General features: G+C 72.3%; 50 protein-coding genes, 1 tRNA gene and 1 pseudogene (1 of these 52 running past the window's edge). 32 read left to right on the top strand and 20 right to left on the bottom strand.

Translation table 11 applies throughout. The annotated features are described in order from the left end of the window. From ACGFT1_RS34295 to ACGFT1_RS34275, 5 genes are all read left to right on the top strand, one after another. Positions 1-186, top strand: partial view of a winged helix-turn-helix domain-containing protein gene (locus ACGFT1_RS34295; protein WP_373912892.1) — the 3' portion only. The gene continues 723 nt to the left of window position 1, outside the view; the window shows 186 of its 909 coding nt (coding positions 724-909); the start codon falls outside the window, past its left edge; it ends in the stop codon at positions 184-186. Positions 187-300: 114 nt separating this feature from the next. Next, positions 301-1,179 carry a GntR family transcriptional regulator gene (locus tag ACGFT1_RS34290; protein ID WP_373912891.1) on the top strand — a complete coding sequence of 293 codons (879 nt, stop codon included), beginning with the start codon at positions 301-303 and terminating at the stop codon, positions 1,177-1,179. Further along, on the top strand, positions 1,179-1,931 hold the full coding sequence (locus tag ACGFT1_RS34285) for an HAD family hydrolase (protein ID WP_373912890.1): 753 nt from the start codon (positions 1,179-1,181) through the stop codon (positions 1,929-1,931). Before ACGFT1_RS34290 ends, ACGFT1_RS34285 begins: the two co-directional genes overlap by 1 nt. Before the next feature lie 314 nt (positions 1,932-2,245). Then, positions 2,246-4,474 carry a phosphotransferase family protein gene (locus ACGFT1_RS34280; protein ID WP_373912889.1) on the top strand — a complete coding sequence of 743 codons (2,229 nt, stop codon included), beginning with the start codon at positions 2,246-2,248 and terminating at the stop codon, positions 4,472-4,474. Between the two features lie 9 nt (positions 4,475-4,483). Beyond that, positions 4,484-5,107, top strand: coding sequence for a TetR family transcriptional regulator (locus ACGFT1_RS34275; RefSeq protein WP_373912888.1), 624 nt, complete (start codon positions 4,484-4,486; stop codon positions 5,105-5,107). 87 nt (positions 5,108-5,194) lie between these two features. Here the strand turns inward: ACGFT1_RS34275 and ACGFT1_RS34270 are convergent, their stop codons facing one another. Beyond that, on the bottom strand, positions 5,195-7,585 hold the full coding sequence (locus tag ACGFT1_RS34270; RefSeq protein WP_373912887.1) for an ATP-binding cassette domain-containing protein: 2,391 nt from the start codon (positions 7,583-7,585) through the stop codon (positions 5,195-5,197). A gap of 177 nt (positions 7,586-7,762) precedes the next feature. Here ACGFT1_RS34270 and ACGFT1_RS34265 point away from each other — a divergent pair, with 177 nt between their 5' ends. The 3 genes from ACGFT1_RS34265 to ACGFT1_RS34255 all read left to right on the top strand — a co-directional run bounded on the left by ACGFT1_RS34265 (position 7,763) and on the right by ACGFT1_RS34255 (position 9,457). Beyond that, on the top strand, positions 7,763-8,236 hold the full coding sequence (locus ACGFT1_RS34265; protein WP_373912886.1) for a helix-turn-helix domain-containing protein: 474 nt from the start codon (positions 7,763-7,765) through the stop codon (positions 8,234-8,236). An 82-nt stretch (positions 8,237-8,318) separates the two neighbouring features. Next, positions 8,319-8,999 carry a hypothetical protein gene (locus ACGFT1_RS34260; RefSeq protein WP_373912885.1) on the top strand — a complete coding sequence of 227 codons (681 nt, stop codon included), beginning with the start codon at positions 8,319-8,321 and terminating at the stop codon, positions 8,997-8,999. Positions 9,000-9,106: 107 nt separating this feature from the next. After that, positions 9,107-9,457: a DUF2516 family protein gene (locus ACGFT1_RS34255; RefSeq protein ID WP_373912884.1), complete on the top strand. Its 351-nt coding sequence runs from the start codon at positions 9,107-9,109 to the stop codon at positions 9,455-9,457. 310 nt (positions 9,458-9,767) lie between these two features. Here the strand turns inward: ACGFT1_RS34255 and ACGFT1_RS34250 are convergent, their stop codons facing one another. The 3 genes from ACGFT1_RS34250 to ACGFT1_RS34240 form a co-directional block, all read right to left on the bottom strand. Further along, positions 9,768-11,069 carry a PP2C family protein-serine/threonine phosphatase gene (locus ACGFT1_RS34250; RefSeq protein WP_373912883.1) on the bottom strand — a complete coding sequence of 434 codons (1,302 nt, stop codon included), beginning with the start codon at positions 11,067-11,069 and terminating at the stop codon, positions 9,768-9,770. A 283-nt stretch (positions 11,070-11,352) separates the two neighbouring features. After that, the gene (locus ACGFT1_RS34245) at positions 11,353-12,483 is read right to left on the bottom strand and encodes an NlpC/P60 family protein (protein WP_373912882.1); all 1,131 of its coding nucleotides are present in this window, start codon (positions 12,481-12,483) and stop codon (positions 11,353-11,355) included. A gap of 198 nt (positions 12,484-12,681) precedes the next feature. Then, positions 12,682-13,419, bottom strand: coding sequence for a class I SAM-dependent methyltransferase (locus ACGFT1_RS34240; RefSeq protein ID WP_373912948.1), 738 nt, complete (start codon positions 13,417-13,419; stop codon positions 12,682-12,684). A 347-nt stretch (positions 13,420-13,766) separates the two neighbouring features. Between ACGFT1_RS34240 and mshA the strand changes: the two genes are divergently transcribed. From mshA to ACGFT1_RS34225, 3 genes are all read left to right on the top strand, one after another. Then, entirely contained in the window at positions 13,767-15,104 is a 1,338-nt protein-coding gene (mshA, locus tag ACGFT1_RS34235) for a D-inositol-3-phosphate glycosyltransferase (RefSeq protein ID WP_373912881.1), read from the top strand. Beyond that, positions 15,097-15,597 carry a YbjN domain-containing protein gene (locus tag ACGFT1_RS34230; protein ID WP_373912880.1) on the top strand — a complete coding sequence of 167 codons (501 nt, stop codon included), beginning with the start codon at positions 15,097-15,099 and terminating at the stop codon, positions 15,595-15,597. The genes mshA and ACGFT1_RS34230 overlap by 8 nt, the downstream gene beginning before the upstream one ends. Before the next feature lie 472 nt (positions 15,598-16,069). Beyond that, complete coding sequence (locus ACGFT1_RS34225; protein ID WP_373912879.1) at positions 16,070-17,719, top strand: glycosyl hydrolase family 28-related protein; 1,650 nt, start codon at positions 16,070-16,072, stop codon at positions 17,717-17,719. Here the strand turns inward: ACGFT1_RS34225 and ACGFT1_RS34220 are convergent. Further along, entirely contained in the window at positions 17,701-18,495 is a 795-nt protein-coding gene (locus ACGFT1_RS34220) for an AraC family transcriptional regulator (protein ID WP_373912878.1), read from the bottom strand. The genes ACGFT1_RS34225 and ACGFT1_RS34220 overlap by 19 nt on opposite strands. Here ACGFT1_RS34220 and ACGFT1_RS34215 point away from each other — a divergent pair. After that, on the top strand, positions 18,494-18,970 hold the full coding sequence (locus ACGFT1_RS34215) for a DUF2000 family protein (RefSeq protein WP_373912877.1): 477 nt from the start codon (positions 18,494-18,496) through the stop codon (positions 18,968-18,970). The two genes, ACGFT1_RS34220 and ACGFT1_RS34215, sit on opposite strands and share 2 nt — an antisense overlap. Positions 18,971-18,984: 14 nt before the next feature. On the opposite strand, the gene ACGFT1_RS34210 is transcribed toward ACGFT1_RS34215, so the two are convergent. From ACGFT1_RS34210 to ACGFT1_RS34195, 4 genes are all read right to left on the bottom strand, one after another. Further along, positions 18,985-19,458 (bottom strand): carboxymuconolactone decarboxylase family protein, encoded by a 474-nt coding sequence (locus tag ACGFT1_RS34210; protein WP_373912876.1) that lies wholly within the window; start codon positions 19,456-19,458, stop codon positions 18,985-18,987. A 112-nt stretch (positions 19,459-19,570) separates the two neighbouring features. After that, a complete protein-coding gene (locus tag ACGFT1_RS34205) occupies positions 19,571-20,827 on the bottom strand; it encodes an MDR family MFS transporter (RefSeq protein ID WP_373912875.1) in 1,257 nt (418 codons plus the stop codon). A gap of 167 nt (positions 20,828-20,994) precedes the next feature. Further along, positions 20,995-22,983: a stealth family protein gene (locus ACGFT1_RS34200; RefSeq protein WP_373912874.1), complete on the bottom strand. Its 1,989-nt coding sequence runs from the start codon at positions 22,981-22,983 to the stop codon at positions 20,995-20,997. Between the two features lie 12 nt (positions 22,984-22,995). Next, complete coding sequence (locus ACGFT1_RS34195; protein ID WP_373912873.1) at positions 22,996-24,771, bottom strand: stealth family protein; 1,776 nt, start codon at positions 24,769-24,771, stop codon at positions 22,996-22,998. Between the two features lie 193 nt (positions 24,772-24,964). On the opposite strand from ACGFT1_RS34195, the gene ACGFT1_RS34190 reads away from it, so the two are divergent. Next, positions 24,965-25,726, top strand: a complete 762-nt coding sequence (locus ACGFT1_RS34190) for a phosphoglyceromutase (protein ID WP_373912872.1) — start codon at positions 24,965-24,967, stop codon at positions 25,724-25,726. A 217-nt stretch (positions 25,727-25,943) separates the two neighbouring features. Here ACGFT1_RS34190 and ACGFT1_RS34185 read toward each other — a convergent pair whose 3' ends face one another. The 3 genes from ACGFT1_RS34185 to ACGFT1_RS34175 all read right to left on the bottom strand — a co-directional run bounded on the left by ACGFT1_RS34185 (position 25,944) and on the right by ACGFT1_RS34175 (position 29,459). Beyond that, the gene (locus tag ACGFT1_RS34185; protein ID WP_373912871.1) at positions 25,944-28,505 is read right to left on the bottom strand and encodes a hypothetical protein; all 2,562 of its coding nucleotides are present in this window, start codon (positions 28,503-28,505) and stop codon (positions 25,944-25,946) included. A gap of 247 nt (positions 28,506-28,752) precedes the next feature. After that, positions 28,753-29,196 carry a PIN domain-containing protein gene (locus ACGFT1_RS34180; protein WP_373912870.1) on the bottom strand — a complete coding sequence of 148 codons (444 nt, stop codon included), beginning with the start codon at positions 29,194-29,196 and terminating at the stop codon, positions 28,753-28,755. Beyond that, positions 29,193-29,459, bottom strand: coding sequence for a CopG family transcriptional regulator (locus ACGFT1_RS34175; protein WP_373912869.1), 267 nt, complete (start codon positions 29,457-29,459; stop codon positions 29,193-29,195). The genes ACGFT1_RS34180 and ACGFT1_RS34175 overlap by 4 nt, the downstream gene beginning before the upstream one ends. 341 nt (positions 29,460-29,800) lie before the next feature. Between ACGFT1_RS34175 and ACGFT1_RS34170 the strand changes: the two genes are divergently transcribed. Then, positions 29,801-31,417, top strand: coding sequence for an MFS transporter (locus ACGFT1_RS34170; protein ID WP_373912868.1), 1,617 nt, complete (start codon positions 29,801-29,803; stop codon positions 31,415-31,417). On the opposite strand, the gene ACGFT1_RS34165 is transcribed toward ACGFT1_RS34170, so the two are convergent. Beyond that, positions 31,371-31,937 (bottom strand): ATP-binding protein, encoded by a 567-nt coding sequence (locus ACGFT1_RS34165; protein WP_373912867.1) that lies wholly within the window; start codon positions 31,935-31,937, stop codon positions 31,371-31,373. The two genes, ACGFT1_RS34170 and ACGFT1_RS34165, sit on opposite strands and share 47 nt — an antisense overlap. A 176-nt stretch (positions 31,938-32,113) precedes the next feature. Here ACGFT1_RS34165 and ACGFT1_RS34160 point away from each other — a divergent pair, with 176 nt between their 5' ends. From ACGFT1_RS34160 to ACGFT1_RS34150, 3 genes and pseudogenes are all read left to right on the top strand, one after another. Next, positions 32,114-33,028 carry a helix-turn-helix domain-containing protein gene (locus ACGFT1_RS34160; RefSeq protein ID WP_373912866.1) on the top strand — a complete coding sequence of 305 codons (915 nt, stop codon included), beginning with the start codon at positions 32,114-32,116 and terminating at the stop codon, positions 33,026-33,028. Continuing rightward, entirely contained in the window at positions 32,985-33,122 is a 138-nt protein-coding gene (locus ACGFT1_RS34155; protein WP_373912865.1) for a DUF397 domain-containing protein, read from the top strand. Before ACGFT1_RS34160 ends, ACGFT1_RS34155 begins: the two co-directional genes overlap by 44 nt. 282 nt (positions 33,123-33,404) lie before the next feature. After that, a pseudogene (locus tag ACGFT1_RS34150) lies at positions 33,405-33,960 on the top strand (hypothetical protein); the annotation flags it as partial. A gap of 502 nt (positions 33,961-34,462) precedes the next feature. On the opposite strand, the gene phoU reads toward ACGFT1_RS34150, so the two are convergent. Then, a complete protein-coding gene (phoU, locus tag ACGFT1_RS34145) occupies positions 34,463-35,152 on the bottom strand; it encodes a phosphate signaling complex protein PhoU (protein WP_373912864.1) in 690 nt (229 codons plus the stop codon). A gap of 233 nt (positions 35,153-35,385) precedes the next feature. On the opposite strand from phoU, the gene ACGFT1_RS34140 reads away from it, so the two are divergent. Both ACGFT1_RS34140 and ACGFT1_RS34135 read left to right on the top strand, forming a co-directional pair. Next, positions 35,386-36,633 (top strand): sensor histidine kinase, encoded by a 1,248-nt coding sequence (locus ACGFT1_RS34140; RefSeq protein ID WP_373912863.1) that lies wholly within the window; start codon positions 35,386-35,388, stop codon positions 36,631-36,633. After that, positions 36,630-37,310 (top strand): response regulator transcription factor, encoded by a 681-nt coding sequence (locus ACGFT1_RS34135; protein WP_010358452.1) that lies wholly within the window; start codon positions 36,630-36,632, stop codon positions 37,308-37,310. Before ACGFT1_RS34140 ends, ACGFT1_RS34135 begins: the two co-directional genes overlap by 4 nt. An 84-nt stretch (positions 37,311-37,394) precedes the next feature. On the opposite strand, the gene ACGFT1_RS34130 is transcribed toward ACGFT1_RS34135, so the two are convergent. Next, positions 37,395-38,078, bottom strand: coding sequence for a DUF461 domain-containing protein (locus ACGFT1_RS34130; RefSeq protein WP_373912862.1), 684 nt, complete (start codon positions 38,076-38,078; stop codon positions 37,395-37,397). Positions 38,079-38,784: 706 nt separating this feature from the next. Between ACGFT1_RS34130 and ACGFT1_RS34125 the strand changes: the two genes are divergently transcribed. The 7 genes from ACGFT1_RS34125 (at position 38,785) to ACGFT1_RS34095 (ending at position 45,639) form a co-directional block, all read left to right on the top strand. Next, positions 38,785-39,267 carry a CarD family transcriptional regulator gene (locus tag ACGFT1_RS34125; protein ID WP_003953493.1) on the top strand — a complete coding sequence of 161 codons (483 nt, stop codon included), beginning with the start codon at positions 38,785-38,787 and terminating at the stop codon, positions 39,265-39,267. Positions 39,268-39,588: 321 nt separating this feature from the next. Next, positions 39,589-40,341, top strand: a complete 753-nt coding sequence (gene ispD, locus ACGFT1_RS34120; protein WP_373912861.1) for a 2-C-methyl-D-erythritol 4-phosphate cytidylyltransferase — start codon at positions 39,589-39,591, stop codon at positions 40,339-40,341. Continuing rightward, positions 40,331-40,843, top strand: coding sequence for a 2-C-methyl-D-erythritol 2,4-cyclodiphosphate synthase (gene ispF, locus ACGFT1_RS34115; protein ID WP_373912860.1), 513 nt, complete (start codon positions 40,331-40,333; stop codon positions 40,841-40,843). The genes ispD and ispF overlap by 11 nt, the downstream gene beginning before the upstream one ends. Positions 40,844-40,898: 55 nt before the next feature. Beyond that, positions 40,899-41,303: a PPOX class F420-dependent oxidoreductase gene (locus ACGFT1_RS34110; protein ID WP_373912859.1), complete on the top strand. Its 405-nt coding sequence runs from the start codon at positions 40,899-40,901 to the stop codon at positions 41,301-41,303. A 59-nt stretch (positions 41,304-41,362) separates the two neighbouring features. Then, entirely contained in the window at positions 41,363-42,766 is a 1,404-nt protein-coding gene (gene cysS / locus ACGFT1_RS34105; RefSeq protein WP_373912858.1) for a cysteine--tRNA ligase, read from the top strand. A gap of 94 nt (positions 42,767-42,860) precedes the next feature. Then, complete coding sequence (gene rlmB, locus ACGFT1_RS34100; RefSeq protein ID WP_373912857.1) at positions 42,861-43,802, top strand: 23S rRNA (guanosine(2251)-2'-O)-methyltransferase RlmB; 942 nt, start codon at positions 42,861-42,863, stop codon at positions 43,800-43,802. Positions 43,803-43,959: 157 nt separating this feature from the next. Then, on the top strand, positions 43,960-45,639 hold the full coding sequence (locus ACGFT1_RS34095) for a DoxX family membrane protein (protein ID WP_373912856.1): 1,680 nt from the start codon (positions 43,960-43,962) through the stop codon (positions 45,637-45,639). Positions 45,640-45,759: 120 nt separating this feature from the next. Here the strand turns inward: ACGFT1_RS34095 and ACGFT1_RS34090 are convergent, their stop codons facing one another. The 3 genes from ACGFT1_RS34090 to ACGFT1_RS34080 form a co-directional block, all read right to left on the bottom strand. After that, entirely contained in the window at positions 45,760-46,491 is a 732-nt protein-coding gene (locus tag ACGFT1_RS34090; protein ID WP_373912855.1) for an NDP-sugar synthase, read from the bottom strand. A gap of 80 nt (positions 46,492-46,571) precedes the next feature. After that, complete coding sequence (locus ACGFT1_RS34085; protein ID WP_373912854.1) at positions 46,572-47,036, bottom strand: hypothetical protein; 465 nt, start codon at positions 47,034-47,036, stop codon at positions 46,572-46,574. A 200-nt stretch (positions 47,037-47,236) separates the two neighbouring features. Next, on the bottom strand, positions 47,237-48,373 hold the full coding sequence (locus tag ACGFT1_RS34080) for an ABC transporter ATP-binding protein (protein WP_373912853.1): 1,137 nt from the start codon (positions 48,371-48,373) through the stop codon (positions 47,237-47,239). A 219-nt stretch (positions 48,374-48,592) separates the two neighbouring features. Here ACGFT1_RS34080 and ACGFT1_RS34075 point away from each other — a divergent pair. The 4 genes from ACGFT1_RS34075 (at position 48,593) to ACGFT1_RS34060 (ending at position 51,383) form a co-directional block, all read left to right on the top strand. After that, positions 48,593-48,667, top strand: a tRNA-Thr gene (locus ACGFT1_RS34075). A 130-nt stretch (positions 48,668-48,797) separates the two neighbouring features. Beyond that, a complete protein-coding gene (locus tag ACGFT1_RS34070; RefSeq protein ID WP_373912852.1) occupies positions 48,798-49,451 on the top strand; it encodes a rhomboid-like protein in 654 nt (217 codons plus the stop codon). Between the two features lie 10 nt (positions 49,452-49,461). After that, a complete protein-coding gene (locus tag ACGFT1_RS34065; protein WP_373912851.1) occupies positions 49,462-50,868 on the top strand; it encodes an NAD(P)/FAD-dependent oxidoreductase in 1,407 nt (468 codons plus the stop codon). 32 nt (positions 50,869-50,900) lie between these two features. Continuing rightward, entirely contained in the window at positions 50,901-51,383 is a 483-nt protein-coding gene (locus ACGFT1_RS34060) for an N-acetyltransferase family protein (protein WP_373912850.1), read from the top strand. Positions 51,384-51,405: 22 nt separating this feature from the next. Here the strand turns inward: ACGFT1_RS34060 and ACGFT1_RS34055 are convergent, their stop codons facing one another. Beyond that, positions 51,406-52,923: an MFS transporter gene (locus ACGFT1_RS34055; protein ID WP_373912849.1), complete on the bottom strand. Its 1,518-nt coding sequence runs from the start codon at positions 52,921-52,923 to the stop codon at positions 51,406-51,408. 320 nt (positions 52,924-53,243) lie between these two features. Between ACGFT1_RS34055 and ACGFT1_RS34050 the strand changes: the two genes are divergently transcribed. Continuing rightward, a complete protein-coding gene (locus ACGFT1_RS34050; protein WP_373912848.1) occupies positions 53,244-53,948 on the top strand; it encodes a pentapeptide repeat-containing protein in 705 nt (234 codons plus the stop codon). 6 nt (positions 53,949-53,954) lie between these two features. On the opposite strand, the gene ACGFT1_RS34045 is transcribed toward ACGFT1_RS34050, so the two are convergent. Further along, positions 53,955-54,455, bottom strand: a complete 501-nt coding sequence (locus ACGFT1_RS34045) for a hypothetical protein (RefSeq protein WP_361987297.1) — start codon at positions 54,453-54,455, stop codon at positions 53,955-53,957. 70 nt (positions 54,456-54,525) lie between these two features. On the opposite strand from ACGFT1_RS34045, the gene ACGFT1_RS34040 reads away from it, so the two are divergent. Continuing rightward, entirely contained in the window at positions 54,526-55,917 is a 1,392-nt protein-coding gene (locus tag ACGFT1_RS34040; protein ID WP_373912847.1) for a M1 family metallopeptidase, read from the top strand. Positions 55,918-55,934: the final 17 nt, after the last annotated feature.

Below are 55,934 nucleotides of genomic sequence, written 5' to 3'. Positions count from 1 at the left end.
GGGCGCCGCGAGCGGGAGGTCGAGCACGAGCCGATGGAGATGTACGACGCCGACGGCACCCGCTCCGTGCTGTTCGCGTTCGGGCAGCGGACCGGGCGGCGGGACGCGGCGTTCGTGGAACAGTCCCGCCTGTGGTTCGACGCGCTGTGGGAGACGATCAGTTCGGAACTGGCCCTGACCCCCTGAGGGCTGCCAACCCGGCCGAGGTGCCGACCAACTTTGCTGATGCCGTCCTGAGTTGGTCGTCCCGCGCGAACAACTCGCGCGCAACTCCCCAGAGATGGAGCAGGGGCGTAGCGTTTGGTCGTGACCCAGGAGAACATGGCGGCCAACGGTGGCGGACGGCGCACGTCGCAGCAGATCGCCGACGCCCTGCGCGACCGCATCCGGTCCGGCGCCCTGCGGGCCGGTGAGCGGCTGCCGACCCAGGCCGAGCTGGCCGGGGAGTTCGGCGTGGAGCGGGGCGCCGTACGCCAGGCCCTGCGGGCACTGCAGGAGGACGGCCTGCTCAGCAACGTCAGCAAGGGCAGCCCGCCCCGGGTCGCCGGGCCGGCCCCCGCGCAGGACGAGCCCCAGCCGACCATGGTGGCCCTCGCCCCCCGGCTGACCGAGGCCTTCGCCGCGCCGCACGTGCGCATCGACGCCGTCTGCCTGACCGCGCAGAGCCTGATACCCGCCCTCGGCGAACCGCTGCGGCTCATCCACGACGGCCGGCTGCGCCCCGGCCGGGTCGACGTCCGCGTCCTGCTGCCGTCCCGGGACATCGACCTCGCCTTCCCGGTCTCCGTCGATGCCGGCAGTGACGACGCCGCGGTCCACCAGCGCTGGCTGGCGATGCGCAACGCCCAGGGCCAGGTCCTCCAGTACAACCTCCAGGCGCTGCGCGGCACGCACGGCATCGACGTCCGGGTGACGTTCCGGGCGCTGCCGTTCACCCCGCCGGTGAAGCTGTACCTGCTCAACGGGTCGGAGGCGCTGTTCGCGTACTACACGGTCACCCGCCGCGAGGAGCCCACCGAGGACGGGACGCTGGAGATGTACGACGCGCTCGGCTCCGAGTCCCTGCTGTTCTCCTTCGAGCGGCGGGCCGGACAGCGGGACGCGGCGTTCGTGGAACAGTCGCAGAAGTGGTTCGACGCCCTCTGGGAAACCATCACCACGGACCTGACACTCTCCTAGTGACTTCTGATGCGACTTCTGACGCGACTTCTGTTGCGAGCGAGATCGAGAAGCTACGGGAACTGATCACACCGGCCCGTTTCGTGCTGTGGGACTTCGACGGACCGATCTGCCGGCTGTTCGCCACGCACCGGGCCGAACGGGTGGCCGCGGACCTGGTGGACTGGCTGGAGCGGCAGGGCCTGCGCGGGCTGCTCACCGACGCCGAGCGGGAGACCCTGGACCCGCAGGTCGTCCTGCGTGCCGTGGGCCGCCGCCGCCCGGGCAGCGACCTCGTCACGGGCCTGGAGGAACGGCTCACCCAGGAAGAACTGCGGGCCGCCGCCTCCGCGCTGCCCACCGCCTACGCGGACCCGCTGATCCACACCTGGACGGCCGTCGGCGCCCGCCTCGCCGTCACCACCAACAACTCGCCCCGGGCCGCCCGCACCTACCTCGAGTCGCGCGGGACCGCCGGCTGCTTCAGCCCTCACCTGTACGGCCGCACCGAGCACCTGCACCACCTCAAACCGGACCCGCACTGCCTCAACCGGGCCCTCAGCGCGCTGGGCGCGGCCCCCACGACGGCCCTGATGATCGGCGACTCCCTCTCGGACCTGACCGCGGCCCGCCGGGCCGGCGTCCCCTTCCTGGGCTACGCGCGCCGCGCCCAGAAGGCGAAGGCCCTGCGCGCGGCGGGCGCGGACCACGTCGTCCGCTCACTGGAACCCCTGCTGCGGCTGCTCCGCGGCGGCCGCGGCGTCCACCGCTAGCGTGCCGCCGCCGTGGCTCGCGGTGCGTTACGATGCCGCCACTGCGGGCCACCGCCCGGAACGTGTGCGTCACACCCGGCGCAGGTGAGCGGCCGACCACCCGTCGGGCCGCTCGTCCTGGGCGCGTGGACCTGGCGAACCCCCGCCGGCCCCGGCGTTCCGGCCGACGGGTCCCGGCGGCGCCGTCCCGGGGCCCGGCCCCCCCTGTCCCGCCCCTCCTGTCCCGACCTGCCTGCCCCGACCGCCTTGTCCCGGCCCTCCCTTTTACGACTTTCCCTTTTCCGACCTTCCGCACGACCTACCCGGAGCGGCCCGTGGGCGCACCGTCTGTTCCCCGTGCCGTGGCCGGCGAGCACGCCGGCAGAGTCCGGACCGATGCCCTCGTCCGGGAGTTCGTGGCCCGTGCCGTCGCGGCCGGCCGGGCGGGCCGCGGCCACCACCACCGCGATCACGTCGTCCCGCTCCCCGCCCCCCTCGCCGGGCTGCTCGGCCGCGAGCCCGGCACCCCGGTGACCGTACGGGTGCCGCGTCCGGACGCGGTGCCGGTGGTCATCCGGACCTGGCGGAGCGAGCCGGAGATCCTGCGCGCCGTGCGCAGGTCCCTGCCGAACGTGCCCGCATGCCTGGCGGCGGGGCCCGGCTACGCCGTCCACAGCCATGTGGACGGCACCGTGCTCGCCGACGCCTGCGGTCCGGGTGAACCGGTCGACGGGCCGCTGCTGCGGGAGCTGGCGGACCTGCTCGCCGCGATCACCCAGGTGCGCGGCGGCGTCCTGCCGCCCCTGCCGGCCCATTGGCCGCGCAACCACACCGACTCCCAGGGCTTCCTGCGCACCCTGGCCCATCTGGCCGACCAGCAGATCCGCCGGCCCAACCGGCGCCGCTACGGCGGCCTGTTCACCGCCCTGGGCGTGCCCGAGGACGCCCTGTCACGGTTCGCAGACGGCGTCCCCGCGCTGGCCCGGCGGCCGTACGGGCTGATCCACGGCGATCTGCACCGCGGCAACCTCGTCCGGCCGGCGGCCGGCCACCCGCCGCTGCACTGCGTGGGCTGGGAGCTGGCGAGCTACGGCGACCCGCTGCACGACCTCGCCGTCCACCTGGTGCGGATGCGCTACCCGGAGCACCAGCGGCGCGAGGCCGTCGACGCCTGGGCCGAGGCGGTGCACCGGGTACGGCCCGCCGCCACGGCCGGTCTCTCCCGGGACCTGCGGCACTACCTCGCCTTCGAGTACGCCCGGTCCCTGTACGCCGACGTCATCCGGGCCGCGTGCTCGCTGGAGGACGCCTTCGACCAGCGGCGCCTGGACGCGGCGGCGGCCACCGTCCGCGACGCGCTGCGCGCCGCCGCCGGCCCGCTGCGGCTGGGCCGGGTGCCCGAGCGGCGGGAGATCGAGCGCATCCTGTTCCGGCGGGCGGCGTCCGGAGCCGTGCCCCGGCGCCCCGCCTCCGTCCGCGCCCTGGGCTGGACCCCCGACCGGCGCGTCCCCGAACACCCCGAGTTCCCCTACCCCGCCGTCGCCGACGCGCTGTTCCTGGAGGGCGCCGCCCCCGCCGACCGGGTGTTCAAGGGTGCCGCGCACCTCACCACGGTGCTCCGGGTGCCCGGAACCGCCTTCCCCGTCGTCGTCCGCCGTGAGGCGACCGTCGTCCTGCGGCGCGAGACCGGCTTCCTCAGCGAGCACTCCGTGCTCCGGGCGATCGAGCGCTCCGGGGTACCCGTGGCCGCGCCCCGGGTGCTCGCGCTGGGCACCAGCCACGCCACGGATCCCGCCCACCGGTACGGCGGGGACGCGTTCACCGTCCACACCTACGAGGGCGCCCGCGACCTCGGCCGCCGCCCCGAGCACCCGGTGCACGGACTGCTGCCCCACGAGGCGGACTGCCTGGTCGACCAGCTGGCCGCGCTGACCGGCGTCGACTACGCCCCGACCGACCCGGTGGCCGGCGGCCCCGGCTTCTACGGCTGGCTCAGCGACCAGCTGGTCGCGCTGGTCGCGGGGCTGCCCGCGCAGTCCCAGCGGGCGGCCCGCTTCCTCGGCCTGCCGGACGCGCCCCGGCTGCGCGAGATCCTCGCCCGGCACCGGGTCACCGACCGCGCCTGCGCCCTGCTGCACGGCGACCTCAACCCCTGGAACCTGGTGCGCCGCGACGACGGCCCGCCCCTCACCCTCATCGACTGGGAGATGGCGCTGGTCGGGGACCCGCTGTACGAGCTGGTCCGGCACATGCACCTGACCCCGACCCGGCCGGAGATCCGGGACCGCATGTTCCGCCGCTGGGACGCCCGGCTGCCCGCGCGCTTCACCGAGGGCTGGCAGCGGGACTGGCGGGTGTACCGGTGGATCGAGATCGTCCGTTCGGCCTACGTCGACCTCGACCGCCTGGTCACCGGCACCGGCCTGGACGCCCCCAACGTGCGCCGCGCGGTGGACTCGTACGCCATGACGCTGACCGCGGCCATCGCCTCCCTGGGCCTGTCGGCCCGGCGGCGCGGCACCCCGCACCCGGCCTGGCCGACCGGCCCCGGCGCCCCTGCGTAGGCTCGCCCCATGGGTGAGATGGGCCTGCGTGAACGCAAGAAGCGGCAGATGTACCAGGACGTGTCGGACATCGCCGTGCGGCTTTTCCTGGAGCGGGGCTTCGAGGCGGTGCCGGTGGCGGAGGTCGCCGCGGCGGCCGGGATCTCCAAACCGACCCTGTTCCGGTACTTCCCGGCCAAGGAGGACCTGGTCCTGCACCGGATCGCGGACCACGAGGCGGAGGCCGCGCGGGTGGTCACCGGGGCGGCGGACCCGGTGGACGCGCTGCGCCGGCACTTCCTCGCCGGACTGGACCGGCGCGATCCGGTCACCGGGCTGAACGACCATCCCCAGGTGCTTGCCTTCCACACCCTGCTGTACGGGACCCCGGCCCTGGTCGCGCGGGCGTACGGCCATCTGGAGCGCTCGGAGGCGGCGCTCGCCGAGGCTCTCGGCGGTGGGCTGGACGCCCGGCTGGCGGCCGGGCAGATCATCGCCGTCCAGCGGATCCTCGCGCAGGACAACTGGCGGCGGATCGCGGCGGGGGAGCCGGTCGACGAGGTGGCGCCGGACGCCGTCCGGGCGGCGGAGCGGGCGTTCGGGCGGCTGGCCGCGGGCCTGCCGGAGCTGACCCCGACGACTGAGACTCGGTAAAAATGTAACTGAGTAACATGTGGTGCATGCCCGCCCCCTGCCGTTCTGACCGCGGGCGGGCGCTGCGACACCGGCCCAGGGGGACGCTCAGGCGCCGACGTACTCCGCCAGGTGCTCGCCGGTGCGGGTGGAGCGGGCCGCCACCAGGTCGGCGGGAGTGCCCTCGAAGACGATCCGGCCGCCGTCGTGACCCGCGCCGGGACCCAGGTCGATGATCCAGTCGGCATGCGCCATGACCGCCTGGTGGTGCTCGACGACGATGACCGACTTGCCGGAGTCCACCAGCCGGTCCAGCAGGCCCAGCAACTGCTCCACGTCGGCCGGATGCAGCCCCGTGGTCGGCTCGTCCAGGACGTAGACCCCGCCCTTGTCGGTCATGTGCGTGGCCAGCTTGAGCCGCTGCCGCTCGCCGCCGGACAGCGTGGTGAGCGGCTGGCCGAGGGTGAGGTAGCCGAGACCCACGTCGGCCATGTTCCGCAGCACCCGGTGCGCGGCCGGGGTGCGCGCGGCACCGGTGCCGAAGAACTCCTCCGCCTCCGCCACCGTCATCGCCAGCACCTCGCTGATGTCCCGGCCGGCGAGGCGGTACTCCAGCACCGAGGCGTCGAACCGCTTGCCCTCGCACTCCTCGCAGGTCGTCGCGACACCGGCCATCATCGCCAGGTCGGTGTAGACGACGCCGGCGCCGTTGCAGCCCGGGCAGGCGCCCTCGGAGTTGGCGCTGAACAGCGCCGGCTTCACGCCGTTGGCCTTGGCGAACGCCTTGCGGACCGGATCGAGCAGCCCGGTGTACGTCGCCGGGTTGCTCCGGCGCGAGCCGCGGATCGGCGCCTGGTCGACCGACACCACACCCTGCCCGGCCGGCACCGACCCGTGGACCAGTGAACTCTTCCCCGAACCGGCGACACCGGTGACGACGACCAGCACCCCGAGCGGGATGTCGACGTCCACGCCGCGCAGGTTGTGCCGCGTCGCCCCGCGGATCTCCAGGGCCCCGGCCGGCTCGCGCACCGACTCCTTCAGCGCCGCCCGGTCGTCCAGGTGCCGGCCGGTGAGCGTGCCGCTCGCCCGCAGTCCCGCCACGGTGCCCTCGAAACAGACGGTCCCACCCGCCGTACCGGCACCCGGACCGAGGTCCACCACATGGTCGGCGATCGCGATGACCTCCGGCTTGTGCTCCACCACCAGCACCGTGTTGCCCTTGTCCCGCAGCCGCAGCAGCAGATCGTTCATCCGCCGGATGTCATGCGGGTGCAGGCCGGCCGTCGGCTCGTCGAAGACGTACGTGACATCGGTGAGCGAGGAACCCAGGTGGCGGATCATCTTCGTACGCTGCGCCTCGCCGCCCGAGAGCGTGCCCGCGGGCCGGTCCAGCGAGAGATAGCCGAGGCCGATCTCCACGAACGAGTCCAGGGTCTCGCCCAGCGACTTCAGCAGCGGCGCCACCGACGGCTCGGCCAGCTCGCGCACCCACCCGGCCAGGTCGCTGATCTGCATCGCGCAGGCGTCGGCGATGCTGATGCCCCGGATCTTCGAGGAGCGGGCCGCCTCGCTGAGCCGGGTGCCGTCGCAGTCGGGGCAGGTGGTGAAGGCGACCGCCCGGTCCACGAACTCCCGGATGTGCGGCTGCATCGCCTCCCGGTCCTTGGCGAGCATCGACTTCCGGATCCGCGGGACGAGCCCCTCGTACGTCATGTTGATGCCGGCGATCTTCATCCGGGTCGGCTCGCGGTACAGGAAGTCGTGCAGCTCACGCTCGGTGAACGCGCGGATCGGCTTGTCGGGCGGGTACAGGCCGGACTCGGTGTAGAGGCGGTGGTTCCAGCCGCCGGACTTGTAACCGGGAACGGTGAGCGCGCCCTCGCCGAGCGACCTGTCCTCGTCGTACAGCTGGGTCAGGTCGATGTCGGTGACCGAGCCCCGGCCCTCGCAGCGCGGGCACATACCGCCGGTGACGCTGAACTCCCGCCGCTCCTTCACCGTCCGCCCGCCGCGCTCCACCGTGACCGCGCCCGCCCCGCTGATCGAGGCGACGTTGAAGGAGAACGCCTTGGGCGAGCCGATGTGCGGTGTGCCGAGCCGGCTGAACAGGATCCGCAGCATCGCGTGCGCGTCGGTGGCGGTGCCGACGGTGGAGCGCGGGTCCGCCCCCAGGCGCTGCTGGTCGACGATGATCGCGGTGGTCAGCCCGTCGAGGACGTCGACGTCGGGCCGTGCCAGCGTCGGCATGAAGCCCTGGACGAAGGCGCTGTACGTCTCGTTGATCAGCCGCTGCGACTCCGCGGCGATGGTGTCGAACACCAGCGAGCTCTTGCCCGACCCGGACACGCCCGTGAACACCGTCAGCCGGCGCTTGGGGATCTCGACGCCGACGTCCCGGAGGTTGTTCTCGCGCGCGCCGTGCACGCGGATCAGCTCGTGGCTGTCGGCGGCGTGCGGGACGCCCGCCCGCGCGTCCGTCATCGTGCCCATGCTCATCGTCTCTCCGTCCGTCGGGCCGCCCCGACACGCTAACGGCGCCCCTGCCCTCACCGCTTCTCGATTCCTGACCGATCCGGTCGGCAGGAGGGGCGCGGTGAGGGGTGCCGGCCGACACGGCACACTTTTGCAAGCAGGTGCTTGCAAAAGTTAGCGCGAGTGGGGCAAGGTGGAGGCATGGCATCGCTGAACGTCGGCAACCTCGGTGAGTACCTGCGCGAACAGCGGCGGAACGCCCAGCTGTCGCTGCGGCAGCTCGCCGACGCCGCCGGGGTGTCCAATCCCTACCTCAGCCAGATCGAGCGCGGGCTGCGCAAGCCCAGCGCGGAGGTGCTCCAGCAGGTCGCCAAGGCCCTGCGCATCTCCGCCGAGACGCTCTACGTCCGCGCCGGCATCCTCGACGCCGAGCGGGACGGGGAGGAACGCCTGCGGGAGGGCGCGACCCGCGCCGTCATCCTCGCCGACCCCTCGCTCGACGAGCGGCAGAAGCAGGTGCTGCTCCAGATCTACGAATCCTTCCGCAAGGAGAACGGATTCGGGGGCGGCCGGCCCGCCGGGGACGAGGAGACCGGCTCGGGCGCCCACGCGGCCGGCGCGGGCGATGCCACCGGAAGTGACACAGACACCGGTCCACGGCGGACGGCCGGGTAACGCCGGACCAGGGCTCCGGACGCCCGCCGCGGACCACACCAACCCAGTCGAACGCGAATCCGATCCGGGAGGACCCTTCACCATGGCCATCACCGACGACCTGCGCAAGACCCTCAGCGACCCCACTCCGCTCTACTTCGCCGCCGGTACCGCCAACCTGGCGCTCCAGCAGGCCAAGAAGGTGCCGGCCCTGGTCGAGCAGCTGCGCGCCGAGGCCCCGGCCCGCATCGACGCCGTGCGCAACACCGACCCGAAGGCCGTCCAGGAGAGGGCCGCCGCCCGCGCCAAGGAGGCGCAGGAGACCTTGCAGACCCGGGTCAACGAGTTCATCGGTTCCATCGACGTGAAGAAGTTCGGCGAGACCGCCCAGGACCTCGCGCTGCGCGGTGTCGGCGTCGCCGCCGAGTACGCCGTCAAGGCCCGTGAGACGTACGAGAAGGTCGCCGAGCACGGCGAGCAGGCCGTGAAGACCTGGCGCGGCGAGGCCGCCGAGGAGATCGAGGAACTGGCGATCGCCGTCGAGGGCAAGGCCGAGCCGGGCGACATCCGCGTCGACGAGCCCAAGCCGTCGGCCGTGCCGACCGTCGCCCCCGCGCCGGTGGTCACGCCGGCCGAGACGGTGACCACGCCGGCACCGGCTGAGGCGGCACCGGCCGAGGCGACCGCCCTGTCCGCCGAGGACAAGCCGGCGGCGCGGAAGACCCCGGCCGCCCGCAAGACCGGCACCACCACCACGAAGAAGGCCACCCCGCCGGCCAAGTGACCACGGCCGGCGTGCGCGTCCGGGCCGGGCACCTGTGGGGTGTCCGGCCCGTTCTCTGGGTACGGTGGCGGCGTAGCAGGATCGGGAAATCAACGGGTGGTGGGCGCATGCTGATGTTGGGCTTCGCGGGCTTCATGGGCATCTTGAAGATCGTCCTGATGGCCCTGGCCGCGTTCGGGCTGTTCGACGCGGCGTTCCGCCGCGAGGACGCCTTCCGTGCGGCCGACAAGCAGAACAAGGTCTTCTGGCTGATCATCCTCGGCATCGCGCTGGTGGTCAGCTACCTGTTCACGATCCTGTCCATCCTGCCGATCGCCGGCGCCGTCGCCGCCATCGTGTACCTGGTGGACGTGCGCCCCGCCCTCCAGCAGGTCGGCGGCGGCCGCCGCGGCTGGGGCCGCCGCGGCGGCGGCAGCAGCAGCGACGGCCCGTACGGCCCGTACAACGGCGGCCGGTAGCGGGAGGGCCGGGCGGGCGGCTGCCGGCGGGTGGTGGCTTCCGCAGGGCCGGGCCTGTGCTGTCTCGGCCGGGCTCTCGCTGACGCGCCGGGGTCTCGCCGTGCGCCTTCTTGCGGGACGGGATCCGTCCGTCCGCCGAGGGCGCACCGCTGCCCGTTCGCTGAGCGGCACGGGGGTTCGGCCGCCTTCCGACGGGTACGGGATCCACCCGTCCCGTGGCGGCCTTCCGACCGGTACGGGATCCGTGTGAACCGCTCGACGCCGCACGACGCCGGTGGCGGGCCCCGTGGTGGCCACGGCGGGGCTTGCGTCAGGTGGTGCGGTCCAGCAGGACCACCGCGACGTCGTCGGTCAGCTCGCCCCCGTTGAGGTCGCGGACCTCGCTGACCGCGGCCCGCAGCAGTTCCTCACCCCGCAGCCCCTCGGTGAGCTGGCGGCGGATCATGTCCACCATGCCGTCCTGCCCGAGGCGGTCCCCGTCCGGGCCGACCCGGCCCTCGATCAGGCCGTCGGTGTAGAGCATCAGGCTCCACTCGGCGCCCAGCTCCACCTGCATCCGCGGCCAGCGGGCGCCGGGGAGCAGTCCGAGGGCGGGGCCGTTGTTCTCGTACGGCAGCAGCCGGGCGGGCCGGCCGGGGCGGGCGATCAGCGGGGCCGGATGTCCGGCCAGGCACAGGCCCGCGCGGCGGCCGTCGGGGGCGATGTCCACCGTGCACACCGTCGCGAAGATCTCCTCGTCGGCGCGCTCGTGCTCGAGCACCTGCTGGAGTGTGTTCAGCAGCTGGTCCCCGCACAGCCCGGCCAGGGTCAGCGCCCGCCAGGCGATGCGCAGCTCCACACCGAGCGCGGCCTCGTCCGGGCCGTGCCCGCAGACGTCGCCGATCATGGCGTGGACGGTGCCGTCGGGGGTGCGGACGGCGTCGTAGAAGTCGCCGCCGAGCAGGGCCCGGGAGCGGCCGGGGCGGTAGCGGGCGGCGAAGCGCAGCCCGGAGCCGTCCAGCAGCGGGGTCGGCAGCAGGCCGCGTTCCAGGCGGCGGTTCTCCTGGGCGCGCAGCTTGCCCTCGGCGAGCCGCCGCTCGGTGGTGTCGGACCGTTTGCGCTCCACCGCGTAGCGGATGGCTCGGCTGAGCAGCCGGCCGTCCAGCTCGTCCCGGAACAGGTAGTCCTGGGCGCCCACGCGCACGGCCTCGGCGCCGCGCTCGGCGTCGCCGGAGGCGGTCAGCGCGAGTACGGCGTGCCGGGGCGCGAGCTGGAGCACGTGCCGCAGCACGGCCAGCTCGTCGTCGGCGTCGCTGCCGCCCGGTGCCGGGAGCGCCAGGTCCAGCAGGATGCAGTGGACGTCGTCGGTGAGCAGCCGACCGGCCTCGGTGAGGTTGCGGGCGGTGCGGACGCGGATCGGCTTGCCTGCCGGGTCCAGCAGGTCGGGCACGATCGGCATACCGGCCGGATCGTCCTCGATCAGCAGCAGGGTGAGAGTGGCGCCGGTGCTGTGCACGGGCGTGGCGTCGCGGTGGGCCTCTTCCTTGAGGGGGCCGCCGACCGTGCGGGCGGCCTGCGCCTGACCACTCTCCACGGCCGGGATCGCTCTCTGCCGCGGTACGGGTACGGGCATCGTCCTGGGTTCCTTCCCTCCCCCCGAGGGCACGGCGGCGTCGAGGGTCTCGACCCACCGACGGGTGACCCTAGCGGCTGCCACCGCCCGGGCGGAATGGTGTGAGCCGCGTCGCTCCGCCCCCTGCGGCTGTCATATGCCGCTTTCCCTACCGCAGTTGGACACCATCGCGGCGGGCGGGGGATGACGAAGCTCACGTCCTGTACCGGTTTGGGCGGGGGTTGGGCGTGCGGTGGGTCACATGACGTACGTCACCGGGCAGATGGCCCGCGCGCGGGGCCCGTCACGCGTCCGGCCGGCCGTGCGCGGGGTCCGGCCGGCCGTGCGCCCGGTCCGTGGCGTTCGGCCGTACGACCCCGAGGATCGGCATCGAGCCGGCGCCCGCGATCGTCACCGTGCGCCCGGGACGCGGGGCGTGGATGATCCTGCCGCCGCCGATGTACATCGCGACATGGCTGGCGTCGTCGAAATAGATGATGAGGTCACCGGGGCGCATGTCCTTGACGTCGACGTGCGGGAGCTGTTCCCACTGCTCCTGAGAGGTCCGCGGGACGGGGTGCCCGGCCGCGGCCCAGGCCTGGGAGGTCAGGCCCGAGCAGTCGAAGGAGTCCGGGCCCTCGGCGCCCCACACGTACGGCTTGCCGAGCTGGGCGGTGGCGTACCGCACGGCCTCGCCGCCCTGGACGGACGTCCTGCCGTCGGCCCGGTCGAGGACGCCGGTGTCCAGCCAGGCCGTCTGCGCCTCGGCGGCGGCCTCCCGTTCCAGCTGGGCCAGCCGCTCCTTCTCCTTCTTCTCCAGCCGGGACTGCAGCTTCTCGGCCGTGTCGATCTGCCTGCGGATCTTCCGCTGGGCGGCGGCCCGGGCCTTGCGGTCGGCCTCCAGTTCCTTCCAGCGGGCGGCGGCGTCGTCGGCGTAGTCCTGCAAGTCCTGCTGCGCGGCGGCCACTTCGGCGATCAGCGTCTTCGTCGCCTGCTGGCCCTGGAGCACCCGGCCGGCGCCGTCCAGGAACTGGCCCGGGTCGTCGCTGAGCAGGAACTGCGCCGTGGGTGACAGGCCGCCGGTGCGGTACTGATCCCGGGCCGCCGCGCCGGCCCGGTCCTTCAGCTCCGCAAGCCGCTGCCGCCCCTGGGTGATCTTCTTCGTCAGGGCGGCGATCTCGGCGGACTGCTTCTTCGCCTTCTCCTCGGCGCCGTTGTAGGCGTCGGTGGCGACGGCCGCGTCGTGGTAGAGCCGGTCGAGCTTCTCGCGGACCTCTTCAAGATGCTTGTCGGGCGGGGGAGTCGCTGTCGGTGCGGGGGCCGGAACGGGGAGGGGAGCGGGTGCCGCGAACGCCGTGCCGGGTGCCGCCAGAACGGTCACCGCGCAGATCACGGTCAGGGCGGCGGTGAGCAGGCCGCGCTTGCCCGTACCCATACCTGGTCCCCCCAGCTGATTTACCGTCAGTAACTTGGGCCGTCCGGGGGATCGTGCCACGGTCGCGCGCAAAACGACAGAGGCCGTCCGAAACCGGATGCCCCCGGCCCGGGGCCGCTCCGCTCACGCCGCCCGTACCGCGATCCCTCCGCCATGTGACGAACGGGGCTGGGAAACCGTTCCCTCGGCCGGCACCGCTCAGCGGACCGGCGCCAACGCCTGCCAGGAAACGGTGACTTCACCCTGCCGCCGGCGGGCCGGCGGATCCACGACGGGCCAGTCCGCCGCCAGGTCCCGTACCGCGCGCAGCCAGCGCTGCCGGGCGCCGTAGGAGGCGTAGGGCGCGGCGGCGGCCCAGGCGCGGTCGAAGTCGCGCAGGAAGGCGTGCACCGGCTCGCCGGGGACGTTGCGGTGGATCAGCGCCTTCGGGAGGCGTTCGGCGAGGTCGGAGGGGCGGTCCAGGGAACCCAGCCGGGTGGCGAAGGTGACGGTGCGGGGGCCCTCCGGGCCGAGCGCCACCCACACGTGCCGTCGGCCGATCTCGTCGCAGGTCCCCTCGACCAGCAGCCCGCCGCGCGAGCCGCCGCCGGCCGGGGCGAGCCGGGCGCACAGTCGCTCCCACACCGCGGCGACCTGGTCCTCGTCGTACTGCCGCAGCACGTTCGCGGCCCGGATCAGCACCGGGCGCCCGGGCACGGGGATCTCGAAGCCGCCGTGCCGGAAGGCCAGCCCCTCCCGCTCGTACGGCTCGGCCGCCGCCACGCGCTCGGGTTCGATCTCGACGCCGACCACGCGCGCGCGGGGTGCGACGGTGCGCAGCCGGCCGAGGAGCTCGACGGCGGTCCAGGGTGCCGCGCCGTAGCCGAGGTCGACCGCCACGGGATCCGCGGCGCGGCGCAGCTCGGCGCCGTGCACGGCCGCGATCCAGCGATCCATGCGGCGCAGCCGGTTGGGGTTGGTCGTCCCGCGCGTCACCGTTCCCACGACGGGGGAGCCACCGGTCGAGCGGAGCCGGGAGTGGGGGAGGGGCGTGGCGCGGGCAGGCATACCTACGAGGGTAAGAGGGCGGGGGCCCGGACCCGGTCACCGCGGAGGGGGGCGAAGCGCAGAGGGGCGCGAAGCTCCGCCCACACTCACCGCTCCCGAACGGTTGATCCCCTTCAGGCAATGATTCGGCAAAGCCGCTTGATCGGGAAATGGTCGGGCCCCTGCCCGCTGTTGCACTCCGTGGAGGGCGGCGGCGGCCCTCCGGCAGGCATGCCCACAGCGAGGAGGAACGCCACGTGAGCCAGTACGTCAGCAGGCTCGGGCGACGCTCCCCGTCAGCCGCCACCCGGCTCCGGCTGCACCGGCGCCCCCGCCGCGTCGCCATGCTCTCCGTGCACACCTCCCCCCTCCACCAGCCCGGCACCGGCGACGCCGGCGGCATGAACGTCTACATCGTGGAGCTGGCCCAGCGGCTCGCCGCGATCAACATCGAGGTCGAGATCTTCACCCGGGCCACGGCCGGCGGACTGCCCCCCGCGGTCGAGCTGGCTCCCGGCGTCCTGGTCCGGCACGTCGACGCGGGCCCCTACGAGGGCCTCGCCAAGGAGGACCTCCCGGCCCAGCTGTGCGCCTTCACGCACGGCGTGATGCAGGCGTGGGCCGGCCACCGTCCGGGCCACTACGACCTCGTCCACTCCCACTACTGGCTCTCCGGCCACGTCGGCTGGCTCGCCGCCCAGCGCTGGGGCGTCCCCCTGGTGCACGCCATGCACACCATGGCCAAGGTCAAGAACGCCAGCCTGGCCGACGGCGACACCCCCGAGCCCGCCGCCCGGGTCATCGGCGAGACGCAGATCGTGGCCGCCGCCGACCGGCTCGTCGCCAACACCGAGGAGGAGGCCGGCGAGCTGCTGCGGCACTACGCGGCCGACCCCGCCAAGGTCGCCGTGGTCCACCCCGGGGTGAACCTGGACCGCTTCCGCGCCGCCGACGGCCGGGCCGCCGCCCGCGCCCGCCTCGGCCTGCCCCCGGACGCGCTGATCCCGCTCTTCGCCGGCCGCATACAGCCCCTGAAGGCGCCGGACATCCTCCTGCGCGCCGTGGCCCTCCTGCTGGAGGAGCGCCCGGAGCTGCGCTCGCGCATCCTCGTCCCGGTCGTCGGTGGCCCCAGCGGCAGCGGGCTCGCCAGGCCGGAGGGCCTGCACAAGCTCGCCGCCCGGCTGGGCATCGCGGACGTCGTGCGGTTCGTCCCGCCGGTCGGGCAGGAGCGGCTGGCGGACTGGTTCCGGGCCGCGTCCGTCCTCGTCATGCCGTCCTACAGCGAGTCCTTCGGCCTGGTCGCCATCGAGGCGCAGGCGGCCGCGACCCCCGTGATCGCGGCCTCGGTCGGCGGGCTGCCCGTGGCCGTGCGCGACGGCGAGACCGGCTTCCTCGTCCAGGGCCACAACCCGGCCGACTACGCGCGCGTGCTGCGCCGCTTCGCCGACGAGCCGGCCCTGACTCCGCGCCTGGGCGAGGCCGCCGCCCGGCACGCCCAGTCCTTCGGCTGGGACAGGGCGGCCGCCGCCACCGCCGACGTCTACACGGCCGCGACCCAGTCCCACCGCCGTCACGTACGCTCGCACCATGGGTGATGTCGAGAAGGCCGGACAGGTTCTGGAGGCCGTCTTCAAGGACGCCGGACTGGAGTGGGAGAACCCCGAGCCGGGGAACTACGTCGTCACACTCCCCGGCAGCCGCAAGCTCTCCACGACGGTCGCCTTCCTCGTCGGCCGCCACTCCCTCTCCCTCAACGCCTTCGTCATCCGCCACCCCGACGAGAACGAGCCGGCCGTGCACCGCTGGCTCCTGGAGCGCAATCTCCGCCTGTACGGCGTCAGTTACGCCGTGGACCGCCTCGGCGACATCTACGTCACCGCGCGCCTCCCCCTCGCCTCCGTCACCCCCGACGACGTCGACCGCCTCCTCGGCCAGACCCTGGAGGCCGCCGACGGCGCCTTCAACACCCTCCTGGAACTGGGCTTCGCCTCCTCCATCCGCAAGGAGTACGCCTGGCGGGTGTCCCGCGGCGAGTCCACGCGGAACCTGGACGCGTTCAAGCACCTGATCGAGCGTCCGACGGACTGACCGGCGGCCGGAGCGTCAGGAGGAGGCCGACCGGAGGGACGGGTCCGGACGCGGGCTCAGGACGGGTCCGGCCGGGGCCGGTCGGTGCCGCCGCTGTGGTCGAGTTCGTCGGTGAAGGCCGCGGGGTGGTGGCCGTGGCGCCGCGCCCCGAACGGGAGCCGTGGTCCGAGGGCGCGGCGAGTGCCACGCCGAGGGCGGCCAGGGCCGCGGCGCCCGCGACGGCGACCGAGAACCGTCTGAGCGGCAGCGAGCGGGTGTGGCTGGATGCACCGCGCGGAGGTGGCGGTTCCTGTGCTCTCTGTGTGTCATCCATGTCCGGAGACCAAGCAGCGGTGATCGGCGGACGGGCGGCTTCGGCCCGTTCCCCGGGGTCCCGTACGACCCCTTCCCTTCCGAGGCGCAGCGGTGGCATGCTCACGGCCGACGCATTCCTGAACCTTGTTCATATTCATGAATTCGACGGATGGTGGACATGAACGGCGACGCACACCTCACCAGAAGGACCCTCCTCGCCGGCGCCACCGCCGTGGCCCTGGGCGCCGCGACCGGTACCGCCCACGCGGCCGAAGTCCCGCCGCTCTGGCAGGAGTTCCGGCGCACCCCGTTCACCCACCCGCAGATCCCCTACGTCGGCCGCTCCGGCTGCCGCGCCGGCGCCACCCGCCTTCCCCGTCCCCCGGTCGTCGCCGACGTCACCGCCTTCGGCGCCGTGGCCGACGGCACCGCGGACTGCGCCCCCGCGATCAACCGCGCCCTGGCCGCCGCCGCGAGGGCCGGCGGCGGCACGGTCACCGTCCCACCCGGCACCTACCGCGTCGACGACGTCATCCGCATCGCTCACTCCGGCGTCGTCCTGCGCGGCGCGGGCAGCGGCCGGACGACCCTGTACGCGACGCGGAACCTCACCGAACTGATCGGCGTCTACGGCTCCCGCTACGGCGGCGACAAGTCATCCTGGTCCTGGGCGGGCGGCCTTATCTGGCTGGCCCCCGAGGCCCGCTGGCAGTCCCTGACCGCCGCCATCAGGGCCCGGGCCTGGCCCTTCGAAGGCTGGACCGGCAACACGCGCGACGAGTGGACCACCCTCACGACCGTCGCACCGGCGCGCCAGGGCTCCTGGACGATCACGGTCGCCGACGCCCGGGCACTGCACCCCGGCCGGCTCGTCCTCCTCCGCCTCGCCGACGACCCCGCCCACACCCTCCTCCAGCACATGGCGGGCGGCGGCCCGGGCCCGGCGTCGTACTCCTGGGAGGACAAGACGAAACTGACGTCCTACGTCCCCTACGAATGGCCCGTCCGCATCACCCGCGTCCACGGCCGCCGCGTCACCCTCGAACGCCCCCTCCCGCTCGACGTCCGCCCCGAATGGGACCCCCGGCTGACCACGCACGTCCCCGAACTGACCGGCTCCGGTGTCGAGGGCCTGACCCTGGAGGCCGTGCAGACCGCGCAGTCACCGCATCTCCTCGACAAGGGCTACAACGGCGTCGTCCTCCAGTGCGCCTACGACTGCTGGGTGGACGACGTCACCGTCCGGCACGTCGACAACGGCTTCGGCCTGGTCGCCGCCTCCGCCTGCACCCTGCGCCGCACCCGGGTCGCCGGCCGCGGCGCGCACCACCCGTACTTCTGCCGCGAGGGTTCCCACGACAACCTGATCGAGGACTTCACCATCGAGGAACGCACGGTCCCCGCACCCCCGGACACCCAACTGCACGGCATCAACGTCGAGGGCCTGTCCTCCCACAACGTCTGGTCGCGCGGCGACATGCGGATGGGCACCTTCGACAGCCACCGCGGCCTGCCCTTCGCCAACGTCCGCACCGACATCACCGTGAACAACAACGGCCGGCACGGCGGGGACGCCAGCGCCGGGCCCCTGTTCGGCGCCCGCTTCACCCACTGGAACATCCGGGTCACCAACGACCGCGCCGGCCTGGTGAGGATCGACGGCCTGGCCCCCTGGTCGGCGACCGTCGGACTGAACGAGGTCCGCGAGTTCGACCAGATCGACATCCCCGACTTCACCGGCGACCCGCACGCCCGCCTGGAGTCGTACGGAACGACGGACGCCGTGCGCCCGCGCAACCTGTACGAGGCTCAGCGCGCGCTGCGGTAACGCCCCGGCGTCACCCCGACCAGCCGCCTGAAGTGCCGGGTGAGATGGGCCTGGTCGTGGAACCCGGTCACCGGCGCCACCTCGCCCGGCGCCAGCCCGTCCAGCAGCAGCCGGCGGGCCCGGCCGACCCGGCGGGACATCAGGTACTGGTGCGGGGGGATGCCGTACGCACCGCTGAACGCCCGCACCAGATGCGCCGGATGGGCGTGCAGCAGCCGCGCGGCCTCCGCCAGCGCGATCCCGTCGACGACCCGGGCGTCCAGCAACTCCCGCAGCCGGACGGCGAGTACCGGGTCACGGTGCCGGCGCGGCACGTCCGCCCGGTGCCGCAGGTGGTCCCGCAGCCGCTCCCCGACGAGCGTCAGCCGGCTCTCCGCCTCCAACTCGTCCCCGGGCCGGGCGAGAGCGGCGTGCAACTGCCCGACCCGCAGCCGCAGTACCGGATCCCGGAGGTCCGGCCCGTCGACGGCCGCACCGATGAACTCGTCCCCGAGCCGGCTGCTGTCGAGGTAGACGACCCGCTTGCGGAACCCGCCCGGCGTGGCCGGCGAACCGTTGTGCGGCACATGCGGCGGCAGCAGCGACACGGTGTCGTGCGGGGTGCCGTGCTCCTGCCGGTCGAGGTCGTACCGTACGGCCCCGTCGTCCACGATGAGCAGCGTCCAGGCGTCGTGGACGTGCATCGGATAGGCGTACTCGGTGAAGTGGGCGTGGAAGACCTCGGTGACCCCCGGGACACGGGGGCGCCACGCGGTGACTTCCTGCCGGACGGACATGCAAAGAACGTACAAGACGAGGGCGTACGGCGGTCGGCAGTCTCGTCCCATGAGCACTGAACCCCGCCGCCACGACACGAAGATCGCCGTACTGCTCCGCACGGACCTGGCCCCCTGGCAACGGCTGAACGTCACCGCGTTCCTGGTCAGCGGTCTGGGCGCGGTGGCCCCGGAGGTGATCGGCGAGCCCTACGAGGACGCGGACGGGGTCGCGTACCTCCCCATGTTCGGACAGCCCGTGCTGATCTTCGAGGGCACCGAGGAGACCCTGCGGGCGGCCCACGGCAGGGCGCTGAGCCGCGCCCTGCCCCGGGCGGTGTTCACGGCCGACCTGTTCACCACCGGCGACGACCACGACAACCGGGCGGCGGTGCGGGCCGTGTCCACCGCCGGCCTGGATCTGGTCGGGCTGGCGGTGTACGGCCCGCGCAACGGCGTCGACAAGGTGCTGAAGGGCGCGCGCATGCACCCGTGACTCCGCGCCCGGTCTCAGCCGAACATGCCGGGCACGTAGTCACCGGCCGGCTGCCGCACGATGACGTTGACGCGGTTGTAGGCGTTGATCACGGCGATCAGCGCGATCAGTGCGGCGAGCTGGTCCTCGTCGTAGTGCTTGGCCGCGTTCGCCCAGGCCTCGTCCGTGACGCCGCCGGCCGCGTCGGCGATCCGGGTGCCCTGCTCGGCCAGCTCCAGCGCGGCCCGCTCCGCCTCGGTGAACACCGTCGCCTCCCGCCAGACCGCGACCATGTTCAGCCGGGTGGCGCTCTCCCCGGCAGCGTCGGCGTCCTTGGTGTGCATGTCCGTGCAGAACGCGCACCCGTTGATCTGGCTGGCCCGGATCTTCACCAGCTCCTGCGTGGCGGCCGGCAACGCCGACTCCGTGATCACCTTGCCCGCCGTGTTGAAGTGCTTGAACAGCTTCCCGGCCAGCGGGTTGTTCAGAAGGTCGAGCCGAGCTTCCATGATCTGCTCCTACGTGGTCGATGCGGCTTGCACCTCATTGACGGCCACGCCTTGCGGGATGTGACATGGGGACGTGTGGCCCGCGTCACGTGCGGTGCGGCCCGTCTCCCACTCAGGCCGTACGGACCTCCACCTCCGTGTCGGTCCGCATGACGCCCGGTGCCGGCCGTTGTGCCGGCAGGCTTCGCATCACCACCGCGTACCCGATCCCGGCCACCGTGCCGACCACCGCGCACATGCCCCACAGCCACTGCGCGCCGAGGCGGTCGATGACCGTGCCGGACATCAGGGGCGCGACCAGCGCGGCGACGGACCAGGAGAGGCTGTACACCCCCTGGTAGCGGCCCCGGCCGTGGACGGGGGAGAGGCGGACGACCAGGCCGGTCTGGGTGGGGGCGTTGACGATCTCGGCCAGGGTCCACACGCAGACGGTCAGCATGAAGGCACCGACCGAACCGGCGAGGACGGTGAGCCCGAAGCCGTATCCGGCGAGCAGCGAGGAGGCGACCAGCAGGGTGCGTGGGTCGCGGTGTTCGATGAAGCGGGTGACGGGGATCTGGAGAACCACGATCAGGATGCCGTTGACGGCCACGGCGCTGCCGTAGTCGGCGGGGGAGAACCCGGCCCGGCCCATCGCCACCGGCAGTCCGACCGAGCCCTGCTGGAAGACCAGGGCGACGAGGAAGGACAGCCCGACGACGGCCATGTACCGCCCGTCCCGCAGCACCGTGCGCAGGCCGACGTCCGCCGCCCCCGCCTGCCGGGCCGGAGCCGCGGGCCGGGACTCCGGCACCCGGATGAAGACGACGACCGCGCAGGCCAGGGTCATCCCGGCCTCGATCAGGAACCCGGTGAGATAGCTGACCTCGGCGATGAACCCGGCGGCCATCGAGGAGACGGCGAAGCCCAGGTTGATGGCCCAGTAGTTGAGGGAGAACGCCCGCACCCGGTCCTCGGGGCGGACGATGTCGGCCATCATCGCCTGCACGGCCGGCCGGGAGGCGTTGGAGGCCATGCCGACGAGGAAGGCGACGCCGGCGATGGCGACCGGGTCGGTCACGAAGCCCAGCAGGGCGACGGAGGCCGCCGTGGCGGTCTGGGCGATGAGCATGGTGGGCCGCCTGCCGAACCGGTCGGCCATGACCCCGCCGCCCAGCGAGGAGACGACTCCCCCGAGCCCGTGCAGCGAGGCCACGAGACCGGCGTACGACGCGGAGTAGCCCCGGTCGAGGGTGAGGTAGAGGGCCATGAACGTGGCGACGAACGCGCCCAGCCGGTTCACGAGCGTGCTGGTCCACAGCCACCAGAAGGCGGGAGGGAGTCCGGAGACGGACTCCCGGGCAGCACGTCTCAGACCGGTTGGTGACATTCGCGATCCCCCGCACAAGTAAGTGGCCCGACTGGCATGCGCACCTTACCGAAGCGGCTCACGGTGACGCCAGCCGTTTAACGGGGCGCGGGGACGGCCGGGGTGGGAGGAGGGGGACTGCTCGGGCCCGGGGCGTGCCTCGCCCAGCTCGCGGGACGCGTCCGGCGTCAGTTCGCGGGGCGGGTCGGACGTGCCGGCACCGCTGCTGCCCTCACGGTCGCCGCCGCTCCCGCGGGACCCGCCGCCGGGGTCTCGCCGCAGGCACCATGGGCACCTCGCGCCCCACGAGTCCCACGACCGAGCCCCGCGCGTCCCGTACGCCCCGCACGGTCCGTACGTCCCCCGGCCGCCCCGCTCCGGGCGGCCTCCCGCAGTGGCCCGGCCGGATGGGACCCGCCGCGCGCCGTCCGCTCGAAGCGGCTGGGAAAGGGGAACTTCCGCTCCAGGAACGCCCCGACGGCCGTGCGGACCGCCGCCCGGTCCGCCGGGTCGGTGTCCACGTCGTTGAGGCAGAAGAAGTCGACGTCCTCGCCGGCCGTCAGCCGGGCCAGGCGGCGCCGCATGTCCGGTGTGCCCAGCTGCACGTACCGGAAGCGGTAGTCGGCCGGGACCGCCCGGCCCGTCGCGATCGCCCAGTGGTGGTGCAGCGTCGACGCCGGAGCAACGTCGGCGGTGGAACGGAACCGGGAGTACGACGTCCGCTCCAGCTCCTCGATGCCGAGACCCTCCATCTCCCTCATCACCGACAGCAGTTGAGGGTGCGGGGTGTGCAGCGACTTGTGTGTGGCGTACCGGCCGTGGAAGCGCCGGATCACCTCGCGCGCGTTCTTCCCCGCGGAGTTCGGCGCCGGCTCCAGCGGATGCGGGGCCCCGGCGCCCAGCTTCAGCGGAGACAGCGGGATGCGGGCGATGCCGTTGCCGTGGAAGAAGTGCCCCGCGCCCACCGGGCGGTTGATGAAGACGTCGTCGTTGAAGTACAGGTAGTGCTCGGACAGGCCGGGTATGCGGTGCAGCCGGCTCTCGATCGCGTGCGAGTTGAAGACGGGCAGCGCGTCGGCCGGGAGGATGTCCCGGTGGTCGACGACGGTCAGGCCCGCCGCCTCCGGGTCCAGCCAGGAGGGGATCTGGGAGTCGGTCACCAGGTAGACGTGCCGGACGAACCCGGCGTACATCTCCAGCGAGCGCAGCGCGTACCTCAGTTCGTCATGGCTGGTGTAACGGGACGCGCCGGTCTCGCGGGCGGCGATGGCGCTGTCGGCGAGCACTTGGTGCGCGCGGCGCTTCACGGCCATCGCCGGGTCGTCCCCGTCGACCCACGTGTACACGACGTCGACGGGGAAGCACACCTCGTCGATGCCCGGCTCGGCGAACGCCGCGAACGTCGGCACACCGCGCCGCGGCCCGGCGGTGCCCACGGCCGCGTTCAGGTCCGCGGTCACCGTGGCGGGCTGCCGTGCCGTGTCCGGCAGTACCTCGGACACGGCGTTGCGGCGCGGTGCGACCAGCGCCGGACCGAAATCGTCCGCCAGCCTGCTGCCGGGCACGGTGAGATGCCCCGGATCCCCGCCCAGCTCCCGGCCGTACCGCCAGAACTCCAGCTCGCAGCCCGTCTCCAGCCCGGTGAGCACCTGCCCGCCCGGGCCGAGGCGCACCACACCGGTACGCAGCACCGGCGCCCGCCGCAGCACCCGCGGCAGCCGGCCGTCGGCCCACAGCACCGCGCCCGTCACGGTGCCGTCCGGCCCGACCGCACCGACGTACCCGGCGGTGGCGGCCAGGTGCCGCGCGGCCTGGGCGAGGACCGCGCCGCGGTGGGACTCCTCCACCCCGATCACCCGTCGCGGCGCAGCGGACCCCTGGTCGGCGGGGACCAGGAAGTACGGGACGCCGGCCGCCTCCAGCAGGGCGCACACCCGCTCCAGGTCGGCCGCGGCGGCGCCCGCGGCGGTGTAGGCGGCGACCGTACGCCCGTACAGCCGCGCCGGCCCGCATCTGATCCGGCGCAGCCCCGGGACACCCGCCCGCAGCCGCCGGCGGGCAGGGGCCGCGCGCAGCGCCCAGAGCCGGGCCGACAGCCACAGCCACAGGCGCGACAGGAGGTCGCGGACGGTCCGCAGCCCCGTCGGCCGGGCCGCGAAACGGTGACGGACGTCCATGGCCGCGGCCCGTCAGCTCTGCGTCTCGAAGGAGGCCGGAGCGCAGACCGAAGGAACCGCCTGCCGCGCCACCGCGACCGCGGGAGCCGTCCGCGGCTTCTCGAAGGGGCTGGGGAAGGGGAAGTAGTTCTCCAGGAACTCGTGCATCCGCACGCCGACCTGCTCCCGCTCCTCCGGCGGCACGTCGACGTCGTTGAGGCAGAAGAAGTCGAACCGGCGGTTGCGCCGCAGGTCGGCCAGGCGACGCTCGGCGTCCGGGCGGCTGATGTTCACGTACCGGAAGTTGAACTTGCCGGGTACGCCGCGGCCCGTCATCAGCGCGTACTGGTAGAGCAGCGGCGCCGTCACCGCGATGTCCTGCGGCGAGCGGAACCGGGACGCGGTGGTGCGGCGGATGTCCTCGGGGAACAGCTCCTCCAGCGCCTGGAGCGTCGCGCGCTGCTGCGGCAGCGGGGTGTGCATGAAGTTGTTCGTCGTCATCCGCCCGAACGCCTCCAGCAGCAGCCGCCGTACGTTCTTGCTGGCGGAGTTGGTGGCCGTCTCCTCGGCGTGCGGCTCACCGACGCCGATCTTGAGCGGGGAGACGGGGATCTTCATCAGGCCGCTGCCGAAGAAGAAGTGCTCCGGGGTGATACGGCGGCCGACGAAGACGTCGTCGTTGAAGTACAGGTAGTGCTCTGACAGGCCGGGTATGTGGTGCAGCCGGGTCTCGATCGCGTGCGAGTTGAAGACGGGCAGGACGTCCGCGGGAAAGATGTCCCGGTGGTCGACGACCGTGATCCCGGGGGCGCTGTCGTCGAGCCAGTGCGGCTTCTGGCCGTCGGTGACGATGTAGATGTGCCGTACGAAGTCGGCGTACATCGCGAGGGAGCGCAGCGAGTACTTCAGCTCGTCGTGGCTGGTGTAGCGGGAGGCGTTGGTCTCCTTGTCCAGGATCTCGGCGATGCCGCCTTCCTGGTAGCGGGCCCGCTTGGCCCGCATCGCCGGCTCCTCGCCGTCCACCCACGTGTAGACGACGTCGACGGGGAAGGTCACCTGGTTCACCGTCGGCAGGGTGAGCGGGGCGAAGCTCGGCAGCTCCCGGTCCCCGACCCGGACGGTGACCGGCGTCTGCTCGGCGGCCGGCAGCACGTCCGTGATCCCGTTGTTGCGGGGCGTGACCAGCGACTCGGCGAAGACGCCGGCCGACGCCTGCGGCTGCACCTTGGCCAGCCGCCGGGGCCCGTCGGCGGACGCGAGGAGCTCCGCTCCGTCCTCCCAGAACTCCACGTCGCAGGCCAGTTCCGGCCCGGCCAGCAGCTGCCCGGCGGGCCCGAGGTGGTTCTCCCCGATCCGCAGCACGGGGGCCGTGCGCAGCGGGGCCGGAAGCGCGCCGTCGAGGAACAGCGCGGGATGCTTGAGCTGCCCGCCCGGCAGGGGGCGGCCGATGAACACGGCCGTGTCGGCGTTCAGGGCCTCCAGGGCGGCGAGGAACCGCTCCCGGTCCACGACGTTCACGGCGACCGTGTGCCGGATCCGGGACGACGAGGGCACCAGGAAGTAGGAGACGCCTTCCCGCTCCAGCGCGGTGACCACCAGACCGAGGTTGGACGCGGCCGCCTCGGTCGCGCTGAACCGGTCCACGACCCTGCCGTACAGCTGCTGGCCGCGCACGGCCACCGGACGCAGCACCGGATCGGTGACCGCCGCCTTGCGGCGCCGCCGCATCGTACGCAGCTGCCACACCCGCTCGGCGGCCTTCCGCTCGACCCGCGGACGCATCCGCCGCGCAAAGGAACGCACGGTCACGTTCTGGGCTCCTCTTCGTCGGCCCCGACCTTCCTGACGACAACAAGACAGTCAGATGTGACGAAAGGTTGTAGAAGAATTAACCGGAACGTGCAGAAGAGGTCCGCGACGACCCCGGTCCCCGGCCGGGTGGCCCGTGCCACCCCCTCGGCGGGCGGCGCGGCCCCGAGACCCCTTAGGTAGGCTGAAGGCCATGGCCGACGCACCGTACAAGCTGATCCTCCTCCGCCACGGCGAGAGCGAGTGGAACGCGAAGAACCTGTTCACCGGCTGGGTGGACGTCAACCTCAACGAGAAGGGCGAGAAGGAGGCGGTCCGCGGCGGTGAGCTGCTCAAGGACGCCGGCCTGCTGCCCGACGTGGTCCACACGTCCCTCCAGAAGCGCGCCATCCGCACGGCCCAGCTCGCGCTGGAGGCCGCGGACCGCCACTGGATCCCCGTCCACCGCTCGTGGCGCCTGAACGAACGCCACTACGGCGCCCTCCAGGGCAAGGACAAGGCGGCCACGCTGGCCGAGTTCGGCGAGGAGCAGTTCATGCTCTGGCGCCGCTCGTACGACACCCCGCCGCCCCCGCTGTCGGACGACTCCGAGTTCTCCCAGGCCCACGACGCGCGCTACGCGGCGATCCCCCCGGAGCTGCGCCCGCGCACGGAGTGCCTCAAGGACGTCGTCACCCGGATGCTCCCCTACTGGTACGACGCGATCGTCCCCGACCTCCTGACCGGCCGCACGGTCCTGGTGGCCGCCCACGGCAACTCGCTCCGCGCCCTGGTCAAGCACTTGGACGGCGTCTCCGACACCGACATCGCGGGCCTCAACATCCCGACGGGCATCCCGCTCTCCTACGAACTGGACGCCGACTTCCACCCGATCACCCCGGGCGGCACCTACCTCGACCCCGACGCGGCGGCGGCGGCGATCGAGGCGGTCAAGAACCAGGGCAAGAAGAAGTAGGTATTGCGATCATGCCCCCGACCTGCGCGTATGGCGCGGGGCGGGGGCATTTTCACGGCCTGGGCCCTCTGTGGGACCTCAGCGCGGCGGCTCGTGCGGCGGTCGGAGTGCCTGACCGAGAGCCTGCTCGTCGTCTGATTCCTCCTCCGAGTCGGCCCGGTTCAGGGCGTCGGCTCGCTTGTTATGCGGCCGATCCAGGCCCTGTGGGCCCAGGTGCTCAGGTCCTGACCGTCAGGTACTGCCAGCCGCCCCACGTGCTCACGTTGGTGGTGTCCTTCGAGCTGTGGACGTACTCCGAGCGCACCCGGAATCTCTGGTCGACCGCGTGGGAGAGGCTCAGCTGCGCCGCCACGGCGCTCTTGGAGCCGAGCGTGAAGCAGCCCGAGGTGCTGAGCGTGTGCCAGGCACCGCTGTAGTACTGCTGGACCTGGAAGTGCACGCACTGGCCGGACTTGTTCGGCGACACGGTCGTGGTCACCGTCGGCTGCGCCGTGTGGTGGTAGACGCGGTAGGTGGTGCCGCTGTACGTGGTGGTCGTGTAGTAGCCGCTCAGGGCCTGCGCGACCTTCACCTGGTCGCTCACGGCGCGGGTGGCCGTGGCCGGGGAGTAGCGGTAGTCGCCCGCGTAGGACGCGGTGAACGTCGTGTTGCCCGCAAGCTTGTACGTGGCCGTCAGGTTGCCCTTGCTGTCCACGGTGCCCGTCTTGACCAGCGTCTTCTTGCCGCCGGCGGGCGTGGCGTAGAGCGATACCGTACGGCCGTTGTACGTGGTGCCCAGGTGGGCGGTGACGGTGGCTGTCGCGCCGTACGCGTAGGTTGAGGCGTTGGCGGCCACGGACAGGCTCGTCGTGACGCGCGAGACCTGGACGATCGCGGAGGCGGTGGCCGCCCGGTGGTTGGTGTCGCCCGCGTAGCTGACCGTGTAGGTGTTGGCGCCGCCGGTGGAGGGGGTGTCCTTGACGGTGATCGTGCCGTCGGCGGCCACGGGGGCCGTCCACGTCACGGGCGTCGTGGTGTGCGCCGCGTCCGTGCGGGTCACGGTGACCGTCTCGCCGCTGCCGTACGGGCCGTCGCCCAGCACGGCGCCGAAGCTCAGCGCGGCGCCGCGCGTGGCGGTCGCGGGGGCCTTCAGTGTGAGGGCCGGGGCGTAGGGGGAGATGATGGTGCTCACGTCGTTCGAGCCCGGCTGGTGCGTGATGTCACCCCCGAACGACAGGCGGTAGGTGAACCATCCGGCTGTCCCCGGGTCGTCGGTGACCGTGAACCGGCCGGTGGCCGGGTCGAGCGGGGCCGCAGGGAGCTGCGTCGACTCGTGGGTGTCCTCGTTCGTCCGGGTCACCTGGACGGTGTCGCCCTGTGCGAAGGGGCCGCGGCTCAGGTCGGTCATGACCGTGCTGGTGAAGGCCACCTTGTGCGGCGCCGCCGAGCTGAACTCCGGGTAGGGGATGGACGTTCCGACCCTGGACACCCCCACCGTCAGCGAGGTGGTCGCGGGCCGGTGCGTCGCGTCGCCGGCGTAGGACACCTCGTAGGTGTACGTGCCCTCGTCCTGGCGGGTGTCGGTGATGCCGAACGAGCCGTCCGCGCCGACCGTGGCGTCGGGCAGATCGGTGCCGTCGCGGGTGACCTTCAGCGTGGCGCCGGCCGGTACGAAGCCGTGGCCGCCCACCGTTCCGTTCACCGTGAACTGCCGGGCGGGGATCGCGTACGGCGACGGGGCGTTCAGGGACAGCTTGGTGTCCGTGAGCTTGGCCTCGCCGAAAACGTCGAGGGCGTAGGACCCGTTGTCCTGGGTGACGGCATAGAGCGTGCGGCCGTCGGCGCCCCAGGCGAGGCCGTCGGCGGCGACGGTGCCGGCCGAGAAGGCGAAGTGGTTCTCAGCGATCTGGTCGGCCGCGTAGACGTAGGCGCCCGCGCCCGAGCCCGCGGTGCTGCCGAGGGCGATCGTGCCGTCGGAGTCGACCGCGACGGAGTCCGGGGAGGAGCTGACGCCGCCGGTGTAGTACGCGTAGGGCTTGGCGGCGCTGAGGTCCGCCGTGCTGTACACGTACACGGAGGCTGACTGCGGAACGAGCAGTTTCGTGCCGTCCGCGGTGACCTGGATCGGGCCCGTCGCGGCGCCGCCGAGGCCCATGTCGACCTTGAGGGAGGGGGTCCCGGAGGAGACGTCGTAGGTGGCGATGTGGGTCATGGAGGACTGGGCATCCGTCACCGCGAGCACCCCGCCGCCCGTGCTGAGAAGGGGGGCGGCCGACCAGTGCGGCATGACGGGCTGCGGGGTCGGCGCGGGGTCGGCGACGGAGGGGTCCACCGAGCCGACGGTGCCCTTGCCGTCGTCGGCCGTGTAGCCGTACCAGACCTTGCCGCCAGCCACGGCGACGGAGACCGGAGTGCTGGCGGTGCCGGTGCCGACGCGACCGGTCTCGGTGAGCGTCGCCGTGTCGATGGCGGCGATCGCGTCGCCGTCGGTCAGGGCCGCGTACAGCGTCTTGCCGTCGGCGGACAGTGCGAGACCGTCAGCGCCCTGCTCGCCGTCGATGGTGGTGACGGGGTTGCCGGACAGATCGGTCACCACGATGCCGGTTGTGCCGGCGCCCTGGCTGAAGAAGAGGTGCCGGTGCGCGCCGTCGACCACCATGTGGGCGTAGTGCGACAGCGGTAGCGCGGCCGTGCTGTCGCCGTCGGCCCAAGCGACAGGACCGGTGAGGCCGACGGTGGCGGTGGTCAGACCTGCGACGACGGATATCGCCGCCGCGAGCGAGACCTGCTTGAGGCGCATGGGACTCCTGGAGAGAGCGCGGACAGGCAGCCGTACGACCACGCCTGTCGCTGACAGAACGGCCGACAGGGGGGTGCCGGACACGCATGAGACCGCTGACCTCTCCTTTTGGTTGTACTGCTGCGTCGTGAGGTTCGGGGGCTGCGTCGTCAGGCTCGGGGCACACCGCGGTCGGATGCCAACTGCGGGGCAACGTGCTTCGCAAGCCCTCTGGGGGAGCGCGCACTTGGCCGCCGACCGTTCTGCGTCAGAGTGGGAGATCGTCGGGGAGTACCCGGAACGCCTTGTAGTGACCCAGCGGGCGTACGGCCCGGAAGTCCCGTCGGTCGAGGGTGAGAAGCGCGTCCGTGTCGTAGTCGGCGGCGAGCGCCACGTTCACCGCGTCGGCGAGGTCGAGGTTCAGAGCGCGGTAGCGGGCACGGACGGACTGGGCGGCGCTCAGGTGGTCCTCCGTGATCTCCGGCATGGCGACACGCCCCCGCCCCATCCAGCGCCGAAGGTCGTCGACCGCGCTGAGGGCGGCTTCCCTGCCGAGCTCACGCGTCGCCACGTGATCCAGTTCGGCCAGCAGAAGCGGGGACATGACCAGCAGACCCGCTGCCATGATCGCCTCGTTGGCCGCCCGGTGTTCCGGATGGGCGGAGTCCAGGGCTGCCAGGAGGCCGGACGTATCGGCGATGACGATGATCACGCGGCGGATCCGGAACCCGAGCCGGTCTCACGCCGGACGGCTTCTGCCACCGCGTCGCGGACCTCCGACTTGGACAGCGTGCCGCCCGGCCCCTCGAAGGTACGTGAGAAGAGCGGCTCGTCCCAGACCCGGTTCGCCATGGCTGCGAGGTGGATGCCCTGGCGGATGATTTCGGCCTCGCTTATGCCCCGGCGCTTGGCGGCCTCCTTGATGATGGCCAGGTCTTCGGGGTCGGCGTAGACGTTGGTGCGCTTCATGGACATGTACCAAGGGTAGTCCACGTACCTGGTGGGGGAGGGGTGCGTCATGGGACCTGCCTCGCATCAGGGCGCGCGTCTGCCCAGGTCGGTAGCTATCCGGGTGAGCCGTCTCTGGGGGCATACGAGGCCGAGGCCGCCCGGGAGGAGTACGTCCGGAAGGGACCCTCTGCTCGCGGGTCCTCCGTCGGCAGGGGGCCCGTCGGGTGCCGGGGTGGGCTCCGGAAGGCTTGGTCCGGGAGCGTCGTCACAGGTCGACGCGGTGACGTGGGACGGCTCGCCGCCAAGTGACCGACGCCCGCGGCGGGTCGCTGGGCGGACCCCGCAGGGACTGTCACGATGCGCGCATGACATCCCGTACGGACGCTGCCGCGAAGCCGGTGGGGGCACGGCTCGTCCTGCTGACCCTTGCGGCAGGCCAGTTCCTGATGGCTCTCGACAGCTCCGTCATGAACGTGTCGATCGCGACCGTGGCCGAGGACGTACACACCACGGTGACCGGCATCCAGGGGGCTATCACGGCCTACACCCTGGTGATGGCGATGTTCATGATCCCCGGCGGCAAGGTCGGTGCCCTGATCGGCCGCAGACGTGCGTTCATGATCGGCTGTGCCGTCTACGGCTGCGGCTCGCTGACCACGGCGCTTGCGCCTGATCTGACCATCCTGCTGATCGGCTGGGCGTTCCTCGAGGGAATCGGCGCCTCGCTCATCCTGCCCGCGATCGTGACGCTCGTGGCGAGCAACTTCGCCGTGGAACGCCGTCCGGCCGCCTACGGGCTCGTCGCGGCCGCGGGGGCCGTGGCGATCGCGCTGGGACCGCTCATCGGGGGTCTCGCGACCACGTACTTCTCCTGGCGCTGGGTGTTCGCCGGTGAGGTGGTCATGGTCCTCGGCATCCTGCTGCTGGCCCGCCGGATCAACGACGTACCGGTCGGCGAACGCGCGCGGATCGATCGCGTCGGCATCGTGCTCTCCGCCCTGGGGCTGGGGATCTTCGTCTACGGGGTGCTCCGCTCGGACGAGTGGGGCTGGTTCCAGCCCAAGCCCGGCGCCCCTTCCTGGCTCGGGGTCTCGCTGGTCGTGTGGCTGATGCTGGCCGGTCTGCTCCTGCTGTGGCTCTTCCTCCGCTGGGAGGTCCGCGTGGTGGAGCGACGAGGGGAACCACTCGTGGACCCGGCCATGCTGCGGAACGAACAGCTCACCGGCGGCCTCACGATGTTCTTCTTCCAGTACCTCGTACAGATGGGCGTGTTCTTCGTCGTACCGCTCTATCTGTCGGTCGCCCTGGGCCTGTCCGCGCTCAAGACCGGCGCCCGCATCCTGCCCCTCTCCCTGACCCTGCTGGCGGCCGCGGTCCTCATCCCACGCCTCTTCCCGGACGTCTCGCCGCGTCGGGTGGTACGGCTCGGGGTCCTCGCACTGCTCGCCGGCGCGGTGATCCTGATGGCCGCGCTCGACGTGGACGCCGGTGGGGAGATCGTCACCATCCCCCTTCTGCTGATCGGGCTCGGCATGGGCGCCTTGGCGTCCCAGCTAGGTTCGGTCACCGTGTCAGCGGTGCCGGAATTACAGAGCGCGGAAGTCGGTGGCGTCCAGAACGCCGTCACCAACCTCGGGGCCTCGATCGGTACGGCACTCGCCGGATCGATCATGATTGCCGCCCTCACGTCGTCGTTCCTGACCAGCGTCGAGCAGAACCCGGCAGTCCCGGACCAGGTCAAGAGTCAGGCTTCCGACCGGCTGCGCGCCGGTGCCCCTTTCCTGTCGGACGCTCAGCTGGAGAAAGCCCTCGGCGACGCCGGTGTGAGTGAGCAGGTATCCCAGGGCGTAGTCGACGCGAACACCGAAGCGAGGCTCGACGGCCTGCGCGCCGCACTCGCGGCCCTCGCTCTCGCCGCTCTCCTCGCCCTGTTCTTCACCTCACGGATCCCGACCGCCCAGCCTCGAACGAAGGGGCCGTAGCCCCGGGTGGAGAGGCCACGACGGCCGAAGGGGTGAGCCCCCTCGGCATCGGCACCTCGACAGGTACCTCCGCCCACACTGTCTTGCCGACCGGGTGGCGTGGCGCCGATCCCCACCGCGCGGCCAGGACGTCCACCAGAAGCAGTCCCCGGCCGGACTCGCCCTCCGGGTACGACGACGGTGGCGACGCCGGTGGCCGCTTGGCCGACGCCGCGTCCGCGACCTCGATACGGACCAGGCCCGTAGCCGCGTCGAGGATGAGCCGGAGGCCGAAGTCCCGTCCGGGTACTCGACCGTGCCGCACGGCGTTCGCCGCGAGTTCGCCGACGACCAGGGCGACCGTGCACGACGCGTCCGAGGCCGGCGGGTAACCCCACTCCGCCATCTGCCGGACGGCGAGCCGCCGGGCGAGCTGCGCACCACGCGGAGTGGAAACGAACTGTGCCGAGCAAGAGGAGAGTCCGCGTGCCGCGGTGGACCCGCTCGGCTCGTCTCCCGGGCTGGTGGTTCCTGTGAGCACGGCTTGTCCGTCCTTCTCTGTCGAGCGCGAGGCATCCCATGGGTACGCGAGTCGTCACGTTCCGTGCACAAGAGTCGTCTCGCCGCCCTACGCTCGCCAGGTGAAGCAGGCTTACCTTTCGAGCCGTAAGAGACGGAAGTGACGCTTTGGCCAACGCAATTGACCCCAGTGCGTCGATGGCGGCCCTGTTCGGCGCGCGGGTGCGCAGGCTCCGTACGGCGGCCGGACTGACCCAGGCGGAGCTCGGCGAGAGAACGCACGTCGTCAGCACGCGGATCACGCAGATCGAGCGCGCGTCCGGGGCGAAGCCGACCCTGGAACTGGCGCGTGCGCTGGACACCGTCCTCGGTGCGGACGACCTGCTCGTCGAGCTGTGGCCGTACGTGTACCGGGAAGCGTTCCCCGACTGGTCGCGCAAGTTCATGGAGTACTCGGAGCGGGCGGTGGCCATCAGGCAGTACGCGGCTCACGTGGTGCCTGGTCTGTTGCAGACGGATGAGTACGCGCGAGCGGTGCTGAAAGTCGGTCGAACGCTCGGCAGCGAGGAGCAGTTGGAGGAGCGGATCGCCCTTCGTCTAGGACGACAGGAGCGTCTCCACGCAGTAGACCGGCCCAAGCTGTGGGTGGTCCTCGACGAAGCAGTGCTCAGGCGTCCCGTCGGTGGCCATGTGGTGATGCGGGACCAGTTGACGCGGCTGCTCGGGACGGCGACGGAATCGCACATCACCGTGCAGGTACTGCCGTTCGACCAGGGCGAGCACGATGTCATGGGCGGCTCGCTCACTGTGCTCACCATGCCGGACGGCTCGGAGATCGCTTATACGGAGGGCGCGCACTACGGCCAACTCATCGAGGATGGGGACGAGGTCAGGAGTTTCGCACTGACCTACGATCTGCTGCGGGCGGCAGCTCTGCCCCCGCTCATGTCACTCGACATGATCCGATCCGTGATGGAGGGCAACCACCGTGCAGCGAAGGTCCCATCCCGATCTGACCGGCGCCGCTTGGCGCAAGAGCAGCTACAGCAATCAGGAAGGGGGCGACTGCGTGGAGGTGGCCGAAGGGTTCCCGGCCGTCGTCCCGGTTCGTGACAGCAAGGCCCCGCACGGGCCGGCGCTGTGCTTCGGGACCGCCTCCTGGGACTCCTTCATAGGCGAGTTGAAGGACGGGCACCGCCGTTCCTGAGGCGGCCGGGGGCCGGTCGTCGGCCCCGTTCCGGGCTCACCGGACCCTTGTCCGCGAGGTTCCGGTGGGCCACTGACCTCCTGAAAGAACCGGGGGAGAGAACTACCCGCCCACCCACCCTCCCTCGCGAGGGAGCCCGCGTCACCCGTCCGAGTGACCAGCTTGCCGAGGAGGGATACGGACGGTTACGTCCGCCCCGACAACCGCAAACAGATACGGCCCCCGGCCGGGACGGCAATCCCGATCGAGGGCCTGACCGATCAGGAAGTGAACACCTTCCCGATGGCACGCGCCGACGCCGGAACACCGACCTCCGGCGTGATCCACGTACGCACCCGCCTGACGGCCGACTTCACCGTGATCTCCAACGCCCTCGCGCAGCGGCGCGGCAGCGCGGTCACGATCGGCGTCGCGGCCTACATCGCTTCCCTGCCGGACGGCTCCCGCGTGAGCATCGCCGCCCTGTGCGAGCACTTCACCGAGGGCGAGATCCTGATCTCGCGCGCGCTCGGCGAACTCGAAGCCGCCGGTTACCTGGAACGCCGCCGCGAACGCCTGCCCACCGGGCAGATCCGCACCCGGACGTACTTCTACGACGTACCCGGTGCTCTTCCGTCCCTGGCCGGGCCGCCGAAGCCGCCCGCAGCGGACACGGTGCCGCCTCCGCCACCTCCCACCACCGAACCGGCGCCCGCCCGTCCTCGCCCGGAGGAAACGGCGGCGCTCTCCGACGCCGACCCACCCACGGGCAGTCGCCGTGCTGACCTCCCTCCGCCGCGTCGATCCACGTCTCGTCCTGTCCGAGCGGGAGGCCGTGGGGCTGGCGCCGGCCGAGGCTGCCGGTACGGCGAAGGCCGGTGTGAAGGGTGCTCACACCGGCCCCTGGATGTGGGTCAGCCGCACTGGCAGGGGTTGCCCGACTGGCATCCGCAGCCGCATCCCGAGCCGCAGCCGCACGCGCCGAACAGCGGAAGGCTCCTGATCTCGGCGGGCCGGTCGGTCTCGCGCTCCTGAGTGGGATCGGGGGTGGTGCCGGGGGATTCGGCCATGGGTCCCTCCTAGACGCTGGGGCAGGGATGCCCTCGCCCCATTCATGCCCGCCCCGCCGGGCGCATCAACGGCGCACGGAGGCGCCCCCGCGCCCGGCCGGGTGGACGGAGGCGCCCCCGCGCCCGGCCGGGAGGACGTCGAGTCCCCTGCCCTCCGGTCCGGGAGCCGGCCGTGAGCCCTGGCGGCCCGGTGTCCCCGGCCACCACCCCGGACTCGGCGGGCCGAAACGTCCCTTCGGCACCCCGGGGCGGCGCCGGGCCGAAACGTCTCTTCGGCACCTCGTGGGACGGCTACGCGCCCTCGACCCCCGTGACCGGCTGGACATCCGCCTGGAGGGCGTCCGCGTGTTCGCCCGTGACGAGGTAGACGACCCGCTTGGCGACGGCGACGGCGTGGTCGGCGTAGCGCTCGTAGTAGCGGCCCAGCAGGGTGACGTCCACGGCCGTCTCGATGCCGTGCTTCCAGCGCTCGTCGATCAGGTGCTGGAACAGCGTGCGGTGCAGCAGGTCCATCTCGTCGTCGTCCTGCTCCAGCTGGAGCGCGAGGTCGACGTCCTTCGTGATGATCACCTCGGCGGCCTTGGCCATCAGGCGCTGCGCGAGCTGGCCCATCTCCAGGATGGTGGCGTGCAGGTCCTGCGGAACGGCCCGGTTCGGGAAGCGCAGCCGGGCCAGCTTCGCCACGTGCTGGGCGAGGTCGCCGGAGCGCTCCAGGTCGGCGGACATGCGCAGCGACGTGACGACGATGCGCAGGTCCGTGGCTACCGGCTGCTGCCGGGCCAGCAGGGCGATCGCCCGGGCCTCCAGGTCGTGCTGGAGTTCGTCGATCTTCTGGTCGGCCTCGATCACGCTCTCGGCCAGTTTGAGGTCGGCGTCGAGGATGGCGGTCGTGGCGCGTCCGATCGCCGATCCGACCAGCCGGGCCATCTCCACCAGTCCGTCGCCGATCGAGTCAAGTTCCTCGTGGTACGCGTCCCGCATCAGGGTTCCCTCTCGTACGTGTGCTGGGGGGTCTACGGGGGATGTGACACCAGGCGCCCCGTGGCGAAACCGGCGGTGCGAACCCCACGCTCCCACGTTCCGTCCCGTACGCGTCCGTTTCCGCCACCCCAAATGAACCACCACCGGCCCCCAGGTGAACTCTGGGCGACGAGTGTTCGAGGTCGCACCTCGGTGGCTGTGGGCATGTCGTACCCCATGCCTAACCTAAAGGCATGGACGTGAACGCGGCGGTCGCCGCAGCGGCAGCGATCGCCGGGGTACTCACCGGTGTCATCGCCATGCTGGCGTTCCGCTGGAGTGAACGCGACCAGAAGCGGCCGACCAGGACTTCTCTGCACACCGATGCCGTACTGCCGCCCGGCGTGGACACCGTGCTGTCGGTGCTGCGCTCCTCCGCCGTCGTCCTCGACGAGGCGGACGCCGTGGTCAAGGCCAGCTCCGCCGCGTACGCCCTCGGGCTGGTGCGCGGCGGGAAGCTCGCCGTGGAGCCGATGCTCCAGATGGCGCGGGACACCCGGCGGGACGGCGAGATACGGCAGGTCGAGCTGGACCTGCCCCGGCGCGGCACCGGACGCGGCGAGGCCCTCGCGGTCTCCGCGCGGGTGGCGCCGCTCGGCTCGCGCCTGGTCCTGCTGCTGGTCGAGGACCTGACGGAGGCCCGCAGGATCGAGGCGGTACGACGAGACTTCGTGGCGAACGTCAGCCATGAGCTGAAGACGCCGGTCGGCGCGCTGTCCCTGCTCTCCGAGGCGGTGATGGACGCCTCCGACGACCCCGAGGCCGTGCAGCGCTTCGCCGGCCGGATGCAGATAGAGGCGACCCGGTTGACCAACCTGGTGCAGGAGCTGATCGACCTGTCGAGGGTGCAGAACGACGACCCCCTGGAGGACGCCGAGCCCGTCCGGGTGGACGAGCTGGTCGCCGAGGCCGTCGACCGCTGCCGCCACCAGGCCGGTACGAAGCAGATCACCATGGCCGCCGGAGGCGCCGACGACCTGCGCGTCTGGGGCAACCGCGGCCAGCTGGCCGCCGCCCTGGGCAACCTGGTGGAGAACGCCGTCAACTACTCGCCGGCCCGCACCCGCGTCGGCATCGCCGCCCGGCAGATCGCCGCACCGGGCGGTGACATGATCGAGATCGCCGTCACCGACCAGGGCATCGGCATCTCCGACAAGGACAGGGAGCGCATCTTCGAGCGCTTCTACCGAGTCGACCCGGCCCGTTCGCGGGCCACCGGCGGCACCGGCCTGGGTCTCGCCATCGTCAAGCACGTGGTCGCCTCGCACGACGGGGAGGTCACGGTGTGGAGCGCCGAAGGCCAGGGCTCCACCTTCACCATCAGGCTGCCGGAGGCGGCCGCGGCCCGCGACCGCGCACAGCAGCACCCCGACCTCGAGGACGAGGCCGGCCCCGACCCATCCCCGTACGCTTCGCTTCCCGCCCCGGAGGTCCTTCCGTGACCCGAGTGCTCGTCGTCGAGGACGAGGAGTCCTTCTCCGACGCTCTGTCCTACATGCTGCGCAAGGAGGGCTTCGAGGTCGCCGTGGCGGCGACCGGTCCCGACGGACTGGACGAGTTCGAGCGCAACGGCGCCGACCTGGTCCTCCTCGACCTGATGCTGCCGGGACTGCCCGGCACCGAGGTCTGCCGCCAGCTGCGCGGCCGTTCCAACGTCCCCGTGATCATGGTGACCGCGAAGGACAGCGAGATCGACAAGGTCGTCGGTCTGGAGATAGGGGCCGACGACTACGTCACCAAACCCTTCTCCTCGCGGGAGCTGGTGGCCCGTATCCGCGCGGTGCTGCGCCGCCGCGGCGAGCCGGAGGAGGTCACCCCCGCCGCGCTGGAGGCGGGCCCGGTCCGCATGGACGTGGACCGGCACGTGGTGACCGTCAGCGGCTCCAAGGTCGACCTCCCGCTGAAGGAGTTCGACCTGCTGGAGATGCTCCTGCGCAACGCGGGCCGGGTGCTGACCCGCATGCAGCTCATCGACCGGGTCTGGGGCGCCGACTACGTGGGCGACACCAAGACCCTCGACGTCCACGTCAAGCGGCTGCGCGCCAAGATCGAGCCGGACCCGGGCGCGCCGCGCTACCTGGTGACGGTGCGGGGGCTGGGCTACAAGTTCGAGCCGTAGGCCGTCGGGCCGCAGGGCGCGGCACGTGCGTACGGCGAAGGGCGGCACCCCGCGCGGGGTGCCGCCCTTCGCCGTACGGGCGGTTCAGTGACCGGCGGCCGACTGCGAGGCCGAGTCACTCGGGGTGACGGGCGCGGAGGCGCTGGACGACGAGCTCGCCCGGTCGCCCTTGCCCGGCTTGCCGGTCGCGGTGGCGGTCGCGCTGCCGGAGGCCGTGGCGCCGGGGGCGCCGGGGGCGGACGCGGAGGCGGACGGGATCTCGGACGGACCCCACTGGCCGAAGTAGCTGCTGGCCGGGACGACGAAGGCACGCAGGCTCACCTTGCCGGCCTTGCTGAAGGTGAAGGTGATCTCCTGGGCGTCGCCGTCCTTGACGGCCTCGCGGCCGCTGGGCAGCACCGCGGAGGCGTTGCCCTTGCCGCCGAGGATCAGCGAGCCGCCGGCCGGGACGGTCAGGCTCTGCCCCTTGGCGGCCTTCAGCTGGGCGGACGTGCCGCTGCCCGCCACGGTGACCGACTGGAGGGTCTGGGCGGTGCTGCCGTTGTTGAACAGGTTCGCGGAGATCACCGCGGGACCCGTCGCCTTCAGGTCGGGCTGGGTGATCACCACGGCGTTCTGGATCTTGATGTCACCCACGTGGATGGCCGCGTTGTTCGGCTGGATCTCCAGCGTCTGGGCGTTGTTTCCGGCGCCGCAGGCGGCGAGCGAGGCGATCGAGAAGGCGATGGCGGAGGCGGCGAGGGCGCCGCGTCGAAGGCTGCTGCTCACGGCGGCGGCAACTCCTTGAACGCGCGGGCGGCTCCCCTGATAAAGCCGCCCTAAGGGTCTGTCAGCGGCCTCAGGTTACCGAGCCGTTCCCGGACGGCCGCACCCGACCCTCCCCCAAGCAGCGGCCTTCCCTCCGGGTGGGGGTACCCCGCGGACCCGCGAGCGGCACCCTCGTCACATTGCGGGGCCGCGCGTCCGCCATTCACATAACGCGGCGGGCGAGCGGCTCGCGGGAAACGGCGAGAGGTCCGCGCAAGAACGTCCAGAGGTCCGCGGCAAGAACGGCGAGAGCTCCGCGGCAAGACACGCGACATCCTCGCGGCTTCACTCGCGAGTTTTCCGTGGAGGATTCCGCACCGCCCCCGATATTGATCACGGAGCGCCGCTCCGGCGGCCGTTGATCAATTCCGGATTCGGCTCACATCCGCCCGTGGTCACCGAACGGAGTAGCGGAAGTCGTACGCTTGGAAGCGGACATATCAGGACGTTCAGCCACTCGGGGTGACCTGCCCGGGTGTGTGACGTACTCGTTTCAGCCCGCCCGCAGAGCCCCTCCGACCTGCGAATACCCGCTTCCGCAGGCGCTCCGCAGCACGTTCCGGTTGCTGTTGTCAACCCCCGAGATATGCCCTGACCTGCGAAAACGCCATTCAGAAGCCGCCGTATCCGTGTTACCCTGGATAGCCACGGAAGGGGTACCTGTCACATGACGTTCAAGGTTGGCGACACCGTGGTCTATCCCCATCACGGGGCCGCGCTGATCGAGGCTATCGAAACTCGCCAGATCAAAGGCGTGGACAAGACCTACTTGGTGCTGAAGGTCGCCCAGGGTGACCTGACGGTACGTGTGCCAGCGGACAATGCGGAGTTCGTCGGCGTGCGTGATGTGGTCGGTCAGGACGGGCTGGACCGGGTCTTCGAGGTGCTGCGCGCGCCGTATGCCGAGGAGCCCACGAACTGGTCGCGTCGTTACAAGGCAAACCTGGAGAAGCTCGCCTCGGGCGATGTCATCAAGGTCGCGGAAGTCGTGCGTGACCTGTGGCGCCGTGAGCGCGAGCGCGGACTGTCCGCCGGTGAGAAGCGCATGCTCGCCAAGGCCCGCCAGATCCTGGTGAGCGAGCTGGCCCTCGCGGAGAACACGAACGAAGACAAGGCCGAGGCCCTGCTCGACGAGGTACTCGCCTCCTGACGCGCAGCGGCAGCGAACCCTCGCTTCCGGAAACGCCCAGCACAGTAAATGCCGCGGTGCCCGATGACACTTACCCTGTCGCCGGGCGCTGCGGCATGTTCGTCCCCGGAAGAACCGCGGCAGAACCCCCGAAGATCCCCGAGGGCCGGACGGGACGCCGGAACGCCTGCCGCACCTCCGGAGAAGCCCCCGTACGCCTCGTGCCGGACCCGGACCGACGGCTCGACCAGGGTCACGGAAAGGGTCCGGTCAAGGCGTCGCGCGCGGCACTCCTCCAGGCCATACCCACGTAGGTCGAGCACACAAACCTGACAGGAACCGATGTCTGACGAATCGCGCCCCACGCCCGCGCAGAGCCCCGTCGCCGCCGTGATTCCCGCCGCCGGCCGGGGCGTCCGCCTCGGTCCGGGCGCCCCCAAGGCACTCCGCGCGCTGAACGGCACGCCGATGCTCATCCACGCGGTCCGCGCCCTCGCCGCGTCCCGCCATGTCTCCCTCGTCGTCGTCGTGGCCCCGCCGGAAGGCACCGCCGAGGTCAAGTCCCTGCTCGACGCGCACGCCCTGCCCGAGCGGACCGACTTCCTCGTCGTGTCCGGCGGCGAGTCCCGGCAGGAGTCGGTGCGGCTCGGCCTGGACGCCCTGCCGCCCGAGTACGGCGTCGTCCTCGTCCACGACGCGGCCCGCCCGCTGGTCCCCGTCGACACGGTCGACGGGGTCATCGAGGCCGTGCGCGACGGCGCGCCCGCCGTGGTCCCCGCGCTCCCGCTGGCCGACACCGTCAAGGAGGTCGAGCCCGCGGCCGTCGCCGGCGACCCGGAACCGGTCGTGGCCACGCCCCGCCGGGACCGGCTGCGTGCCGTCCAGACGCCCCAGGGCTTCGACCGCGCCACCCTGGTCCGCGCCCACGAGGAGGTCACCGGCGACGTCACCGACGACGCGAGCATGGTGGAACAGCTGGGCCTGACGGTCGTCGCCGTCCCCGGCCACGAGGAGGCCTTCAAGGTCACCCGCCCCCTCGACCTCGTCCTCGCCGAGGCGGTCCTCGCGCGCCGGAGGCTCAACGATGGCTTCTGAGGAAACCGGCTCCCGGCCGCTGCCGGTGCTGCCCCGGGTCGGTGTCGGCACCGACATCCACGCCTTCGAGGAGGGCCGCGAGCTGTGGTGCGCGGGCCTGCGCTGGGAGGGCGAGGGCCCCGGTCTGGCCGGGCACTCCGACGCCGACGTCGTCGCGCACGCCGCGTGCAACGCCCTGTTCTCCGCCGCCGGGCTCGGTGACCTGGGACAGCACTTCGGCACCGGCCGGCCCGAGTGGTCCGGCGCGTCCGGCGTCACCCTGCTCACCGAGGCCGCCCGGATCGTGCGCGAGGCGGGCTTCGCCGTCGGCAACATCGCCGTCCAGGTGGTCGGCCCCCGCCCGAAGATCGGCAAGCGGCGGGACGAGGCCGAGAAGATCCTCTCGGCGGCGGCCGGCGCCCCCGTCTCGGTCTCCGGCGCCACCACCGACGGGCTCGGCTTCCCGGGCCGCGGGGAGGGGCTGATGGCGGTGGCCACGGCACTCGTGGTGCGGGTGAGCTGAGGGCGTGCGAGGGTACCCGGAGAGTCACCGCTGACGGCTTCGTGTGGAGGTATCCGTGTCCGCTGCCCTGTCCGACCGTGTGAAGTCCCTGCTCGACGGCACCGTGTTCATCGTCGTCGGAACCCTCCAGCCCGACGGCAGCCCGCAGATGTCGCCGGTATGGGTGAAGCGCGACGGTGACGACGTCCTCTTCTCCACGACGGCCGACCGCCGCAAGTACCGCAACCTGGAGCGCGACCCCCGGGTGACCGTCGTCGTCATGAACCCCGAGCAGCCCTACGAGTACGCCGAGATCCGCGGCGTCGCCGAGATGACCACCGAGGGCGGCCGGCAGCTCATCGACGAGCTGAGCCGCAAGTACACCGGCAAGGACTACGCCGACTTCAACCCGGCCTCGGCCCAGGACGCCGAGCGGGTCGTCGTGCGGATCCGGCCGCGCAAGGTCGTCGGCATGTCGTGACCCGTGGCGTTCGGAGCGGTGGGCGCATGGCACTGTCCGGCGCCCACTACCCTGGAGTGGTGACTATTCGCCTGTACGACACCAGCGCCCGGCAGATCCGTGACTTCGCCCCGCTCCAGCCGGGCTGCGTCTCGATCTACCTCTGTGGCGCCACCGTGCAGGCGGCCCCCCACATCGGCCACATCCGCTCGGGCCTGAACTTCGACATCATGCGCCGCTGGTTCGAATACCGCGGCTACGAGGTGACGTTCGTCCGCAACGTCACCGACATCGACGACAAGATCATCGCCAAGAGCCACGAGCAGAACCGCCCGTGGTGGTCGATCGGGTACGAGAACGAGCGCGCCTTCAACGACGGCTACACCGCCCTCGGGTGCCTGCCGCCGGCGTACGAACCGCGCGCCACCGGCCACGTGCCGGAGATGATCGAGATGATGCAGCGCCTCATCGAGCGCGGGCACGCCTACGAGTCCGACGGCAACGTCTACTTCGACGTACGGTCCTTCCCGCCGTACCTGGAACTGTCCCGGCAGGAGCTGGACAACCTGCTCCAGCCGTCCGGCGAGGGCGAGACCGGCAAGCGGGACCCGCGCGACTTCGCGATGTGGAAGTCCGCCAAGCCGGGCGAGCCGACCTGGCCGACGCCGTGGGGCCCCGGCCGCCCCGGCTGGCACCTGGAGTGCTCGGCGATGGCCCACAAGTACCTGGGCAGCGCGTTCGACATCCACGGCGGTGGCCTGGACCTGATCTTCCCTCACCACGAGAACGAGATCGCCCAGGCCAAGGCCTACGGCGACGAGTTCGCCCGGTACTGGGTGCACAACGCCTGGGTCACCATGGCCGGCGACAAGATGTCCAAGTCGCTCGGCAACAGCGTCCTGGTCAGCGAGATGGTCAAGCAGTGGCGCCCCATCGTGCTGCGGTACTACCTGGGCACCCCCCACTACCGCTCGATGATCGAGTACAGCGAGGAGTCGCTGCGCGAGGCGGAGTCGGCGTTCGCGCGGATCGAGGGCTTCGTGCAGCGCGTGGTGGAGAAGGCGGGGGGTGCCGTCGAGCCCGCCGCCGAGGTGCCGCCCGCCTTCGCCGAGGCGATGGACGACGACCTGGGCGTGCCGCAGGCCCTCGCCGTCGTGCACACCACCGTCCGGCAGGGCAACAGCGCGCTGGCCGCCGACGACAAGGAGGCCGCCGTCGCGCGGCTCGCCGAGGTCCGGGCCATGCTCGGCGTCCTCGGCCTGGATCCGCTCGACGCGCACTGGGCGGGCGAGGGCGGCGACCGGAGCGAGGATCTGCACGGCGTGGTCGACAGTCTCGTACGGCTCGTCCTCGACCAGCGCCAGTCCGCCCGCACCCGCAAGGACTGGGCGACCGCCGACGCGATCCGCGACCAGCTCAACCAGTCGGGCCTCGTCATCGAGGACAGCCCCCAGGGTCCCCGCTGGAGCCTGGCCCCGCGCTGACCGCCGGGCCGGCCCTTGATCGATTGTGCCGCCCGGCCGTCCGGGCGGCACACTGCACAGACGTACACACACTTCCGTAGAGAACAGGTAGATCATGGCCGCGAACAACCGTCGCATGTCCGGCAAGAAGGGCGCGCAGGTCGGCAGTGGCGGCCAGCGGCGCAAGGGCCTGGAGGGCCGGGGGCCGACCCCGCCCGCCGAGATGCGCAAGGGCCACAAGAAGAACCGCGTCGCCAACGCCAAGGCGAAGCAGGCCGTGCGCCGCCCCACGATCCGGGGCCGCGGCGGCAGGTCCACCTCCGAGCTGGTCGTCGGCCGCAACCCGGTCTTCGAGGCGCTCCGCGAGGGCGTGCCCGCCAACACGCTGTACGTCCAGCAGTTCATCGACAACGACGAGCGCGTCCGCGAGGCCCTCCAGCTCGCCGCCGAGCGCGGCAACATCAACCTGATGGAGGCCCCGCGCCCCGAGCTGGACCGCATGACCAACGGCCTCAACCACCAGGGCCTGGTCCTCCAGGTCCCGCCGTACGAGTACGCGCACCCGGACGACCTGCTCGACACCGCGGCCGACAACGGCGAGGACCCGCTCGTCGTCGCCCTCGACGGCGTCACCGACCCGCGCAACCTCGGCGCGGTCGTCCGCTCCGCCTCCGCCTTCGGTGGGCACGGCGTGATCGTCCCGGAGCGCCGCTCGGCCGGCATGACCGCCGGTGCCTGGAAGACCTCCGCCGGTGCGGCCGCCCGCACGCCGGTCGCCCGCGCCGCCAACCTGACCCGCATGCTCGAGTCGTACAAGAAGGCCGGCGTGACGGTGGTCGGTCTGGCGGCGGACGGCGAGGTGGAGGTCGGTGACCTGGAGGCCCTGGGCGGCCCGGTGGTCATCGTGGTCGGCAGCGAGGGCAAGGGCCTGTCCCGCCTGGTCGGCGAGACGTGCGACCACCGGGTGCGCATCCCGATGCCGGGCGGTGCCGAGTCCCTCAACGCCGGCGTGGCCGCGGGCATCGTGCTCTACGAGGCGGCCCGCAGGCGCAGCTGAGAGCGGCCCGGACGGGAACGGAGTGCGAACGCCCGTCCGGTGGCTCGCCCCCGTGGGGTAATTCCAGCGTGTCCGGGCCGTGGCGGGCGGTTGTTGACGGGGTCCGGACACTTCCAGGCGGTCAAGGCAGTGTCCTAACGCCACATCACTCGGTTAGATGAGTGTGGACACCAGAACACCCCGCACGCCCACGGGGGACCACTCGTCGGGCTTCGACGACGTTCCCGCGCTGAGCATGGTGAAGGTGCCGAGCGATCCGGCGCAGGTCATCGTCAATCACGCCAGCTTCCGCGTGCAGCTGGGCGCGTCGGCGGCACGTGCCCGATCCCCGCGGATCTCCCGGCACCTGAGCGCCGGCCAGGACGCCTCGCGGATGCCCGTCGTGGGCACGGCCGGCCACGCGGGCGCCACCGGCCGCCGCCGTCCCCTCGTGTGGAGCGGCAGGTCCGCCCCCGACGACACCGGCGCCCACCGGCTCCTCCAAGCCGTGCGGGGCAGCAGCGTCAGCCACACCGACGAGCCGGTGGCCGGCGCCACCCGGGTCATCCCGCGCGTCAAGAGCGGGTACGCCGACACGTACGGCACCCTGGACCAGACCGTCGAGACCCCCGTCGTCGGCCACCAGCGCACCGCGGCCGAGGCCGACGGCACCCGCCTCCTGCCGCACATGCGCTCGGTGACCAGCGCCTACGACGAGCAGGCGTACCCCGACACCGGGTACGGGCCGTACGACGCGTACCCGGACGACACGGACGCCGACACGGACGGCGGCGGCCCGCGCCTCGCCAAGCGCCACGGTGACGACCCGGCCCGGCACGCCTACTACCCCGGCCGCCGGCTCAACCTCGGCGTCGTCCTGCTCCCGCTGCGCATCTTCCTCGGCTTCATCTCGCTCTACGCCGGCATGGGCAAGCTCTGCGACCCCGTCTACTTCGACGGCGGCAAGCGCGGCTCCATGGTCACCTGGCTCAACACCCTGCACCCCTGGGCCGTCGCCGAACCCCTGCGTCAGCTGGCCCTGCACCACCCCGTCGGCTCCGGCCTGGTCATCGCCTTCCTCCAGGTCGTCGTGGGCGTCCTGACCGTCCTCGGCTGCTGGCAGCGCGTGGCCGCCGTCGTCGGTGCCCTGCTCTCCGCCGCCCTGCTCGTCACGGTGAGCTGGAAGACGGTGCCCGCCTACGACGCGCCCGACATCATCTACCTGGCCGCCTGGTCCCCGCTGATCATCGCCGGCGCCCCCGTCTACTCCGTCGACGGCCGCCTCGCGGGCAGCGCCTGGCGCCGGCTCGGCCCCCGCGCGGACATCTGGGACCTGCGCCGCTACGTCCTGCGCCGCGGCGCGGTGCTCACGGCCGTCACCGTCGGCCTCACCCTCCTGGTCGGCTCCGTGCTGGGCGGCGCGGTCCGCGACTCCAGCCGCGTGGTCGTCCCCGGCCCCGGCGAGGCGCCCCGCAACCAGCTCCCCGGCTCCCCGCTCCCGCAGGAGCCCGGGAAGCGGCACCGGAAGGCCCCGGCGGCCACCAGCACCCCCACGGGCGGTGCCACGGCCGGCGCGGTGCCCTCCGGCGCGGCCACGACCGAGGGCACGAGCAGCCGCGGCACCGGCGCCACCACCACGACGCCCAGCCAGACGCAGGGCACGATCGGCCAGGTTCCGCCCCGCCGGATCTCGCCCACGGGCGGCGGCGCGCCCAGTACGACGGTGGGCCCGACCAGCACGGGCGGTACGGGCGGCACCACCTCGACGGGCGGCACCTCCTCGACCGGCGGCACGACCGGCTCGGGCGGCAGCTCGACCTCCGGCAAGCCGGGCCTGGTGGGCGGCCTGCTCGGCTGACACCCCGCGACACGGAGAAGGGCCCCGTACCGTCCTCGGTACGGGGCCCTTCTCCGTGCGGTCACTGAGGGGCTCGGGTGGTCGTGAGGCCGGCGGCGCACCCGGCGCCCCGGCCCCCGGCTACCGTCCGAGCGCCGCCAGCTCCTTGGCGGCCTCCGTGAGGTCCTTGGCCGTGTCGATGGCCCGCCAGTAGGCCCCGTGCGGAATGGTGAAACCCGCGAGCCGCTTCTCCCGGGCCAGCCGCGGGAACGTGGTCCGCTCGTGGTCCCCGCGCTCGGGAAGCATCGCGGAGAACTCGGGGGAGAAGACGTACACGCCCGCGTTGATCTCGAACGTCGACGGCGGGGCCTCGATGAAGTCGGTGATGTGCCCGAACCCGTCGGTCTTCACCGCGCCCCAGGGGATCCGCGGCCGGGCCAGTGCCAGGGTGGCCACCGCGTCCCGCTCCGTGTGGAAGTCGGCCATGTCGCGCAGGGAGAACCGCGTCCAGATGTCGCCGTTCGTGGCGTACCAGGGCCGTTCGGGGTGGGGGAGGTGCGCGGCCGCGTACCTGAGGCCGCCGCCGCGGCCGAGCGGCTCGCTCTCCACGACGGTGGTGACGGAGACCGGCAGGTCGGCCGAGTCCAGCCACTTCTCCAGGACGTCGGCGAGGTGGCCGCACGAGACGACTACGTCCGTGACGCCTTCCTCGGCGAGCCAGGTGAGCTGATGGCCGATGATCGGCGTCCCCGTACCGGGGATCTCGACCATCGGCTTCGGCCGGTCGTCGGTGTACGGGCGCAGCCGGGAGCCCTGGCCACCGGCCAGGACCACGGCTTGAGTGGGGCGCGACGCGGCGCTCGGATGGGTCATGACGGCACTGTACGTGGCGCCCCACCGCCGGGTGCGGGCGGCAACACGCTCCCGGAGCGGTTGCCGGTGCCCGCCGGTACTCAGCTGTGCGCGGCCAGGACGCCCGAGGCGAAGGCCGTGTCACACACCGGGCGCGCGTACGACTGGGCACGCGAGGCGCCGTAGATGCCCACCGCGGCCCTGCCGAGGGCGCGGGCGATGGAGGAGCAGTGCCGGGCCAGCGTCGGATGTCCGTTGACGGCCTGCTGGAGGTGGGTGAGGACGATCCCGGGGTTCTTCTCCTGGAGTTCGTTCATCAGGTGGTCGCGGAGCACGTCCTGCGGCGCCCGGGCGGCGGCCTTCCTGACGGGGACCGCGGCCGACGAGACGTCGGAGGCGGTCAGCACCGAACTGGAGGGGCTCCCCGTCCAGTTGACCCGGGTGACCGCGAGGGTTCCGGAGAGCACCAGGAAGACGGGCAGGACGAGGGCGAGTGTGCGGCCGATCCGGCGGGCAGGGCCGCCCCGGTGGCCGCGTCGCGTCTGTGGGGTGGTGGAGTGCTTCACGCGTGTGAGGGTAGCGCCCGGTAGTGACATGGCGACAATCTGTCACTCTTATGGGGGATGAGATGACGCCGCTTCCGGGGTAATGGGTTGACGCCCGCCGCCGGCATGACTATTCCCCCGGGGATCGCCCCCTCCCCCCGGAACGCGGCAGGGGCCCCGCACGCCGTGCGCGCGGGGCCCCTGCCGTACGAGGTGTGCCGTCAGTCGGTCAGCCGCTCACCGGTGGACGTGGAGAACACGTGGATCTCGCCCGGCCGCGGCACGACGTGCAGCGTGGCGCCCTTCTCCGGCACCTGGCGCCCGTTGACGCGGACGACCAGGTCCTTGACCTCGCCGCTGACCTCGGCGGTGCCGTAGACGTAGCCGTCGGCGCCCAGCTCCTCGACGACGTTCACGGAGACGGCCAGACCGGCCGGCGCGTCCGCGCTGTCCTTCGTCAGGGCCGTGGTGGCGCCGCCGCCCAGCTCGACCACGTCGAAGTGCTCGGGACGGACGCCCACGGTCACCGTGCGGTCGCCCTTGTCGGCGGCGGCCTTCAGCGCGTCCCGGTTGACGGGGACGACGCTGTTGCCGAACTTCACGCCGCCGTCGGTGATCGGCACCTCGACCAGGTTCATGGCGGGCGAGCCGATGAAGCCGGCGACGAAGAGGTTCGCGGGCTTGTCGTACATGTTCCGCGGCGAGTCGACCTGCTGGAGCAGACCGTCCTTGAGGACCGCCACGCGGTCGCCCATCGTCATGGCCTCGACCTGGTCGTGGGTCACGTAGACGGTGGTGATGCCCAGGCGGCGCTGGAGGGAGGCGATCTGCGTACGGGTGGAGACGCGGAGCTTGGCGTCCAGGTTGGACAGCGGCTCGTCCATGAGGAAGACCTGCGGCTCGCGCACGATCGCGCGGCCCATCGCGACACGCTGGCGCTGACCGCCGGAGAGCGCCTTCGGCTTGCGGTCCAGGTACTCGCTGAGGTCGAGGATCTTCGCGGCCTCCTCGACCTTCTGCCGGATCTCCGCCTTGTTGACGCCGGCGATCTTGAGCGCGAAGCCCATGTTGTCGGCGACCGTCATGTGCGGGTACAGCGCGTAGTTCTGGAACACCATGGCGATGTCCCGGTCCTTGGGCGGCAGGTGCGTGACATCGCGGTCACCGATGCGGATGGCGCCGCCGTTGACGTCCTCCAGACCCGCGAGCATCCGCAGGGAGGTGGACTTGCCGCAACCCGACGGGCCGACCAGGACGAGGAACTCGCCGTCCTCGATCGCGATCTCCAGCGAGTCGACGGCGGGCTTGGTGGAACCCGGGTAGATCCGGGTCGCCTTGTCGAACGTGACAGTGGCCATGATGAATGGACCCCTTCTACCGGCAGGAACGTGCCGGACGATCCGTTGTAGGAAGGTGGTTGGTGTAGTCCACGTGAGTGAACCGGATCGAGACGGTACCCGGCGTTCACTCGCTCTGTCAGTACCCGCGCCCCTGTGAACTTCGGGAAAATTCTCCGCGGAGCCGCTCCGGGACCTGGGTACACTGCACTGGCACGGCGCTGCCACGCGCGCGTGCAGGCCTCCTTAGCTCAGTCCGGCCAGAGCAACGCACTTGTAATGCGTAGGTCGTCGGTTCGAATCCGACAGGGGGCTCCGACAGCCCAGGCGGCGTTTCCCGCCTGGGCTTTTGTCCTGTCCGGCCGGTGGGGCCGGGAGGTGTGCCGGGGATCGCCGGGGATGTCGATCACGTGCGGGCCGGTGCCCGGCGTGGCTGAATCGGTGCATGCGATCTCGGCGGGGTGTGCGCAGGGTGCGGGCGTACGTCCGCGGTGCTCCCGGCACGTACGTGTGGCTGGGGATCCTGTTCGTCACGACGGTCGTCCTGCACCACATGCCGCAGGAGTTCGAGGAGCACTTCCTGCGGCACCGGTCGACGAACCTGCACGAACTGGCGCGCAGCCCGGTGCGGGTGCTGGTGGTGAGCGCGCTGTGGATCGAGGGCGGGAACTGGGTGCCGTACCTCTTCCTGTACACGGTGTTCCACGCGCCGGCCGAGCGGTGGCTGGGGACGGCCCGCTGGCTGGCGGTCTGCGTGCTCGCGCACGTCCTGGCCTCGCTGGTCAGCGAGGGGGTGCTGCTGAGGGCGATCCGGGAGGGCATCGCTCCGCGCTCGGCGTTCGACACCCTGGACATCGGGGTGAGCTACGCGCTGGCGGGGGTGATCGCGGTGCTCGGGTACCGGATCGCGGTGCCCTGGCGGTACGGGTACCTGGTGGCGGTGCTGGCCGTGTTCGGACTGCCGCTGGCGGCCGCCCCGACGTTCACGGATTTCGGTCACTTCGTGGCGGCGCTGATCGGGCTGGCCTGCTATCCGCTGGTCAGGGGCCGGGGAAAAGCATGGAATCCGAAGGAGACACTGACCGGGCTCAGGGGTTAACGTCCCGGCCATGAGCAGCTCGGCGAGCAGTGTCGTGAACGGCGGGATCTCCTTCTGGTACGCGGACGACGGTCTTCCGGCGGTACGGGAGCCGCTGTCCCAGGACGCCTCCGCGGATGTCGTCATCGTCGGCGGTGGATACACGGGCCTGTGGACGGCGTACTACCTGAAGAAGGCGGCCCCCTTCCTGCGGATCACCGTCCTGGAGCAGAAGTTCTGCGGCTACGGCGCCTCCGGCCGCAACGGCGGCTGGCTCTACAACGGCGTCGCGGGCCGGGACCGGTACGCGAAGCTGCACGGCCGTGAGGCCGCCGTCCGCCTGCAGAAGGCGATGAACCACACCGTGGCCGAGGTCGTCGCGGTGGCCGGAGCGGAGGGCATCGACGCCGACGTGCACCGGGGCGGAGTCCTGGAAGTGGCGACCACACCGGCCCAGCTCGCGCGGCTGAGGGCCTTCCACGAGCACGAGCTGGCGTACGGCGAGACGGACCGGGAGCTGTACGGCGCCCGGGAGACGGCCGCGCGGATCCGGGTCGCGGACGCGGTCGGCTCGGCCTGGACCCCGCACGGGGCCCGGCTGCACCCGGTGAAGCTGGCCAAGGGGCTCGCGGCGGCGGTGGAGGCGCTCGGCGTGACCATCCACGAGTCGACGCCGGTGACGCAGATCCGGCCGAAGCACGCCGTGACCCCGTACGGCACCGTCCGCGCCCCCTACATCCTGCGCTGCACCGAGGGCTTCACGGCCTCCCTCAAGGGGCAGCGGCGGACCTGGCTGCCGATGAACTCCTCCATGATCGCCACCGAGCCGCTGACGGCGGAGCAGTGGGCGGCGATCGGCTGGGACGGCCGGGAGACCCTGGGCGACATGGCCCACGCGTACATGTATGCCCAACGCACCGCCGACGGCCGGATCGCGCTCGGCGGGCGCGGGGTGCCGTACCGCTTCGGCTCGCGCACCGACAACGACGGCCGCACCCAGGAGGCGACCGTCGAGGCCCTGCGGGAGATCCTCACCCGCTTCTTCCCCTCGCTGGCGGGCACCCGGGTGGCCCACGCCTGGTCGGGGGTGCTGGGCGTCCCGCGCGACTGGTGCGCCACGGTCACCCTGGACCGCTCCACCGGCCTCGGCTGGGCGGGCGGCTACGTCGGCTCGGGCGTCGCCACCGCCAACCTGGCCGCCCGCACCCTGCGCGACCTGGTCCAGCAGGACTCCGGCCAGGGCGGCCGCACCGAACTGACGGACCTGCCCTGGGTGAACCACAAGGTCCGCAGATGGGAGCCGGAACCTTTCCGCTGGCTCGGCGTCCAGGGCATGTACGCCACCTACCGCGCCGCCGACCAGCGCGAACGCCTCCATCCCGGCACGGAGTCCTCCCGCTTGGCCAAGGTGGCGGACCGGGTGGCGGGACGGCACTGAGACCCGGGGGGCCGGCCGGTTAACCTCCCCCCATGATTCGCACCGCGACCCCCGCCGACGTGCCCGTCATCCACGCCCTCGTCCGCGAACTGGCCGAGTACGAGAAGTCGCTGGAGGAGGTGCGGGCCGATGCCGGGCAGTTGCGGGAGGCGCTGTTCGGGGAGCGGCCGGCCGCCTTCGCGCACCTGGCCGTGGACGACGTGAGCGGGGAGCCGGTCGGTTTCGCGCTGTGGTTCCTGAACTTCTCCACGTGGCGCGGGGTGCACGGCATCTACCTGGAGGACCTGTACGTCCGTCCCTCCGCGCGCGGCGGCGGACACGGCCGGGCCCTGCTGGCCGAGCTGGCGCGCATCTGCGTGGAGCGCGGCTACGAGCGGCTGGAGTGGGCGGTGCTGAACTGGAACCGGCCCGCGATCGGCTTCTACGAGGCGCTCGGCGCCCGCCCGCAGGACGAGTGGACGGTGTACCGGCTCACGGACGGGGCGCTGGCGGGACTCGCCGGGCCGGGCCGCTGAGCCGCGCCGCCGGCCGGGCCGGTCAGGGCACCGGCTCCGCCACCGGCGCGTCGGCCGGCGCCCCGTGCCCCGGCGCCTTGGCCGTCACCATGAGCCCGGCCACCAGGCCCGCCAGGAGCATGACGACGGCCGCCCACCCGATGGCGACCGTGTAGCCGTGCACCACGCCCGCCGGGACGACGGTGGCCCGGTCGGCCGGGCCGCGCAGACGCGCGGCGATGTAGCCGGCGCTGCTGGTGGTGGCGACCGTGTTGAGCAGCGCCGTACCGATGGAGCCGCCGACCTGCTGCGAGGTGTTGACGGTCGCCGAGGTCACTCCGGCGTCGCGGGGTGCGACGCCGGCGGTGGCGGTGGCGAACACCGGCATGAAGGTCAGGCCCATGCCGAGGCCCAGCAGCAGCAGGGCGGGGAGGATCTCGCCGGTGTACGTGGAGTGGACGGTCATCCGGGTCAGGAGGAGCAGGCCGGCGGCGGCGAGCAGCATGCCCGGCACCATGAGCAGGCGTGGTGCCACGCGGTGCAGCAGGCGCGCGGAGATCTGGGTGGATCCGGTGATGATCGCGGCGGTCAGCGGCAGGAAGGCCAGCCCGGCCCGCACGGGCGAGTAGCCGAGGACCTCTTGGAGGTAGTAGGTCATGAACAGGAACAGCCCGAACATGCCGATCACCGCGAGCATCATGGTGAGGAAGCAGCCCGCGCGGTCGCGGTCCCGGATGATGTGCAGCGGCAGGAGCGGGCTGGGCGCCCGGGTCTGCCACCGGACGAACGCGGTGAGCAGCAGGACACCGGCCGCGAACAGGGCGAGGACCAGCGGGTCGGTCCAGCCGCGCGGTTCGGCCTCGCTGAAGCCGTAGACGATCGCCACCAGTCCGCCGCAGCCGAGGACGGCACCGGGTACGTCGAGGCGGACACCGGCGTGGCCGGGACGGTCGTGGAGCAGGGCCAGGGCCCCGAGGACGGCGCCGATCGCGATGGGCACGTTGACGTAGAGGCACCAGCGCCAGTTCAGGTACTCGGTGAGCAGGCCACCGACGATGAACCCGATCGCCGAGCCGCTGCCGGCGAGGGCACCGTAGATGCCGAACGCCTTGCCGCGCTCGCGCGGGTCGGTGAACGTCGTGGTCAGCAGGGACAGCGCGGACGGGGCGAGGAGGGCGGCGAAGGCGCCCTGGAGCGCGCGGGCGCCGAAAAGCATGCCGGGGCCGGTGGCCGCGCCGCCGAGCGCGGAGGCGGCGGCGAAGCCGGCGAGCCCGATGACGAAGCCGCGTTTGCGGCCGATGAGGTCGGCGATCCGGCCGCCGAGCAGGAGCAGTCCGCCGAAGGCGAGGGTGTAGGCGGTGATCACCCACTGCCGGTTGCCGTCGGACATGTGCAGGGCGTGCTGGGCGGAGGGCAGCGCGATGTTCACGATCGTCGCGTCGAGGACGACCATGAGCTGCGCGAGGGCGATGACGACGAGCCCCCACCAGCGGTGCGGATCGGCTCCGTCCGCCGGGGTGGCCGGCGCCGCCGGGGGCTCACCCGTTCGGCCGGCACTCATCTCGCCAGGACACCACGGATCGGGAGGGGCCGCATCCGGGTGGGGCGGCGGCCCCGGCTCCTCCTCCGTGACCGCCTGCCCGGGCCCGTCCGTGCCTGCTCAGGCCTGCCCGTGCCTGCTCAGGCCTGCCCGTGCCTGCTCGGGCCTTGTTCAGGTCGCGGGCGGTCCGGCCGAGGATCAGGGGCACCGCGGTCACCGCGCTGATCGGCCTGTACGACGGCCCGGTCCCGCGGAAGGTGACATCGGCGCCGGCCGCCGCCGGATGTCTCCCCCCGCGGGGGTGCAGGGCGGTTGTCAGTGGCGGGGTGCAGCATGGGGGCATGGTGAGACGAGCGGCGGGCGGCGGGCCGGCGGAGCGGGCAGGGGTGCGGGCGGCGGTGCGGGGCGCGCGGCGGCCGGAGGTGCGACTGCCGGCCCTGGAGCCGTGGGCCGGGTCGCAGTTGGAGCCGGACGGTGACTATGACGGGCTGGAGTTCCGGGAGCTGGACCTGGCCGGGCAGGACGGCATGGGCGCCCGGTTCATGGACTGCGCGCTGACGGGCTGCGTGGTGGACGGCACGGCGCTGGGCCGGGCCCGCGTGCTGGACTCGGTGCTGACCGGGCTGCGGGGTGTCGGCACGCAGCTCGCCGAGGCCACGTTCCGCGACGTGGAGCTGGCCGACCCGCGCCTGGGCGGTACCCAGCTGCACGGCGCGGTGCTGGAACGGGTCGTCATCCGCGGCGGCAAGATCGACTACCTGAATCTGCGCGAGGCCCGCCTGAAGGACGTCGTCTTCGAGTCCTGTGTCCTGGTCGAGCCGGACTTCGCCGGTGCGCGGCTGGAGCGGGTGGAGTTCACCGACTGCGCGCTGCGGGGCGCCGACTTCGGTGGCGCGACCCTGACGGACGTGGACCTGCGCGGTGCCGCCCCCCTGGACGTGGCCCGTGGCCTGGACCGCCTCTCGGGGGCGGTCATCAGCACCGGTCAGCTGCTGGACCTGGCTCCCGCGCTGGCGGCGGGGCTGGGGATCCGGGTCGAGGGCTGAGCCGGGTCACGGCACCCGCGGGAAGCGGGCCTGGAGGGTCCAGACGGCCGGGTTCTCCGCCAGGTCCTCGTGGAGGTCGGTGAGGTCCGCGATCAGGTCGTGCAGGAAGTCGCGGGCCTCGCGCCTGAGTTCGGTGTGGGCGAAGGTCAGCGGGGACTCCTCGGCCGGCTGCCAGTCGGAGGTGATCTCGACCCAGCCGAAGCGGCGCTCGAAGAGCAGCGCGTCGCTGGACTCGGTGAAGTCCAGTTCGGCCCGCTGCGGGCGGGCGGCGCGGGAGCCCATCGGGTCCCGGTCCAGCCGCTCCACGATGTCGCACAGCGCCCACGCGAAGTCGAGCACCGGCACCCACCCCCAGGCCGTGGACAGCTCCCGGTCCGCCTCGGTGTCCGCGAGGTACACGTCCCCGCAGAACAGGTCGTGCCGCAGCGCGTGGACGTCCGCGCGGCGGTAGTCGGTCTGCGGCGGGTCCGGGAACCGGTTGGAGAGGGCGTAGCCGATGTCGAGCACGGAAGAGATGGTGTCACGGCGGTCCGCCCGGCCCGTCCGCGGTGCGTCCCGTCCCTCTAGGATCACTGACATGTCCAGATCCGTGCGTCTTGTCCCGGCCGCCGCCGCCCTGCTCCTCCTCGCCGTCACCGGCACCGCGTGCGACGGCGGCACACAGGGCACCGCGGGCGGATCCGGCGTGCACGACCCGTACTTCCCCCAGGCCGGCAACGGCGGCTACGACGTCGGCCACTACGCCCTCACGCTGGACTACACCCCGGACACCCGCCATCTCACCGGCACGGCCGTCATCACCGCCCGGGCCACGCAGGACCTGTCCGCGTTCGACCTCGACCTGGCCGGGCTGCACGTCGACTCGGTCACCGTCGAGGGCAGGGCCGCCCGCTGGAGCCGCGGCGGCCAGGAACTCACCGTCCGCCCGCACGACGGCCTCAGCGACGGTGAGACGTTCCGCACGACCGTGCGCTACTCGGGCACCCCGCGCACCCTCACCGACCCCGACGGCTCCAAGGAGGGCTGGCTGCCCACCGCCGACGGCGCCCTCGGCCTCGGCGAACCGGTCGGCTCCATGGCCTGGTTCCCCGGCAACCACCACCCCGCCGACAAGGCGTCCTACGACATCACCGTCACCGTGCCGAAGGGTCTGCAGGCGGTGTCCAACGGGGAGCTGACGGACCGGAGCACGAAGGGCGGCCGTACGGCCTACCACTGGCACACCGCCCAGCCCATGGCGAGCTACCTCGCCACCGTCGCGATCGGCCACTACGACATCACCCGCACCACCGGCCCGCACGGCCTGCCCGTCGTCACCGCGGTCGATCCCGCCCAGGCCGGGGCGAGCGCCAAGGTGCTCGCGAAGATCCCGGACATCATCGCGTGGGAGGAATACAACTTCGGGCCGTACCCCTTCTCCTCCACGGGCGCGATCGTCGACCGCCCGGACGACGCCGGATACGCCCTGGAGACCCAGACGCGCCCCGTCTTCCCCGGCGCCCCCGACACCTCCACCCTCGTGCACGAACTCGCCCACCAGTGGTACGGCGACTCGGTCACCCCCGCGTCCTGGCGGGACATGTGGCTCAACGAGGGCTTCGCCACCTACGCGGAGTGGCTGTACGAGGAGGACCACGGCGGGCCAAGCACCCATGAGACCTTCACCCGCCTCTACGACGGGGACCACGAGGAGATCTGGGCCTTCCCGCCGGCGAAGCCGTCCAGCGCCGCGCACATCTCCGACACCCCCGTCTACCGGCGCGGCGCGATGGTCCTGGAGAAGATCCGCCGCACGACCGGCGACGACACCTTCTACGACATCATCCAGGGCTGGGCCGCCGCACACCGCCACGGCACCGCGAGCACCGCGGAGTTCACCGCGTACGTGGAGAAGAAGGCCCCGGACAAGGACTTCGGCGAGATCTGGAAGGACTGGCTGTACGGCGACGGCAAGCCGCGCCACCCCTGAGAGCACGGCACCGGCGG

The sequence above is a fragment of the Streptomyces sp. Y20 genome (genome assembly GCF_043195475.1).
Classification (GTDB): Bacteria; Actinomycetota; Actinomycetes; order Streptomycetales; family Streptomycetaceae; genus Streptomyces.
The sequence above is the reverse complement of the archived record's forward strand: the minus strand, read 5'-3'. Positions and strand labels throughout refer to the sequence as shown.

Excerpts from the sequence above, each read along its gene's own strand:
- ACGFT1_RS34070 (WP_373912852.1), top strand. The coding sequence starts at position 48,798 with ATGCGATCTCGGCGGGGTGTGCGCAGGGTGCGGGCGTACGTCCGCGGT.
- ACGFT1_RS34160 (WP_373912866.1), top strand. The coding sequence starts at position 32,114 with ATGGCGGCCCTGTTCGGCGCGCGGGTGCGCAGGCTCCGTACGGCGGCC.
- ACGFT1_RS34240 (WP_373912948.1), bottom strand. The coding sequence starts at position 13,419 with ATGGATCGCTGGATCGCGGCCGTGCACGGCGCCGAGCTGCGCCGCGCC.
- ACGFT1_RS34255 (WP_373912884.1), top strand. The coding sequence starts at position 9,107 with ATGCTGATGTTGGGCTTCGCGGGCTTCATGGGCATCTTGAAGATCGTC.
- ACGFT1_RS34175 (WP_373912869.1), bottom strand. The coding sequence starts at position 29,459 with ATGTCCATGAAGCGCACCAACGTCTACGCCGACCCCGAAGACCTGGCC.
- ACGFT1_RS34265 (WP_373912886.1), top strand. The coding sequence starts at position 7,763 with ATGGCATCGCTGAACGTCGGCAACCTCGGTGAGTACCTGCGCGAACAG.
- ACGFT1_RS34185 (WP_373912871.1), bottom strand. The coding sequence starts at position 28,505 with ATGCGCCTCAAGCAGGTCTCGCTCGCGGCGGCGATATCCGTCGTCGCA.
- ACGFT1_RS34210 (WP_373912876.1), bottom strand. The coding sequence starts at position 19,458 with ATGGAAGCTCGGCTCGACCTTCTGAACAACCCGCTGGCCGGGAAGCTG.
- ACGFT1_RS34260 (WP_373912885.1), top strand. The coding sequence starts at position 8,319 with ATGGCCATCACCGACGACCTGCGCAAGACCCTCAGCGACCCCACTCCG.
- ACGFT1_RS34225 (WP_373912879.1), top strand. The coding sequence starts at position 16,070 with ATGAACGGCGACGCACACCTCACCAGAAGGACCCTCCTCGCCGGCGCC.
- ACGFT1_RS34245 (WP_373912882.1), bottom strand. The coding sequence starts at position 12,483 with ATGGGTACGGGCAAGCGCGGCCTGCTCACCGCCGCCCTGACCGTGATC.
- ACGFT1_RS34125 (WP_003953493.1), top strand. The coding sequence starts at position 38,785 with ATGACGTTCAAGGTTGGCGACACCGTGGTCTATCCCCATCACGGGGCC.
- ACGFT1_RS34205 (WP_373912875.1), bottom strand. The coding sequence starts at position 20,827 with ATGTCACCAACCGGTCTGAGACGTGCTGCCCGGGAGTCCGTCTCCGGA.
- ACGFT1_RS34055 (WP_373912849.1), bottom strand. The coding sequence starts at position 52,923 with ATGAGTGCCGGCCGAACGGGTGAGCCCCCGGCGGCGCCGGCCACCCCG.
- ACGFT1_RS34080 (WP_373912853.1), bottom strand. The coding sequence starts at position 48,373 with ATGGCCACTGTCACGTTCGACAAGGCGACCCGGATCTACCCGGGTTCC.
- rlmB (WP_373912857.1), top strand. The coding sequence starts at position 42,861 with ATGGCCGCGAACAACCGTCGCATGTCCGGCAAGAAGGGCGCGCAGGTC.
- ACGFT1_RS34090 (WP_373912855.1), bottom strand. The coding sequence starts at position 46,491 with ATGACCCATCCGAGCGCCGCGTCGCGCCCCACTCAAGCCGTGGTCCTG.
- ACGFT1_RS34050 (WP_373912848.1), top strand. The coding sequence starts at position 53,244 with ATGGTGAGACGAGCGGCGGGCGGCGGGCCGGCGGAGCGGGCAGGGGTG.
- ACGFT1_RS34215 (WP_373912877.1), top strand. The coding sequence starts at position 18,494 with ATGCAAAGAACGTACAAGACGAGGGCGTACGGCGGTCGGCAGTCTCGT.
- ACGFT1_RS34170 (WP_373912868.1), top strand. The coding sequence starts at position 29,801 with ATGACATCCCGTACGGACGCTGCCGCGAAGCCGGTGGGGGCACGGCTC.
- ACGFT1_RS34140 (WP_373912863.1), top strand. The coding sequence starts at position 35,386 with ATGGACGTGAACGCGGCGGTCGCCGCAGCGGCAGCGATCGCCGGGGTA.
- ACGFT1_RS34250 (WP_373912883.1), bottom strand. The coding sequence starts at position 11,069 with ATGCCCGTACCCGTACCGCGGCAGAGAGCGATCCCGGCCGTGGAGAGT.
- phoU (WP_373912864.1), bottom strand. The coding sequence starts at position 35,152 with ATGCGGGACGCGTACCACGAGGAACTTGACTCGATCGGCGACGGACTG.
- ACGFT1_RS34065 (WP_373912851.1), top strand. The coding sequence starts at position 49,462 with ATGAGCAGCTCGGCGAGCAGTGTCGTGAACGGCGGGATCTCCTTCTGG.
- ispD (WP_373912861.1), top strand. The coding sequence starts at position 39,589 with ATGTCTGACGAATCGCGCCCCACGCCCGCGCAGAGCCCCGTCGCCGCC.
- ACGFT1_RS34275 (WP_373912888.1), top strand. The coding sequence starts at position 4,484 with ATGGGTGAGATGGGCCTGCGTGAACGCAAGAAGCGGCAGATGTACCAG.
- ACGFT1_RS34040 (WP_373912847.1), top strand. The coding sequence starts at position 54,526 with ATGTCCAGATCCGTGCGTCTTGTCCCGGCCGCCGCCGCCCTGCTCCTC.
- ACGFT1_RS34190 (WP_373912872.1), top strand. The coding sequence starts at position 24,965 with ATGGCCGACGCACCGTACAAGCTGATCCTCCTCCGCCACGGCGAGAGC.
- ACGFT1_RS34200 (WP_373912874.1), bottom strand. The coding sequence starts at position 22,983 with ATGGACGTCCGTCACCGTTTCGCGGCCCGGCCGACGGGGCTGCGGACC.
- ispF (WP_373912860.1), top strand. The coding sequence starts at position 40,331 with ATGGCTTCTGAGGAAACCGGCTCCCGGCCGCTGCCGGTGCTGCCCCGG.
- ACGFT1_RS34230 (WP_373912880.1), top strand. The coding sequence starts at position 15,097 with ATGGGTGATGTCGAGAAGGCCGGACAGGTTCTGGAGGCCGTCTTCAAG.
- ACGFT1_RS34060 (WP_373912850.1), top strand. The coding sequence starts at position 50,901 with ATGATTCGCACCGCGACCCCCGCCGACGTGCCCGTCATCCACGCCCTC.
- ACGFT1_RS34095 (WP_373912856.1), top strand. The coding sequence starts at position 43,960 with ATGAGTGTGGACACCAGAACACCCCGCACGCCCACGGGGGACCACTCG.
- ACGFT1_RS34270 (WP_373912887.1), bottom strand. The coding sequence starts at position 7,585 with ATGAGCATGGGCACGATGACGGACGCGCGGGCGGGCGTCCCGCACGCC.
- ACGFT1_RS34220 (WP_373912878.1), bottom strand. The coding sequence starts at position 18,495 with ATGTCCGTCCGGCAGGAAGTCACCGCGTGGCGCCCCCGTGTCCCGGGG.